The organism is Desulfobacter latus (genome assembly GCF_013389365.1).
GTDB classification, from domain to species: Bacteria; Desulfobacterota; Desulfobacteria; order Desulfobacterales; family Desulfobacteraceae; genus Desulfobacter; species Desulfobacter latus.
In genome coordinates, this window is the sequence record NZ_JACADJ010000019.1 from 1 (window position 1) to 57,671 (window position 57,671).

Annotated in this window: 50 protein-coding genes and 1 tRNA gene (1 of these 51 running past the window's edge); 24 read left to right on the forward strand and 27 right to left on the reverse strand. The window is 48.1% G+C overall.

Features of this window, described 5'->3' with window-relative positions:
• The first annotated feature begins 156 nt into the window (after positions 1-156).
• Together HXW94_RS07590 and HXW94_RS07595 are read left to right on the forward strand one after the other, a co-directional pair.
• Positions 157-1,443, forward strand: a complete 1,287-nt coding sequence (locus tag HXW94_RS07590) for a hypothetical protein (protein WP_218576619.1) — start codon at positions 157-159, stop codon at positions 1,441-1,443.
• Positions 1,444-1,483: 40 nt separating this feature from the next.
• Complete coding sequence (locus tag HXW94_RS07595) at positions 1,484-2,437, forward strand: hypothetical protein (RefSeq protein ID WP_178366296.1); 954 nt, start codon at positions 1,484-1,486, stop codon at positions 2,435-2,437.
• A gap of 356 nt (positions 2,438-2,793) precedes the next feature.
• On the opposite strand, the gene HXW94_RS07600 is transcribed toward HXW94_RS07595, so the two are convergent.
• On the reverse strand, positions 2,794-3,024 hold the full coding sequence (locus HXW94_RS07600) for a hypothetical protein (protein ID WP_218576620.1): 231 nt from the start codon (positions 3,022-3,024) through the stop codon (positions 2,794-2,796).
• 661 nt (positions 3,025-3,685) lie between these two features.
• Between HXW94_RS07600 and HXW94_RS07605 the strand changes: the two genes are divergently transcribed.
• The 5 genes from HXW94_RS07605 (at position 3,686) to HXW94_RS07625 (ending at position 12,826) form a co-directional block, all read left to right on the forward strand.
• A complete protein-coding gene (locus tag HXW94_RS07605; RefSeq protein WP_178366298.1) occupies positions 3,686-10,288 on the forward strand; it encodes a LamG-like jellyroll fold domain-containing protein in 6,603 nt (2,200 codons plus the stop codon).
• A 231-nt stretch (positions 10,289-10,519) separates the two neighbouring features.
• Positions 10,520-10,840 carry a DciA family protein gene (locus HXW94_RS07610; RefSeq protein WP_178366299.1) on the forward strand — a complete coding sequence of 107 codons (321 nt, stop codon included), beginning with the start codon at positions 10,520-10,522 and terminating at the stop codon, positions 10,838-10,840.
• A 28-nt stretch (positions 10,841-10,868) separates the two neighbouring features.
• On the forward strand, positions 10,869-11,546 hold the full coding sequence (locus tag HXW94_RS07615) for a tRNA1(Val) (adenine(37)-N6)-methyltransferase (protein ID WP_246293790.1): 678 nt from the start codon (positions 10,869-10,871) through the stop codon (positions 11,544-11,546).
• A 39-nt stretch (positions 11,547-11,585) separates the two neighbouring features.
• Positions 11,586-11,677 (forward strand) — tRNA-Ser (locus tag HXW94_RS07620).
• A gap of 87 nt (positions 11,678-11,764) precedes the next feature.
• Positions 11,765-12,826, forward strand: coding sequence for a KamA family radical SAM protein (locus HXW94_RS07625; protein ID WP_178366301.1), 1,062 nt, complete (start codon positions 11,765-11,767; stop codon positions 12,824-12,826).
• Here HXW94_RS07625 and HXW94_RS07630 read toward each other — a convergent pair.
• The 3 genes from HXW94_RS07630 to HXW94_RS07640 form a co-directional block, all read right to left on the reverse strand.
• Complete coding sequence (locus tag HXW94_RS07630; protein WP_178366302.1) at positions 12,818-13,747, reverse strand: exopolyphosphatase; 930 nt, start codon at positions 13,745-13,747, stop codon at positions 12,818-12,820. The two genes, HXW94_RS07625 and HXW94_RS07630, sit on opposite strands and share 9 nt — an antisense overlap.
• Before the next feature lie 99 nt (positions 13,748-13,846).
• Positions 13,847-15,196 (reverse strand): UDP-glucose dehydrogenase family protein, encoded by a 1,350-nt coding sequence (locus tag HXW94_RS07635; protein ID WP_178366303.1) that lies wholly within the window; start codon positions 15,194-15,196, stop codon positions 13,847-13,849.
• Between the two features lie 167 nt (positions 15,197-15,363).
• Positions 15,364-15,957, reverse strand: a complete 594-nt coding sequence (locus tag HXW94_RS07640; protein ID WP_178366304.1) for an IS607 family transposase — start codon at positions 15,955-15,957, stop codon at positions 15,364-15,366.
• A 339-nt stretch (positions 15,958-16,296) separates the two neighbouring features.
• Here HXW94_RS07640 and elbB point away from each other — a divergent pair, with 339 nt between their 5' ends.
• Positions 16,297-16,953, forward strand: coding sequence for an isoprenoid biosynthesis glyoxalase ElbB (elbB, locus tag HXW94_RS07645; protein WP_178366305.1), 657 nt, complete (start codon positions 16,297-16,299; stop codon positions 16,951-16,953).
• Positions 16,954-17,101: 148 nt separating this feature from the next.
• Positions 17,102-19,708 (forward strand): aminopeptidase N, encoded by a 2,607-nt coding sequence (pepN, locus tag HXW94_RS07650; RefSeq protein WP_178366306.1) that lies wholly within the window; start codon positions 17,102-17,104, stop codon positions 19,706-19,708.
• 135 nt (positions 19,709-19,843) lie between these two features.
• On the opposite strand, the gene HXW94_RS07655 is transcribed toward pepN, so the two are convergent.
• Positions 19,844-20,848, reverse strand: a complete 1,005-nt coding sequence (locus HXW94_RS07655) for an NAD-dependent epimerase (protein WP_178366307.1) — start codon at positions 20,846-20,848, stop codon at positions 19,844-19,846.
• A gap of 545 nt (positions 20,849-21,393) precedes the next feature.
• Between HXW94_RS07655 and HXW94_RS07660 the strand changes: the two genes are divergently transcribed.
• The 5 genes from HXW94_RS07660 to HXW94_RS07680 all read left to right on the forward strand — a co-directional run bounded on the left by HXW94_RS07660 (position 21,394) and on the right by HXW94_RS07680 (position 29,787).
• On the forward strand, positions 21,394-22,536 hold the full coding sequence (locus HXW94_RS07660; protein WP_246293791.1) for a SpoIIE family protein phosphatase: 1,143 nt from the start codon (positions 21,394-21,396) through the stop codon (positions 22,534-22,536).
• Positions 22,537-22,636: 100 nt separating this feature from the next.
• A complete protein-coding gene (locus HXW94_RS07665; RefSeq protein ID WP_178366308.1) occupies positions 22,637-26,434 on the forward strand; it encodes a response regulator in 3,798 nt (1,265 codons plus the stop codon).
• Between the two features lie 38 nt (positions 26,435-26,472).
• On the forward strand, positions 26,473-28,932 hold the full coding sequence (locus HXW94_RS07670) for a glycogen/starch/alpha-glucan phosphorylase (RefSeq protein WP_178366309.1): 2,460 nt from the start codon (positions 26,473-26,475) through the stop codon (positions 28,930-28,932).
• Between the two features lie 76 nt (positions 28,933-29,008).
• Positions 29,009-29,353 (forward strand): STAS domain-containing protein, encoded by a 345-nt coding sequence (locus HXW94_RS07675; RefSeq protein ID WP_178366310.1) that lies wholly within the window; start codon positions 29,009-29,011, stop codon positions 29,351-29,353.
• A 5-nt stretch (positions 29,354-29,358) separates the two neighbouring features.
• The gene (locus tag HXW94_RS07680) at positions 29,359-29,787 is read left to right on the forward strand and encodes an ATP-binding protein (protein ID WP_178366311.1); all 429 of its coding nucleotides are present in this window, start codon (positions 29,359-29,361) and stop codon (positions 29,785-29,787) included.
• Positions 29,788-30,067: 280 nt separating this feature from the next.
• Here HXW94_RS07680 and HXW94_RS07685 read toward each other — a convergent pair whose 3' ends face one another.
• From HXW94_RS07685 to HXW94_RS07715, 7 genes are all read right to left on the reverse strand, one after another.
• On the reverse strand, positions 30,068-30,283 hold the full coding sequence (locus tag HXW94_RS07685; protein ID WP_178366312.1) for a type II toxin-antitoxin system HicB family antitoxin: 216 nt from the start codon (positions 30,281-30,283) through the stop codon (positions 30,068-30,070).
• A gap of 124 nt (positions 30,284-30,407) precedes the next feature.
• Positions 30,408-31,181, reverse strand: a complete 774-nt coding sequence (locus tag HXW94_RS07690) for a tRNA threonylcarbamoyladenosine dehydratase (protein ID WP_178366313.1) — start codon at positions 31,179-31,181, stop codon at positions 30,408-30,410.
• A complete protein-coding gene (locus HXW94_RS07695; RefSeq protein ID WP_178366314.1) occupies positions 31,178-31,990 on the reverse strand; it encodes a TatD family hydrolase in 813 nt (270 codons plus the stop codon). Before HXW94_RS07695 ends, HXW94_RS07690 begins: the two co-directional genes overlap by 4 nt.
• A gap of 2 nt (positions 31,991-31,992) precedes the next feature.
• Entirely contained in the window at positions 31,993-32,454 is a 462-nt protein-coding gene (gene aroQ / locus HXW94_RS07700) for a type II 3-dehydroquinate dehydratase (RefSeq protein ID WP_178366315.1), read from the reverse strand.
• 117 nt (positions 32,455-32,571) lie between these two features.
• Complete coding sequence (locus tag HXW94_RS07705) at positions 32,572-33,171, reverse strand: indolepyruvate oxidoreductase subunit beta (protein ID WP_178366316.1); 600 nt, start codon at positions 33,169-33,171, stop codon at positions 32,572-32,574.
• A 19-nt stretch (positions 33,172-33,190) separates the two neighbouring features.
• Entirely contained in the window at positions 33,191-35,041 is a 1,851-nt protein-coding gene (gene iorA / locus HXW94_RS07710) for an indolepyruvate ferredoxin oxidoreductase subunit alpha (protein WP_178366317.1), read from the reverse strand.
• Positions 35,042-35,121: 80 nt separating this feature from the next.
• Positions 35,122-35,430 carry a hypothetical protein gene (locus HXW94_RS07715; protein ID WP_178366318.1) on the reverse strand — a complete coding sequence of 103 codons (309 nt, stop codon included), beginning with the start codon at positions 35,428-35,430 and terminating at the stop codon, positions 35,122-35,124.
• Between the two features lie 617 nt (positions 35,431-36,047).
• Between HXW94_RS07715 and HXW94_RS19485 the strand changes: the two genes are divergently transcribed.
• Together HXW94_RS19485 and HXW94_RS07725 are read left to right on the forward strand one after the other, a co-directional pair.
• Positions 36,048-36,302, forward strand: coding sequence for a type II toxin-antitoxin system HicA family toxin (locus tag HXW94_RS19485; protein WP_178366319.1), 255 nt, complete (start codon positions 36,048-36,050; stop codon positions 36,300-36,302).
• A complete protein-coding gene (locus HXW94_RS07725) occupies positions 36,299-36,646 on the forward strand; it encodes a type II toxin-antitoxin system HicB family antitoxin (protein ID WP_178366320.1) in 348 nt (115 codons plus the stop codon). Before HXW94_RS19485 ends, HXW94_RS07725 begins: the two co-directional genes overlap by 4 nt.
• Before the next feature lie 44 nt (positions 36,647-36,690).
• On the opposite strand, the gene HXW94_RS07730 is transcribed toward HXW94_RS07725, so the two are convergent.
• The 5 genes from HXW94_RS07730 to HXW94_RS07750 are packed head-to-tail and all read right to left on the reverse strand — an operon-like array spanning position 36,691 to position 42,471.
• The gene (locus HXW94_RS07730) at positions 36,691-37,746 is read right to left on the reverse strand and encodes an AMP-binding protein (protein ID WP_178366321.1); all 1,056 of its coding nucleotides are present in this window, start codon (positions 37,744-37,746) and stop codon (positions 36,691-36,693) included.
• 4 nt (positions 37,747-37,750) lie between these two features.
• A complete protein-coding gene (locus HXW94_RS07735; protein ID WP_246293792.1) occupies positions 37,751-38,791 on the reverse strand; it encodes an o-succinylbenzoate synthase in 1,041 nt (346 codons plus the stop codon).
• 3 nt (positions 38,792-38,794) lie between these two features.
• Positions 38,795-39,619, reverse strand: coding sequence for a 1,4-dihydroxy-2-naphthoyl-CoA synthase (gene menB / locus HXW94_RS07740; RefSeq protein WP_178366322.1), 825 nt, complete (start codon positions 39,617-39,619; stop codon positions 38,795-38,797).
• A gap of 9 nt (positions 39,620-39,628) precedes the next feature.
• Complete coding sequence (menD, locus tag HXW94_RS07745) at positions 39,629-41,353, reverse strand: 2-succinyl-5-enolpyruvyl-6-hydroxy-3-cyclohexene-1-carboxylic-acid synthase (protein WP_178366323.1); 1,725 nt, start codon at positions 41,351-41,353, stop codon at positions 39,629-39,631.
• Positions 41,350-42,471 carry a chorismate-binding protein gene (locus tag HXW94_RS07750; protein ID WP_178366324.1) on the reverse strand — a complete coding sequence of 374 codons (1,122 nt, stop codon included), beginning with the start codon at positions 42,469-42,471 and terminating at the stop codon, positions 41,350-41,352. Before HXW94_RS07750 ends, menD begins: the two co-directional genes overlap by 4 nt.
• A 264-nt stretch (positions 42,472-42,735) precedes the next feature.
• Between HXW94_RS07750 and HXW94_RS07755 the strand changes: the two genes are divergently transcribed.
• Positions 42,736-43,200, forward strand: a complete 465-nt coding sequence (locus tag HXW94_RS07755) for an arsenate reductase ArsC (protein WP_178366325.1) — start codon at positions 42,736-42,738, stop codon at positions 43,198-43,200.
• Between the two features lie 8 nt (positions 43,201-43,208).
• On the opposite strand, the gene HXW94_RS07760 is transcribed toward HXW94_RS07755, so the two are convergent.
• The 6 genes from HXW94_RS07760 to pspF form a co-directional block, all read right to left on the reverse strand.
• A complete protein-coding gene (locus HXW94_RS07760) occupies positions 43,209-43,448 on the reverse strand; it encodes a hypothetical protein (RefSeq protein ID WP_178366326.1) in 240 nt (79 codons plus the stop codon).
• A gap of 22 nt (positions 43,449-43,470) precedes the next feature.
• Positions 43,471-44,331 (reverse strand): NAD(P)H-hydrate dehydratase, encoded by an 861-nt coding sequence (locus HXW94_RS07765; RefSeq protein ID WP_178366327.1) that lies wholly within the window; start codon positions 44,329-44,331, stop codon positions 43,471-43,473.
• A complete protein-coding gene (locus HXW94_RS07770) occupies positions 44,322-44,885 on the reverse strand; it encodes a putative Se/S carrier protein (protein ID WP_178366328.1) in 564 nt (187 codons plus the stop codon). The genes HXW94_RS07765 and HXW94_RS07770 overlap by 10 nt, the downstream gene beginning before the upstream one ends.
• The gene (locus HXW94_RS07775) at positions 44,882-45,100 is read right to left on the reverse strand and encodes a sulfurtransferase TusA family protein (RefSeq protein WP_178366329.1); all 219 of its coding nucleotides are present in this window, start codon (positions 45,098-45,100) and stop codon (positions 44,882-44,884) included. The genes HXW94_RS07770 and HXW94_RS07775 overlap by 4 nt, the downstream gene beginning before the upstream one ends.
• 28 nt (positions 45,101-45,128) lie before the next feature.
• On the reverse strand, positions 45,129-46,220 hold the full coding sequence (gene yedE, locus HXW94_RS07780) for a YedE family putative selenium transporter (protein ID WP_178366330.1): 1,092 nt from the start codon (positions 46,218-46,220) through the stop codon (positions 45,129-45,131).
• Between the two features lie 226 nt (positions 46,221-46,446).
• Complete coding sequence (pspF, locus tag HXW94_RS07785; protein WP_178366331.1) at positions 46,447-47,556, reverse strand: phage shock protein operon transcriptional activator; 1,110 nt, start codon at positions 47,554-47,556, stop codon at positions 46,447-46,449.
• A 211-nt stretch (positions 47,557-47,767) separates the two neighbouring features.
• Here pspF and pspA point away from each other — a divergent pair, with 211 nt between their 5' ends.
• The 5 genes from pspA to tyrA all read left to right on the forward strand — a co-directional run bounded on the left by pspA (position 47,768) and on the right by tyrA (position 51,433).
• Positions 47,768-48,454: a phage shock protein PspA gene (gene pspA / locus HXW94_RS07790; protein WP_178366332.1), complete on the forward strand. Its 687-nt coding sequence runs from the start codon at positions 47,768-47,770 to the stop codon at positions 48,452-48,454.
• 85 nt (positions 48,455-48,539) lie between these two features.
• Positions 48,540-48,785: a phage-shock protein gene (locus HXW94_RS07795; RefSeq protein ID WP_178366333.1), complete on the forward strand. Its 246-nt coding sequence runs from the start codon at positions 48,540-48,542 to the stop codon at positions 48,783-48,785.
• A gap of 3 nt (positions 48,786-48,788) precedes the next feature.
• Complete coding sequence (gene pspC / locus HXW94_RS07800) at positions 48,789-49,232, forward strand: envelope stress response membrane protein PspC (protein WP_178366334.1); 444 nt, start codon at positions 48,789-48,791, stop codon at positions 49,230-49,232.
• Positions 49,233-49,432: 200 nt separating this feature from the next.
• Positions 49,433-50,092: an NAD(P)/FAD-dependent oxidoreductase gene (locus HXW94_RS07805; protein WP_178366335.1), complete on the forward strand. Its 660-nt coding sequence runs from the start codon at positions 49,433-49,435 to the stop codon at positions 50,090-50,092.
• A 198-nt stretch (positions 50,093-50,290) separates the two neighbouring features.
• Positions 50,291-51,433 (forward strand): bifunctional chorismate mutase/prephenate dehydrogenase, encoded by a 1,143-nt coding sequence (tyrA, locus tag HXW94_RS07810; protein ID WP_178366336.1) that lies wholly within the window; start codon positions 50,291-50,293, stop codon positions 51,431-51,433.
• 37 nt (positions 51,434-51,470) lie between these two features.
• Here the strand turns inward: tyrA and HXW94_RS07815 are convergent, their stop codons facing one another.
• Together HXW94_RS07815 and HXW94_RS07820 are read right to left on the reverse strand one after the other, a co-directional pair.
• Entirely contained in the window at positions 51,471-52,829 is a 1,359-nt protein-coding gene (locus tag HXW94_RS07815; RefSeq protein ID WP_178366337.1) for a sigma-54-dependent transcriptional regulator, read from the reverse strand.
• Between the two features lie 21 nt (positions 52,830-52,850).
• Positions 52,851-54,629: an ATP-binding protein gene (locus HXW94_RS07820; RefSeq protein WP_178366338.1), complete on the reverse strand. Its 1,779-nt coding sequence runs from the start codon at positions 54,627-54,629 to the stop codon at positions 52,851-52,853.
• A gap of 380 nt (positions 54,630-55,009) precedes the next feature.
• Between HXW94_RS07820 and HXW94_RS07825 the strand changes: the two genes are divergently transcribed.
• Positions 55,010-55,549: a Spy/CpxP family protein refolding chaperone gene (locus tag HXW94_RS07825; RefSeq protein WP_178366339.1), complete on the forward strand. Its 540-nt coding sequence runs from the start codon at positions 55,010-55,012 to the stop codon at positions 55,547-55,549.
• Between the two features lie 152 nt (positions 55,550-55,701).
• On the opposite strand, the gene HXW94_RS07830 is transcribed toward HXW94_RS07825, so the two are convergent.
• Positions 55,702-56,508: a fumarylacetoacetate hydrolase family protein gene (locus HXW94_RS07830; RefSeq protein WP_178366340.1), complete on the reverse strand. Its 807-nt coding sequence runs from the start codon at positions 56,506-56,508 to the stop codon at positions 55,702-55,704.
• A gap of 73 nt (positions 56,509-56,581) precedes the next feature.
• Between HXW94_RS07830 and HXW94_RS07835 the strand changes: the two genes are divergently transcribed.
• The gene (locus tag HXW94_RS07835) at positions 56,582-57,484 is read left to right on the forward strand and encodes a rhomboid family intramembrane serine protease (RefSeq protein WP_178366341.1); all 903 of its coding nucleotides are present in this window, start codon (positions 56,582-56,584) and stop codon (positions 57,482-57,484) included.
• On the opposite strand, the gene HXW94_RS07840 is transcribed toward HXW94_RS07835, so the two are convergent.
• Positions 57,450-57,671, reverse strand: partial view of a S1 family peptidase gene (locus tag HXW94_RS07840; protein ID WP_178366342.1) — the 3' end only. It continues 588 nt past the right edge of the window; 222 of the gene's 810 nt are visible here — the last part of the coding sequence; the start codon falls outside the window, past its right edge; it ends in the stop codon at positions 57,450-57,452. The two genes, HXW94_RS07835 and HXW94_RS07840, sit on opposite strands and share 35 nt — an antisense overlap.

Below are 57,671 nucleotides of genomic sequence, written 5' to 3' on the forward strand. Positions count from 1 at the left end.
TTTTGTTCAATTCTAAAGTACACTAAAGGAACGTGCTGTTCACAGTATTTTTTTTAAAAAATAATTTTCAGCATCTCAAAAACACATTTTGATTTTACGAAGTGTCAAACGGAAAATGAAGGATGCCAAAAAATCATATCTTTTTTCACGGGTGTCATGATTTGGGTTGGGTTCTGTCTGGTTGCATCACCGGGCAATACCGCACCGAACACCATTAACTTCCAAGGGATTTTGAAAGATATATCCGGCCAACCCATCATCAATCCGTCATTATCCATGACATTTTCGTTCTTCAATATCAGCACCGGCGGTACCGCAGTCTGGACTGAAACCCTGAATACGGCTGTCAGCGACGGCCGGTATCATGTGGTTCTCGGAAATCAGACTCCCATCACGGCTGACGTACTGTCCAATGATGATTTATGGATTGAAATTGCTGTGGAAGACGACACCCTTTCTCCAAGACAAAAAATTCACAGTGTTCCTTTTGCGCTCCAGGGCGCCCCCATCACCGGTGCTGATATCCAGGACGGTTCCATAACGGATTCAGATTTGGGCTTTTCCGTGCTTCAAAATCCACACGGAGGAACATTTACGGCAAAACAGGATCTAAAGGTCTACCATAAAGTTATCGCAGGGAACCCGGAAGGGGCCGGAAGCGGGGAAATGTCCGTACTCTGCCCCAACGGTACCGAGGTTGTTGAGATCGAAGGGGATGACGATGGGGGAGAAATTAAACTTCGGACAGGTGCCGGGGAAACCTCGGTCGGAATTTATACGTCCGGCAGCGGGGACGGATATATCAGACTGTATGACGGTGCCGGGGAAAATACGGTTGTTCTGGACGGGAAAAATTCGGATGGCGGGGCCTTATATCTGTCGCATCAAGACGGAGACAAATTAATAGCCTTAAGGGAGTATGGCAATGCCGGGTATATGGAAGTGATGAATGAAACCGGATCAGCAACGGTAACCATAGATGGTGACTATCAAGGGGGCGGCAGAATCAGAATCAACGGACAAACCGTAAACGACTATGCCGAATATTTCAACCTGACGGATGCAGATGCCATTTTGCCCGGTATGGTGGTCTCCATTAATCCTGAGGACGGATCGTCACTGATGCTCACTAATTCTGCCTATGATAAAAAGGTGGCCGGCATTATTTCCGGTGCCAACGGGATGCGGGCCGGGATGGTAATCGGCCAGGAGAATAACGAAAACAGGGATAAACCCCTGGCTGTGTCCGGTATGGTATACGGGTATGTTGATGCAACAAACGCCCCGGTGGATGTCGGAGATCTGCTGACCTCATCGGAAGCGCCCGGTTATGCCATGAAAGCAACAGACCGGGACAGGGCCTTTGGTGCCATTGTGGGTAAAGCCATGGAATCTTTGCCGAAAGGCAAACAACTCATCCGGATACTGGTGACCCTGCAATGAGGATATCGCAAAACCCAGCCAATGCCTGTGGGAGAGAATCATGCAATTGAAACCGGCCCCTTTCAACAGTGTCATGGTTTTGCTCTCCCTGATCTGCTGTCTGGGGGTGAATGCGGACTCCCTGTCCGGTGACCGATTTACATCTCAGTCGCACATGATTGTATCCGGCAAAAATGAAACAGGTTCGGACAGATATCAATTGTTCTTTGAGATGGGGCATCCTGTTCAGGGAAATCAAATGAGGGGAGCGCGATACTTGGCACAAGTGGGGTTACCGCTTCTGGAAAATGAAGCAGAGCCTGTTTCGGAACCCCTTGCCTCTGTAGATATGGATCTCTCCACGATTGACTATGACTCTTCAGGGGTTTCAGATAGGGATATTGAAGCGGATATTGCTGCAAAACCCGGTAATATTGTTTTGGTGGCTGTTGTGGCAAGAAATGTCAGCAACTTAGATACGTACCAGGTGGAAGTCCACTTTGATCCGGAAAGCCTTATGTTTACAGCCGGGTTTGAAGATAATCTTCAAAAGGGCCTCAAGGGTTACCTTAAACAAAACGGGGGAATATCGTTATGGATGCCGGCAACCAAAGTTGCCCCTGGTGTGGTGAACCTGTCAAACGCCTTGGTTGGGAATAATATTGCGCTTGCACCGGACGGTACCGGGATTCTCGGACTGATGCACTTCAAAGTTCTTCAGCAGTCCGAAAATAATAGAATCTCTTTGCATCATGCCCGGTTTATTGACTCATATGGGAATTGTCGTCAAGTTGAAACCGTTTCAGGAGGCAGTTTAACTGGATCCGATGTGATTCCTGGAGATTTGGACGGAAACGGAATTATTACATTGGCAGATGTGGTTATTAGTCTCAAAGTGATTTCCGGAAAGATAAACAGCAGAGTGGAACTGGGAGCTGATATAAATAATGACCTTAAAATAGGAATCAAGGAAGCTTTGTTTGATATGAATATGAGAGCACCGTCAAGACAATGATTATGAATAATGGCTACCGATTTAAGCCGGGACACCCTTTAAAACAAGGCTTATCCGGACCCCCCGGTTTATGAGGCTTAGGTACTGCAAAACTTTAATCACCGGGTCAAACTGTCCCGTCTTATGTCAGTAGCCTGAATAATAATTCCAACTTTTATGAACTCAGGAAAGATCATGAACCCAAAAATGAAATGTATTATTTTTATTTTAATAATAAACTGTGGTCTGCTTAGTCCAGTTTTTGGTTACCAGCATATTATTTCTAACGCCACTTATTTTTCAAACATTGATAAAGGCTTTAATGATGATCAAGTGGATTTCTCTGATGGCAACGAAACTATCAGGTTCTGTAATGATTATAATAGCAATGGCGTTTTAGTTGTATCGTCACTTTTGTTTGGTTCTGACGTTAATATTCTATTCAAAGACGTTGCTACTGGATCAATATTTCCAGCCCAAAGCTGCGGATATTTACCTATATACTCAGTGGAGGGACGGTCTTTTGGTATTTTTATAAAAAAAGGACAATCCGTACTTATAGAATTAACCGGTGAACCAGTAGCACCACCCTCTCTTTTTTGTTTCACAGTCAATTTCTTTGCAGATAAGCCAAACAATGTAAACATGTATCAATGGCAACTTGATGCATATGATACAGCTTATAAAAAAGCAAAACATTTAAATAGAACCAGTATACTCTCATATGTTAATGAGATTGATTCTGATATTTCAAAGATGACCTCTGCTATTACAACAATTGATATGGTCGCCACTTTTGTTATTCCTAGCCCCAAAATTGATCCAAAAACAGGATTCGCTCTTAAGGGGCAATGGAAAACAGCCCAACAATTACTTTCATCTGATGCAGCCCAACAAATCAATACTATTCAAAAATACGCTGTAGGCACGGATGAGGATTCGAATTTGACTGAAAAGAATCTTTCTGCATTGACGGATGGTTTGACTTCATTAGCTGCGCTAGCAGGAGGCGATTATAAAACAGCTTGGCAAACAATTGTTACAGATTTCTCTACTGCTGCCGTTAACGCTTATGGTGTGTATAAATTAGGATTAATCAATGAACAAGTAAATGCAACAATTCTAGCAGATAACATAATTGATCGACATAAAACATATAATTCAATCACACGAAAGGATACACAGGCTCTTTATATTTTGGCCAATCAAGCAGCTGAAATATCAGAGGCCGATTGTGGTTTTTTTAGTAATATTTTTGCTGATTGCGGTTTGACCGATTACGATCAAAATATCTTAAAAAATGTTTATAACGGTTATTTTGATACAATTGAGCAATATATTCGATATAAGCAAAATATTGGAAATCCTTATCCGGATATAGACTATGATGGATTATTAAATGAAAAAGATGATGATCCTCACAATCCCTATCTTCCTCAATACTCAATTTTAACCGTTGAAAAAAAAGGTAGCGGCAAAGGCACCATCACTTCTGATACAGGAGATATTAATTGCACTGAAGACCAGAACGGTGCTTCCGAAAGCTTTCTCAACGAAACAACAGTAACATTAACGGCCCAGCCATCGGCGGGTTCTTTATTCTGGGGTTGGTATGGAGGTGGATGTTCCGGAACCGGTACCTGTGAGATAGTCATGACCGGTCCGGTCAATATCGAAGCCACCTTTGTTGATCCGGATAATCAAAAGGCACATACACCGGTTCCGGCTGATAGAGCTGAAGACCAGTCCAGGTATGCAACAGACCTTGATTGGGATTATGTGCCGTTAACAACCTCATACAAGGTGTATTTCGGGACTTCAAGCAATTTGACTGAAAGCAATTTGGTCAGTACCCAAGGCTGGCGGGGATATAACCTGCCGATATTAGAATATGATACCACTTATTACTGGCGGATTGATTCCAAATTCGGGTATGAGGAAGAATGGATCACAGGAGATGTCTGGCAATTTACCACCGGGGAAGAACAAAATTATGCTCCCCATGTATCCCGCGTCAGCCCTGATTACAGCGATTATTACGTCACCGGACAGACCCAGTTGTTTACGGTTAAAGCAACCGATACCAACGGGAACCTGTCCCATGTTGTTTGGAGTGCCGGTGATGAAGAGATTAATGACGAAAATAAAGCGGAAAAGTCCACCAGTATCAATATCGGTATCCCCAATGGCGGGAGAGTCGACTGCCGGGATGATGACGAGGATGAAGTGTCCATTAATATCTCCATCAATGGGGACAACGATGGGAATCACATGTATGTTTATGCCACGATTTATGACACTGCCGGTGAAAAGCGGCAGACCAAATGGGTGGTCAATGCAAGACTGAATAAGAAACCGGTGTTGACGGCCATCAATCCTGAACCGGATGAAGTTCAGCTTCTCCTTGGGGATGCCAGTTTTGAAATCAGTGTATTTGATGAAGATGACAATACCAAGAAATTAGAATGGTGGCTGGATGGCGTTCTTGTAGAGTCTAATAGCCTCGGCGGCGGAAATCCGGCGAGTACTGAAACGTATAAGCCGCATTTTTCCCTGCGAGCAGTAAAAACCCTCAAGGCAATCGCCATTGATGAAGATGACAATAAAACGGAGATGGTCTGGAAGTTAAATATCGGGGCCGATAGCGACAACAATCTGCCGCCCAGCATTGATTATCTGGGATTACACTCTTCTTCCATTCCATACCAAGTATTCAGAGCAGGCCGGCCTTATGAATTTAAACTGGCGGCGTCCGATCCTGATGGGAATTTATATAAACTCCGGTTGGAGCTTGATGGAAATGTAATAAATGAAAGGGATTTCGACCCAGAAATTGAAAAGGATATCCATTCCTATCTCAATTTTCCACAAGCGGGTGAATATCAGCTTAAAGGAATTGCTATCGATAACAACGATGTCAAAACCGAACAGGCAATTTCTCTTAAAGTAGAGGCTTCGGATGCGACAAAGGGAACTGCACCGCAACTCTATGAGGTTCATCCGGCAGGCAGTGAATTGTATGCTGGAACATCGTTGAATATAATCGCCAGGATTAAAGATGCTGAACTGGACCAATATAAGGTGGAATTTTTTCTGGATAACAAATTTCTGAAAGAAGAAAGCATTTATGGTCGTAATAGTGAAGATTTTTCCATCCGCGACCTACCGTCGTCCGGGACGCACACATTGAAACTGGTTCCTGTAGATGTAGCAGGAAACAGGGGAACTGAAATTACTTATACGTTAAATATGGGATCAAGCGGTTCAAATGCGCCAAAAATAATCAAAGTGGTCCCTCCTGAAAATGAAACAGTGAATATTCACACAGGAGAGAAAGCCGAATTATATGTTTTTGTAGAGGATATCGACGGAGATTTGGATCGAATTGAATGGAACATGGCTGGTGTGGGTGATCCTGAGCCCGAAGATGATTCAAATTTATCTGGTCGTTATGAAGACCAACAGCAGACAATTAAACCAACCCGCTCCGGTCAAGTGACCGCAACCGTATTTGATAAAAAAGGAAATAAAACCACCAAAACCTTTGATATTCAATATGGTGATTCCCAGAGCTATGCACCGGTTCTATTGAGACCCAATTTTACCGACAACCAGGAATTTGTCCGGAATGAAGATTTCGTATTTGAGTTGTCTTTTGATGTTTTTGACAGGGATGGAGATCTGAACCTCATTCAAATATTTCAAAACGGTATCGAGATAGAAAATCTTCCTATCGGTGGGCATGAACATGCCTACGACGGTACTATCTTAACCGGTTGTGACTATGTTGAAAATTTGGATCCACCTAATATTCGTGGGGCTTCCTATGAATATAGAGTCAAGGTATCAGATCTTGCCGGAAACAGTGTTGAGAAAATATTCACCATTATCCAGGGGCCTGTCAACCAAAGCAACCATGCCCCAGTCGTTGATACGGATATCAATATCAGTACACAGCAAAGGGGAACCACTGATTTCAAGGTATCGGTTCTTGATGAGGAAAATGATGCGCCTGTCCCCACTGTACCAAGCATGTCCCATGGCGGAATTGTTGAATACCTGGGGGATTATCGATTCAAATATGTGCCGGACAGCGATTTTTTCGGTAATGAAACCTTTGAGATCCATTGGGATGACGGTTTTGGCGGGACAGCTGTAACCCGGGTGAATGCCTCCGTTGAGAAGGTTGTCCGGCCGCCGCAACTATCCAGCACCCACGAAACGATCAGGCTCTCACAGGGAGAAACATACAATCTGGCCGCAGCCCTGGCGGGCATGGCTGAATCAGATGAATATGAAACCTCGGCCCTTTCCTTCCAGGTCCAGGAAAAAACAAATATTGATATTGCCGGTACCAACTTGAATAAAAATCCCTTGCTGGTTTCTTTTCTTTCCGGATTTGACTCCGGTCAGTTGAAAGGTGTGGTCAAAGATCCGGACGGCCGGGAAAGTGAGCCCCTCCACCTGGAATTTATACTGGATTCCGATGGTGACGGTGTGCTGGATCTTTCAGATGCCTTTAAATTCGACAAAGCCGCGTCCGTGGATTCTGACGGCGATCTCCATCCGGATCAGTGGAATCCCGGTATGAATCATTCGGATTCCACCACCGGACTGAAATTGGACGCATTTCCGGACGAGCGCGGCCGCTGGAATTACTACGGACCTGTATATGGTGACCCCACAGCCGGGAATTGGTATGTTTATCCGGCATCAGCCAAGCTGGGAAACATTGACCTGACCACGGATGACGAAATCGGCATTTTTGACGGAAATACATTGGTCGGCTCGGTCCGATTTCAGGCCCCTCTGACAAGTGACAATGCCTTGTCCAATCCCATTGCTGCCTGGGCTTCTCTCAATGACGGCAATGGGTATACCCCGGGCAACGTGTATCAATTCAAACTCTGGAAAGCCGATGAAAAAAGGGAGTATACATCCTTCAGCATTCAGTTTGATGATTCAAATCAAGACAGTTATTCAGGAACAGCGTTTCCGGAAGGCGATGCCCCGTACAGTATTGTCCATCTCAAATTCAACCCATTCGATACACAGCTGATTGACCTGCCCCAACATTATAAATTCATATCCTTTAATGTAAATCCGGATGATTCGAATCTGTTGCAGGTCTTTTCAGGTGTCCTGGACAGCTTGATTTTTATTAAAGATTCTAAAGGAAACCTGATACGGAAAATAGGGCCGAACTGGAACGATAATATTGGAAATTTTGATCCAGCCAGGGGGTATCTCGTTAAAATGCTGAATCCGGAAACGATTCATGTTACGGGTGAAAAAATTCTTCCTTCAATGAATATCCCTCTTGAACCCGGATATCAGTTTATTCCATTCCTGCCCGAAGATCCTGTGGATGCCGAACTGGCATTTGACGGTATCCTGGAGAATCTGAATTTCGCAAAAGATTCCAAAGGAAATATCCTGAGGAAAATCGGCCCGGCATGGGTCAACAACATTGGGGATTTAAACTCAGGTTCAGGATATCTGGTAAAAATGAATACTGCGGATACGCTTCAATATGAACCGGCTGTTTCACCTCAGTTTTTTACAGGCAGTATAGCCCGTTCTGCGGCTTCAACTACGGCATCCGCCCACTTTGGAAAGGTCGGCGGAAATCCGGCAGATCCAACATGGGATATTTTTCTTTCCCCAAGCACCCTTGATGGGAATGCCCTGGATATTGGAGATGAAATTGCTGTCTTTGATGGTGAAAAACTGGTTGGCTCATATGTCTTGACCAAACCTTTAACTTCCGATGATACATTTTTCAACAGCCTTAAGACCTGGACAACATTAAATGATGGGGCCGGATATGGTGTCGGAAACCCCATCAGCTTCAGGTTATGGGACAAAAGTGCCGGAATAGAATACACGAATTTTGAAGTGAGCTTTGATGAATCCATAGAAGGGGCATATTCAGGTAATTTGTTCCCTGGCGGGGATATCCCGTACAGTATTGCCACATTGAATTTTATTGGAGAAGGGGCGTCCAAGGATACGGATAACGATGGTGTGTCTGACGCTCAGGACCAATGCCCTGGAACTCCGGCCGGGACTATTGTGAATTCCAACGGTTGTGGCCGGATTAAAGGGGATGTCAACGGAGACGGCAGGGTCGACTTGAAAGACAGCATCCTTTCTTTACAGGTTCCATCAATCCGGACCTCTGCTTCCGGCGTGTTTGAGCAAGCGGATGTAAACGAAGATAACAAAATCAGTGTTCCGGAAACCGTTTATTCGTTACAAATTCTATCAGGAGCTGGTAAAGAATGTGCTGACAATGATTTTCCCTGCCCGGAAGTGGATTTGACCAGCGGTTTGGTAGTATATTATTCATTTGATGGAAATACCGAAGATGTCAGCGGAAACGATCTGAATGCAACAGAATACGGCAACACTTCATATTCAAATGGAAAATCAGGACAATCCATAAGTTTCGATGGAAACGATGCTTACCTAAAAACAAGCACTTCGAATTTGTTAAAAATAAATAGTACGCTCAGCTTCACGGCTTGGATTAACTTAAAAGATACTGGAAATCGTCACGCTCTTGCAGCACAAGGTACCAGTTTTGATACAACCGGCAATTGGGAAGTTTATGTTCAGAATGACGGCACAATTTCTTTGATGAAAAATAACGTACCAGGTGCAGTTGCGAACAGTTCAGGTAAAATTGTTTTTGATTCCTGGAATCATATCGCCGTTACTTTTTCGTACGGCGTGGTAAAATTTTATATCAACGGTGCGCTTGATTCATCAAAAGACTTGGGAGTTTCTTCATTCAACACTACCAGTGATGGGATTAAAATAGGGGAAAGAGAATATTCTGATGCAACAGATGATACATTCGGTGTATTAGACGAATTATACTTTTATAATCGAGTACTGTCAGACCTTGAAATCACATTGCTGCACAATAACCAGTCCTCAAAGTGGTATAAAGATGTCGATGAAGATAGTTATTCAGATGGTATTTCTAAAATAAGCAATACCAAGCCTTCTGATGATTATTATAAATCATCTGAGTTGATTTCAATTTTTGGAGATTTAAATGATGATGATAACTCAATATTCCCAGGAGCACCGGAAATCTGCGGGGACGGTATTGACCAGGACTGTGACGGCAGTGATTTGGCCTGTCCTGATACGGAATCAAACGACCTCGTCGTTCACTATCCTTTTGATACCGATACGGATGATGCTTCCGGTAATGGTAATCATGCCACATTCCAGAACGGGGCGGTCTTATCGAATGGAAAAGCGGTGTTTAACGGGGTAAATAATGCCGCCCTTTCCAGTGACCCCATTTCCATTGATAGCAACAGCCTCACAATAGCAACAAAATTTCAATGGGATGGTGGCGCATGCACTGAGTCACATGATCGGGGCGATACGGCAAACAGCAACCGGTGCGGAATTATCGGGATGAGCGATGATCATTATCCGAATAATCAATCTTGTTACAGTCATGGGGGGCGGCACTGGAGACTCTCGGTTACACCCAATGACAAATCTTTGAATCTTTTCTGGCATCATGACGGATGCCAGTCTACTGGAAAAAATTATGTATTGCTGTCAGGCAGTGTAGAGCCCGATGTCGAATACAAGGTTGTCGTTACCATGAGCAATGGACAGATCAAGGCATATGTCAACGGCACGCAGGTGCTGTCTGAAATTGACATGTTTCCGATGTCGGCATTCAACCAGGAACTGGAAGTCGGAAGACAGCACCGATTCTATTACAGTGGAACATATCCATATAATCACATTTACAATTATTTCAGCGGAACCATTGATGATGTCCGCATTTATGATCGTGCGCTGGAGGATAGTGAGATACATACAATCTGGGATTGAGCGATGCATTAAGGAACGGCTCTTAAATAACTGGCCCATTTTGTTATAAGCGGGAGCGCGGAGGTCCCGCCCGCGCTCCCAAGTTAATTATTTCGGACTCCTTCCTAAGTATCTATTCATACGGATGGTGTACGAGAGTGAAAAATGACGCTTGTGATGCTAATTGTCTGTTACCAGATAAAGGATTTTCAAAATCCGGAGCTTAAATTTAAAGATTATTGGAAATTAAACATGAACAAAAAAACAGATCCAAGCCACCTGACTCATATCAGTGACATATTATCAAAGGCTTTATCAAAATACAGGCCACCCCAGGAAACGGGAATCACGCAGATATGGAAAATATGGGATTTGGCCTTAGAAGCCCCCATTGCACAAAATGCCAAGCCTGACACATTTAAAAAAGGTCAATTACAGGTAATCGTGTCAAGCTCGGTATGGATACACCAGCTCAAATTTCTTGAAAAAGATATGATTGCAAACCTGAATGCAAGACTGAACACACCTTTAATTACACATCTACGGTTTAAAATTGGAGAAATTCACTACTGATCGGCTTTTTGGGGGAAAGCTATCTGTTTTGCAGCCGGCAAAGGGCTATCGTTACAGTATGGACCCCTTTGTGCTGTGCAGCCGGATACCACCCCCCTGTTCCGGTGATCGCATCCTTGATATAGGATGCGGCTGCGGTATTATTCCCGTTATTCTGGGATATTTCTTTCCTCAAGCCAGTATTACCGGCGTTGAAATTCAAACCAAACTTGCTGAAATTGCGCTGAAAAACATTATTAATAACAAACTTGAACAGGCCGTATCAATTATTAACGAGGATGTTAATAATATTAATCCTAAATCCACAAACGGACCTTTTGACCTTATATTGTCAAACCCACCTTATAAGAAACATAATACCGGAAGATTAAACCCGGATCTTCAAAAAGCCATCGCTCGCCACGAGATCACCATGAATATACAAAGTCTTGCAGCAAAAGCAGAAACACTCCTCAGACACAAAGGCCGATTTATGATAATTTTCCCTTCCGAACGTCTGCCGGATATCGAACAGGCAGTGCAGGCAACATCTATTTATCCGGAATGGATACGCTATATTCATACCGGACAAAAAAAAACTCCTAAGCGTGTTATTTTTTCAGGGCGTAAGGATATAACCGCTCCAAAACGCATTTTACCCCCCATTTACCTGTCGTCCTCCAATATCATTGATATGAATATACTACCCAAGCGCATTAACTCTTGACACTTTGATTAAAAGATACTATTTTTCTCGGGTCTATTCGGAGAGGTGACCGAGTTGGCTGAAGGTGCACGCCTGGAAAGCGTGTGTATCCTAACCGGGTACCCGGGGTTCGAATCCCCGCCTCTCCGCCATATTAAAAGAAGAGCTACTGTAATCATAGTGGCTTTTTTTATTTTATATTCTGTATAATTTACCACGAACCTGATAATTATACAGCCATGAATAATAATAAAAGAAAAAAAAACAATCCGAAAACAATTGTTGATAGAGTAGAAGACGGTTCACACCTGTGGAAAAAAATTATTTCCCAGGCAGTGCGTGATCCTGCTGAATTATGCAGACGACTGGAAATTTCAGACGAAAATGTGGATTTAAATCCGGATTTTCCAATGCTTGTACCGGAACCGTTTTTACAGCGCATTAAGCCTGCAGATCCCTTAGATCCGCTTTTACTTCAGGTGCTTCCCAGAAAGGCAGAATCAACTGTACGTCCGGGATTCACGAGCGACCCTGTTGGTGAAAATGAAAAATTAAGCCCGGAAGGCACCTTGTCCAAATACCATGGCCGGTCTCTTATCGTAACAGGCAAGGCGTGCAGTATCCATTGCCGTTTCTGCTTCAGACGACATCTGCCGCTTCCAGAAACAGAGAAAAACAGCATTTCAGGCAGTTTTTGCATTGACCCGGAAACCATTGCCGCTCAATTTGAGGCTGATCCCACAATCCACGAGGTAATTCTCAGCGGCGGAGATCCCTTGATGCTAAGCGACAGACAACTTCAGGATCTTATTTTCCGCCTTGACCAGGTGTCAAATATACAAAGGATCAGAATACACAGCAGGATGCCGATCATCATTCCCCAGCGGCTTACCGGAAATCTGCTTGGCTTTCTTGGTAACAATAAACGTTATGGTACGGCCGCTAAAATAATTATGGTATTACACATAAATCACCCCAATGAAATTGATACCAGGGTCTGTCAATCAATAGAAGAATTAATTGATTCCGGGTGTATTTTATTAAGTCAAACAGTGCTTTTACGACAAGTTAATGACGCATTGCCTGTTCTATGTGAACTTTTTGAACGGCTTATTAATTTAGGGGTTATGCCATACTATCTTCACCAGCTTGACCGGGTAGCAGGCGCGACGCATTTTGACGTCTCACCCGAAAAAGGATGTGACCTGATAACAAAACTGAGAACACGCTTGCCGGGATATGCAATCCCACGCTATGTCAGGGAAATATCAGGGGAGCCGGGGAAGGTTGTATTAAAGTAATTGATTCTCTTTATTAAGTTCTTGGTAAATTTCCTTGATAATCTGGTCTGCCTTCTCAATGGGTACCTGGCAGGTCCCCGCGCGCTTATGGCCGCCGCCGCTATATTTAAGCATCAAAGAGCCCACATCGGCGCCGGCGGTGTGGTTGATAATGCTGTACCCGCAGGTGATAACAATATTCCGGCGCTGGAAGCCCCACATAACCTGCATGGAGATATTGGCATCGGGAAACAGGCTGTATAATAAAAATCGATTACCTGAGTAGATTTCATCCTGCTGCCTTAAATCAAGGACCACGACACGTCCTTCCATGCGACTGTTTTCAAGAAGCATCTGACGAAATAGTTTGTCCTGTTCAAAGTAACGCGCGGTTCGCTCCTTGATATCCGGAATCTCAAGGATTTCCTGGACCGTCTTGTTCCGACAATAATCAATCATATCCATCATTAACGCATAGTTGCTGATACGGTAATCCTTGTAACGTCCCAGACCGGTGCGGGGATCCATGATAAAAGACAAAAGCACCCAACCCTCGGGGTTGAGAATCTCCTCTTTTGTAAACCGGGCAGCATCGGCTTTATCAACAGCACAAATCAGATCATCAAGATGCGGGTTCTTAAAATTTTCCAACCCGCCATAGTACTCGTAAACAACCCGGGATGCACTCGGTGCCGAAGGTTCGCAACGTCCTTCAACGTTGCATGATACACTTCGTTCCACTTCGCTGGAGTGGTGATCAAACCAGAGACCGCAACCGGGAACCAAAGGAACGTTTGCCAGAATATCGTTACAAGTTATTTCAATTTTGCCGTCCTGAATATCCTTGGGATGGACGAATTTAATATCATCAATAATACCCTTCTCTTTGAGAATGGCTGCACAGCCAAGGCCGTCAAAATCGGATCGGGTAACCAACCGCATGAACACCTCCTTTTGCTGTGAACATTTACAGGATAAAGAGAATACTAGTAATAGATTACCATAAAGCCCATCAAAATCTCAAATCATTTTAAATCACGTTTAAAAATTACAACACGATCCCAACTCCCGCCCTATACCGTGATATTCAAACCCGGCTTCTTTGATTTCTTCAGGGTCATATTGGTTTCTACCGTCAAAGATCACCCGCGCCTTCATCAGGGCGGCCATTTTTTTAAAATCCGGCTGCCTGAAGGTTTTCCATTCCGTAACCAGAATACAGGCATCGGTACGGTCCAGGGCCGTATATTGATCCTGCGCAAAACAGATTTTTTCCTGTTCGTGTGCCGGGATCTCCTTTTTAGCCTGGCCCATGGCCACGGGGTCATAAACATTAACCCGGGCACCTGCATCTAAAAGGGCTCGAATCAATACACGGGAAGAGGCTTCGCGCATATCATCAGTGCCGGGCTTAAAAGCCAGCCCCCAGATGCCGAATGTCCGGCCGGTCAAATCCGGCCCGAATCTATTGATCACCTTGTCTCCAAGCACCTGTTTTTGAAGATTGTTTCTTTCTTCCACCGCCTCCAGCAGCGTGGGAGCAAACCCTGCATCCCGGCCGGTTTTCACAAGGGCTTTGACATCTTTAGGAAAGCACGATCCGCCGTAACCGCAACCAGGGTAAATAAATGAATATCCGATGCGGGAATCCGACCCGATTCCCTTGCGCACGTTCTCCACATCCACGCCCAACCGTTCGCACAGATTGGAAATCTCATTCATGAATGAAATCTTTGTGGCCAGCATGGAGTTGGCCGCATATTTTGTCATTTCAGCATCTTTGACGTTCATAAACATCATTTTGTCCCGGTTTCTTGAAAAAGGCGCGTACAGCCTGCGCATCAGCTTTGCAGCCCGGTCGGAATCCGCGCCCACAATAATCCGGTCCGGCTTGAGGAAATCATTCACAGCCGCCCCTTCTTTAAGAAACTCGGGATTTGATACCACATCAAATTCAATGGCTGCCCCCCGGGCCTCAAGTGCTTGGCTGACCTGGTCCCGAACCTTGTCTGCCGTTCCCACGGGCACCGTGGATTTATCCACAATCACGGCATAATCCTCAATAACGGAACCGATCTGCCGGGCCACTTCCAGCACATATCGCAGATCCGCAGAACCGTCCTGCCCCGGCGGGGTGCCTACGGCAATAAAAAACACATTGCAATCCTTTGCAGCCTGGGCCAGATGCGTGGTAAACCTAAGCGTACCGTCCTGATAATTATTAAGGACGATGGACTCAAGGCCTGGTTCATAAATGGGAAGAATCCCTTTTTTCAAGTTGTCTATTTTTTCCCGGTCAATATCCACACAAGTGACATGACTGCCCATTTCAGAAAAACAGGCCCCCGTGACAAGGCCGACATATCCGGTTCCGATAATCGTTAATTTCATGCTTTAGTGTTACCTTTCATTTGAGAATTTTATCCATCTTCGGATAGTTTATTATTTTCCCATTATGAATAAAATTCTGTCGCATAGTAAAGGTTGCACAATTGTACAAGTCTTTCGATTTAAACGCTAAATCGGTAAGGTTCGCACAATTGCGCATTATGTGTCGTTCAACTCGCTTCATTAATCAAATCCTTGATTATCTTTTTTTTCCGATTTGAATAAAGTTTTATTGAGTAACAATGTAAAAGAGATACTATTTCTTCAAAGATTTCCTCTGAATCTAATTTTATTGAACCAATTTCAGAAACAACTACTATTTCTGTTCCAAATTTTTTAAAAAGATAATAAAAAAAATCAAACCCAACTCTACTAAGCCTGTCTTTATAGGATATGACCACCTTTTCAATTTTATTTTCAATAAGTTCATCGAGTAAAATGAAAAAATCTTTTCGCTTTTCAAAAGAAATTCCGCTTGCAATATCTTGGTATATTCCATTTATCTGCAAACCGTTTTGAAAACAATAGTTTTTCAAAAACTCAATTTGATTTGACAAATCTTTTTTTTGCTTACCAGTTGAAACTCTTGCATAAATAACAGTTTTTCTTTTTATATCTCGATTCAAAAAAGAATAAATTGACTCTTCGTCATAATCATATTGACCAGTTGGTAGTTTAGTTGCTTTAATTAATCCACTTTTCATATAATTTCTTAAAGTAGATCTCGATACCCGTAATATTTTAAGTGCTTGTTTAGCTTTCATAATAAGTAAATTAACGTATTTTACGCATTAATTCAAACACTTTTTAATATTTTTTAATGAGTTTATTATACCATATTGCCAAACCGCCCCTTGTTATTCTCGGCCTTGGACAAATTAAATATGGATCTGGATGTTATCCTGTTAAAAACAATTCATAACCGCTTCATAAATTGCTTGTCAACTCAATTTCTTTCTGATAGGGAAAATAAAGTTGATCTTTTCAAAAGTGTAAAAAACCACATAATTACTTGTTTGTATTTGTTTTTTATCGGCTGATATCGTAATTTTTTAGCAGAACTAATCAAGGAAAAACCACAATTAAATTTGGAGGATTATGTTATGAGCAAAAAAGTAGGTGTATTATTAGCAGGGTGCGGCGTATATGATGGTTCTGAAGTTCAGGAAGCCGTATTGACAATGCTGTTTTTGGATCAAGCCAATGCTGAGATGATTTTCATGGCACCGAACACGGAACAATATCATGTCATTGATCATTTATCAGGGACGGAGATGGCTGAAAAAAGAAATGTCCTGGTAGAATCTGCGCGTATTTCTCGTGGAAACATCAAGGATTTAAAAGATGTTCAAGCAAGTGATATGGATGCCCTCATCATACCGGGCGGTTTTGGCGCAGCCAAAAATTTAAGTGATTTTGCGATTAATAACGTTCAAGCTGAGGTTCATCCGGAAGTCCAGCGAATTATAACCGACATGATTAACAGCAAAAAGCCTGTTGGTGCCCTTTGTATTGCGCCGGCGACGTTAACGAAGGCAATTGCCGACAAACAGCCTGAAGTCACTATTGGAAATGATCTGGGCACCGCAGACGCGATCGAGAAAATGGGCGGCAAACATGTGGCATGCGGTGTGGATCAAATACATGTAGACCGGGCCAACAAAATTGTGACAACTCCGGCATATATGCTTGGCCCCGGTACTAAAGATATCGCAGTCGGAATTGAAAAATTAGTAGCTGAAGTGCTGGCCATGGCATAACCCACATGGACCGTAACACAAGCCCACAAGAAACACTGAAGGACTAAAATGGGCGCCGCAGGCGCTTCGCCCTCTTGTTTCTTGTATCTTGTCTCTAGTTTCTTATAAATTGACATGCTTGCGGGCCGGTTGTATTTTAGCTTGTATTATGAATGAACACAAAAAAATACACTTAAAAGACTACCGGCCCTTTGAATTTATCGTTGACCATGTTGACCTGGTCTTTGACATCCGGGATGACCACACCCGGGTGACCTCCAAACTTAAAATGAAAAAAGATCCGGCCAGGGCAAATGAAACAACGCCCTTGGTGCTGAACAAGGGAACGTTTGACATTATTTCCGTGGTTGCCGGCGATATGGTACTTTTGCCCGGTGAATACAAAAGCGATGATGAAATCTTCAGCCTTGTCGCCACCCCGGATATTTTCGAGCTTGAAATCACAAACATTCTTAAACCGGATGAAAATACGGCGTTAGAAGGATTATACCGTTCTGGCAGCATTTTATGTACCCAGTGTGAGGCCCAGGGATTTCGCAATATCACCCCTTATCCTGACCGACCCGATGTGATGGCACCCTTTTCCTGCACCATTGTGGCGGATAAAACCCGCTATCCTGTACTGTTATCCAACGGCAACCTTGTAAAATCCGGAGACCTTGACAACAACCGCCACTTTGCCGTCTGGGAAGATCCGTTTAAAAAACCCTGCTATCTTTTTGCCCTGGTGGCTGGAGACCTTGACGTGTTGGAGGACCGGTTCACAACAGCATCCGGCAGGGATGTGGCCCTTAAAATCTACTCTGAAAAAGAGAATATCGACCGTTGCAGCCATGCCATGACGTCCTTGAAACAGGCCATGGCATGGGATGAAAAACGGTTTGGCCGGGAATATGATCTGGACCTGTACCAGATCGTGGCCATCAATGATTTTAATGCCGGGGCCATGGAAAACAAAGGGCTGAACATATTTAACGCCAAATATGTACTGGCAGACCCGCAAACAGCCACGGACGACGATTTCATGGGCATCCAGGGCGTGATTGCCCACGAATATTTCCACAACTGGACCGGCAACCGGATCACCCTGAAAAACTGGTTCCAGCTCAGCCTCAAGGAAGGCCTCACTGTTTTCCGGGACCAGGAATTTTCATCGGACATGAACTCACGGCCGGTACAGCGCATCAGCGATGTAAAAAAACTGATGGCGGCACAGTTTCCGGAGGACAGCGGCCCCATGGTCCACCCGGTACGGCCGGACGCATACATCAAAATGGATAACTTTTACACCATGACCGTGTACGAAAAAGGTGCCGAAGTGATCCGCATGATCTATCAGCTTTTAGGGCAGGCGCTGTTCAGAACGGGCATGGACCTCTATTTTGAAAAATTTGACGGCATGGCCGTAACCCTTGAGGATTTTGTCGGTGTCATGGCAAAGGTATCCGGCCGCAACCTGGATCAGTTTTTCCGGTGGTATACCCAGTCCGGTACACCGGCCGTATCCATGACCCGTCAATATGATGAAAATACCAAAAGCATGTCTTTAACCTTTACCCAGGCCACATCCCCGGACAGAAATCAATCCGAAAAAAAACCCTTTCATATCCCTGTCCGGATCGCTTTGATCAACAGGGCCGGAGAAACCGTCAAACAAGACGCGCTGTATGAGCTGACACAGGAAACCGACACCTTTAAATTTGAAAATGTACCTGCCGATATCTACCCGTCCGTATTCAGGGAATTTACGGCACCTGTGCGTCTCACCACGGATTTTTCAGATCAGGACCTTGCCTTTCTCATGGCCCGGGATACCGATCCCTTTAACCAGTGGCATGCCGCCCAGACCCTGTTTGTCAATGAGATAAAAAATCTGGTGACGGCTATCCAGGCCGGCAATCCCATGGCGGTATCCGCGGGGCTTGTTAATGCCTTTTCCCTGGCCCTGGAAGAGAATCAAAAAGACAGGGCATTTCTTTCCAGGGCCCTTGCCCTGCCCCAGGAAACAGAAATCAAAGATCATTTTGAAATCATAGATGTTGAGGCCATCCACCAGGCCAGGACCTTTTTGAAACAGACCCTGGCTCAAAAACTGACATCAGAATTTAAAACCGTATATGAACTCTGCCGCTCCGCAAATTCCGACGATATTTCAGGTGGGGCCATGGCGGACAGAAGCCTTAAAAACCTTTGTCTTTCCTATCTTGGCAGCCTGGCGAATAACGATGTCCAGGATATCGTACAAAAACAATTTGAACACGCCGGCAATATGACGGATGAATTTGCCGCCTTCAAAATTCTGAGTCACATGAATGCGGACGTGCGGGATAAAGCATGTCCGGCCTTTTATGACAAATGGCAGGCCCGGACCCTGGTGATCGACAAATGGTTTTCCGTCCAGGCCCAGTCCAGCCTTGAAGACACTTTAGACCAGGTAAAAAAACTGACAACACACAAAGATTTTACCATGGCCAATCCCAACAAGGTCCGGGCACTCATATTTGCCTTTGCCATGAACAATCCCATGCATTTTCACAGGGTTGACGGTCAGGGTTATGAATTTACGGCCGAACGGATTCTGATGCTGGATAAAATCAACCCCCAGACAGCTGCACGGCTTTGTTCATGTTTTAATTTATGGAAGCGCTATGATGAGAACAGACAAGCGATGATGAAAAAGCAACTTGAAACCATGGCGGAACAAAAAGAGCTGTCCAGGAATCTTTATGAAATTGTCTCCCGGGCTTTGGAATAACCATGCCTGTCCGGTTAATTCAGTTGCCCTCCCCTACCCCCTGTGGTTGCCCTCTGTTTTCAATCCCCAAAAGGGCAGGCACAGGGGCCTGCCCCTACAAGCAGCCCGTAGTCAAAACTGCGGGGCATCCTTTCATCAGGCATAATATTCCTTATACCAGTCCACAAAATTCCGTATTCCCTGTTTTACAGACGTTTCAGGCTTAAACCCGGTGGCGGCAATCAGATCATCCACATCCGCCCAGGTGGCGGGCACATCGCCGGCCTGCATGGGCTGATAGTCAATTTTTGCTTTTTTACCCAGGGCATCTTCAATGGCGTGGACAAAGTCCATCAACGCCACCGAGTCATTATTACCAATATTGTAGATCCTGTACGGCACACACGAGCTTGAAGGAACGGGATTTTTCCCACTCCATGCCGGATCAGGCTCAGGAACATTGTCCATCACCCGGACCACCCCTTCCACAATATCGTCAATATAGGTAAAATCCCGTTGCATCTCTCCATTGTTAAACACCTTGATGGACTCGTCGGCCAAAATGGCCTTTGTAAAGAGGAACAGCGCCATATCAGGCCTGCCCCAGGGACCATATACCGTAAAAAACCGCAATCCGGTTACCGGCAGATTATACAGATAACTGTAAGAATGGGCCATGAGTTCATTGGCTTTTTTGGACGCCGCATACAGGCTGACCGGATGATCCACATTATGACGGACCGAAAAAGGCATGTGGGTATTCAGCCCATACACCGAACTTGATGACGCAAACACAAGATGCTTGACCCCGCCATGGCGGCAGCCTTCAAGAATATTGCCAAACCCCACCAGATTGGCATCCACATAGGAAGCCGGATTTTCAAGGCTGTACCGCACCCCTGCCTGGGCCGCCAGGTTCACCACGCAGTCAAAGGCGTTTTCCTCAAACAGCCTGGCCATGTTGGGCCGGTCTGCAATGTCCTGGCGAATAAATGTGAACTCCGGATATCCGGACAGGCGCGCCAGTCGGTCTTTTTTCAGGTTCACGTCATAATAATCATTGAGGTTATCAATCCCCCATACACGATGACCGTCATTCAACAGTCGTAAAGAAAGCGCAGACCCGATAAACCCGGCTGCACCGGTGATCAATATATTCATGCTGAGTCCTTTAAACTTAAAAATATGAAGTCGGAAAAACCGTAATCCGGCTTTTCCATATGCGACCATCAGTCGCCCCGGATAAACCGGAAGGCTTGTATATTTATTCAAGCGTGTTGTACCATGATCAGGTATTCATAACAAATCAAGAAATACAATTCAAACAAGATTCTTACCTCCGCAAAAGCTTAAATTTTTTCGAGCCGGTTGTTTCCGCCTTGAATTAATTAGGAGATTAATAAAATTCAATAATATCCGATCGGAAATATTGACCTCTTCCCGTTTCTTATATAGAGTTGAATGAATGGTTGCGGTGTGGCATTGAGCGCATGATTGTATAACGAAGAGCCTGCGGTTAGGCCCATGATCGGAATAAAATCTTCCAAAATATGGTTTAGAATTTTCATTCGGATTCAAGGCGTGGCAATGGGAGCATATTGAAATATGTACTCATTGTCACAACGAAGAAGACGGATGAAAAGGCAAACCATATGGGAGAGTTTATTTTGATTATGGGCCTTAGGGACTTGTCCAAGGGAGCAACAATGACAAACAAGCTCACGGAATCTATCCTCCTGGTTGACGACCAACCTGCGAACCTTCAGGTACTGATGAACACGCTGGAAAGTCTGGGCTGCAAGCTGCTGGTCGCCAAAAACGGCAAGACAGCCTTGACCATTGCCCAAAAAATGCGGCCGAATCTCATTTTGCTGGATATCATGATGCCGGGAATCGACGGATTTGAGGTGTGTCGACGGTTAAAGTCGGATCCGGACACCCAGAAAATTCCGGTAATCTTTCTTTCCGCCCTTGATGATACCGGAGACAAGGTGCGTGGGCTTCAACTCGGGGCGGTGGACTATGTCGCCAAGCCCTTCCAACCCGAAGAGGTCATTGCCCGCGTGAATACCCACTTGACCATCCATCGGCTCAATCGCGAGGTGCAAAAACAAAAGGATGAGCTGGCGCACGAGTTACAGGTTGTCTCCCAACTACAACGCAACCTTCTGCCTGAACGACTGCCCCGGGTTCCCGGATTAAAACTGGCAGTACACTATGAAACCAGCCGTTATGCCGGTGGTGACTACTATGATTTCATGACGCTGCCCGGGGATCTTCTGGGCGTCCTGATCGCAGATGCGGAAGGTCACAGTGCCCCTGCCGCGGTCATGATGGCGATGACCTGCGCCCTGTTTCGTTCCTGTTCCACCGACCTGAATGAGCCGGCCAGCGTACTCTCCTTCATTAATGAAAATTTATGCAAAGTAAACAGGGAAAGCTTTGTAACGGCCGCTTACGCGGTTTACGATACCACTCGCAGGATCCTCAGGATCGCCTGTGCAGGCCATCCATTCCCCATCCTCTATCGATTTTCAGAAAAGACTGCCACCGAACTTCCCTGTGACAACGTAATGCTGATGGGATTGGCGCCTTATACCGATGTGCCGGTTTCCGAAATTACACTTTATCCCGGGGACCGCATTCTGTTTTACACGGATGGAGCCACCGACCGATTCAATACATCCGAGGATCGTTACGGAACGGATCGTCTGCTGCATAAATTTAAAACCGCCGCCTCCGATGACCCCGAAGTCATTCTTAAAGAAATTGTCGACGATATCTTGCAATTCGCAGGAGACAGCCCGGCTGATGATGATCAGGCCATGATTGTTCTGGTTGTTGACTAAAGGGCCGTGTCTTTGAGTTTTTTCTCAAAAAATTTAATATAAATAAGTATGCGCTATACAATGCCTGCTGTTCTTCGGCGAAAAAATATAGGAGAATACTTTGAAAAAAAATGAAACCACTAAAGCAAGCAAAACGACGGGGCAAGTCGATGCCAAGAATGACCAGGCCGCTGTCGGGAGCGACGGGTTTTCCTTGACGGAAGTGATCGATATTGAACAGCTGAAACCCGTCCTTGAAGACTTCTGTAATATCATGAGAATCTCCTCGGCCATTGTTGACTTGAAGGGAAATGTTCTGGTTTCCGCCAGCCGGCAGCGGATCTGCACCAACTTTCACCATATTGATGCACGGAGGTGTTATCGTTGTGTTGAGAGCGACACGGAACTTGCTGCAAACCTGGGGAAGGGGAAGCCGTTTTCGATTTACCACTGCAAAAACGGCCTGACCAACGCCGCCTCACCCATCATCATTGAGGGCCGGCATGTGGCCAATCTTTTTGTCGGGCAATTTCTCACGGAAGCCCCCAATATGAACTATTTCAAACAGCAGGCCCGAAAATTCGGTTTTGATGTGGCCGATTACATGCGTGCCCTTGATTATGTTCCGATCATTTCCCAGGATAAGCTGCTCACCATTCTAAGATTCCTGACGGGGTTTGCGAACATTGCCGTCTTTTTGGGCATTGAGCGGATCAAAGCAAAAAAAGCCGAACATATCGCCCAAGTTCGGGTCGAAGATACTGAAAAGGCCAAAAAGGAGTTGATACGCTATAAGCGGCATCTTGAAAGCCTAGTAGAGGATCGCACTGAAAGGCTCAAGCAATCCGAGGAATACAACCATCTTATCCTGCAATCGGTGGCAGAGGGTATTTTCGGTACCGATACGGATGGTCGATGCATCTATGTCAATGAAGCCGCACAGAAGATGCTTGGATACACCGCCGAAGAACTCATCGGTCAAAATATATATGACCTGTTTCACCATTCCAATGAGGATGGATCGCCGCACCTTCGGGAAAACTGTCCGATTTATCTGGCCCACACCCAGGGGATCACCAGCTTCCGCAGGGACGAGGTCTTCTGGCGCAAGGACGGCTCATTTTTTTACACCTCCTACACAAGCGTGCCCCAGCGCAAAGACAAAACCATCATTGGCGCCGTAGTGGTCTTCCGGGACATCTCTGAGCGCAAAAAATTTGAAGATGCCCTGCGGGAGAGCGAATACCATCTTAAAAGCATTCTGATGACAACCAATGAAGGATTCTTCTGGGTAGACAATGACGCGCGCCTCGTATCCCTTAATGACACCATGTGCAAAATTTTCAATAGATCCCGCGAGGATCTTGTCGGAAAGACACTCTTTGAATTTCTGGATAAGAAAAATACGGCGATCTTGAATGAGCAGCTTGAACGCAGAGTTACCGGCCAAACAGGTGTCTATGAAATCGCCTTCAACCGTCCGGACGGTTCAAAAGTAACCTGCCTGCTCCATGCCACGCCCCTTTACGATAAAAACGGCATAAAAACAGGGTCTTTTGCCATGGTTGCGGACATTACCCACCGCAAAAAAATGGAAGAGGAACTCATTATCGCCCGGGATAAAGCAGAGGCGGCCACCCAGGCCAAAAGTGATTTTCTGGCCAACATGAGCCACGAAATCCGCACCCCCATGAACGCCGTTATGGGGATGACCCATCTGGCCCTCCAGACGGACCTGACCCCGAAGCAGAGAGACTATCTTAACAAAATTCAGATTTCCGCCAATTCCCTTCTCGGGGTCATCAACGATATTCTCGATTTTTCAAAAATCGAGGCCGGCAAGATGAAGATGGAGTCCATTGAGTTCAACCTGGATGAAGTCCTGGAGAATCTTTCCACCATGATCGCAACGAAAGTTCGGGAAAAAGAGGGGATTGAGGTTCTTTTCAACACCGGCGCCGACGTTCCCCGCCGTCTGATGGGCGATCCCATGCGGTTGAGCCAGGTCCTGATCAACCTGGCCAATAACGCCATCAAATTCACCGAACATGGAGAAATAGTGGTCTCAACCAAAGTACTCAGTCAGGCGAACCATGTTACCGTTCTCCAATTTTCCGTGCGGGATACTGGCATCGGCCTCAATAAAAAACAAATAGCCCAGCTTTTTACGAGCTTTAGCCAGGCGGATACGTCTATCACCCGCCGGTACGGCGGCACCGGGCTGGGGCTATCCATCTGTCAGCGCCTCGTAAAAATGATGTGCGGCAGAATATGGGTGGAAAGCACCTGCGGGTCAGGCAGTACATTTTATTTCACGGCGGCGTTCAAGACCGTGCGGGAAGCCAGACGGGTCTGCCATATTCCCCCGCCGGAGTTGAGAAACCTCAGAGCGCTGGTGGTGGATGACAATGCGACCTCCCGGCAAATTTTTCATAATATGCTGGAATCTTTCTCGTTTAATGTGACCTTGGTGGCGTCCGGTGAAGAAGGGCTGGAGGAGATTGAAAAATCCGTCGAAGGAACCCCCTACGACATCGTGGTAATGGACTGGAAGCTGCCGGGCATCGACGGCATCGAGGCCTCAAAACGAATCAAGAAGGATTCGCGGCTGACCCGGGTTCCGATCATTATCCTGGTCAGCGCCTACATCCGGGAAGAGATCATGTGGCAGGCCGATGCGGCCGGTCTGGATGGTTTCCTGATCAAACCCATCAATGCTTCAGTGATGTTTGATACGATCATGAACGCACTGGCCAAAGATGATGAAGATATGGAGACCCCGCCGGCGGCGGAAGAAAATGAATGCAAACAGGTCTCAGATGTACTCAAGTGCCTTGAAGGCGCCCGGGTGCTGCTGGTTGAAGACAATGAGATCAACCAGCAGGTTGCCATGGAAATCCTTGCCGCGGCAGGGGTTACGGTCACCCTGGCCACCAACGGACAAAAAGCTGTTGACGCAGTGCAGACGAATCATTTTGATGCCGTGCTGATGGATCTGCAGATGCCGGTGATGGATGGCTATACCGCAACCCGAACCATCCGGCAAGATCCGCAGTTCAAGGATTTGCCGATCATCGCCATGACGGCCCATGCCATGGCCGAAGATCCGGAAAAAAGCCGCCATGCCGGCATGAATGATCACATCACCAAACCCATCAATACCGAGGAACTCTACGCCGTCCTGGCGGAATGGATTTCAGTCGACACACCCTGTGGGGCGGCCGTATCAGAAACGGAGACACCACGGCAGCCCGTTCCAGACAATAGCGGCACTGTCGTCCCGGCATCCCCGGATAAGCAGACGTTGCCGGCGATTCTGGATGGATTCGATATTCCTTCCGGTCTGAAGCGCCTTCAAGGAAATCAGGCCCTTTACCGCAAGCTGTTGATCAATTTCGGCGACAAATACGCCCAGCGGACCAACGAAATCCGCCAAGCCCTGGCGGCCGGGGACTACAGCAGCGCCCACAAATTGACGCATGAAATCAAAGGCGTTGCCGGCAATCTCTCGGCATTCCAGCTGCATACCGCAGCCACAGAGCTGGATCAGCTGGTCAAGCATGCGACCTCGCAGAATCCCCCGCCGGAGGATATACTCGCCACAGCCTTAACCGCCTTGGAACGTCGTATGACAGAAGCCCTTGGATCCGTCCTGCAGCTGTCATCATTGATGGGCGAGGCCGAACCCGAAGCGGCCCTTGAATCAGAGCAACAACTGCCCCCGGATCTGGCCCAAGAAGTCGCTGTTCGCCTGCGGGAGGCTGCCGAAATGGGTGACATATCGGCACTGACGGAAATTTGCGAAGAGATGGCCGTCCGGTCAAAGGCGTTTGCCCCCTATCTCAACAACATTGCACGAATGAAGGAAGAATTTGATTTTGAAGGGATCATCGCTCTGGCCGATGATCTGAAAATTTGATGATCGAGTGAAAAAAATCAGAAAAATAAAGAGGGAAAATGAAACCAACCGTTAATAAAATCTCGAAATCCGATCTAAAAACATCAATCGACTACCATCTCCGTTGCTCTCTGTGCAAGGAAACGCCGACAAAGGATTACCGGGACCTCTTTTTGTCGACGGCCTTTTCCCTGCGGGACCGAATGGCGGAAAAAATTCTGCATACGGAGCAGCGATATCAGACATCCCAGACCAAGCGGGTTTATTATCTGTCTTTGGAATTCTTGATCGGCAGGTTGATGGGTAATAATCTTCACAATCTCGGCATGTTTGATGTCTGCCGTGAATTCATGGCAGAGGCCGGCATCGACATTGAAGCGGTGCGTGAGTACGAGAACGACCCCGGTCTTGGAAATGGCGGTCTCGGCCGTCTGGCGGCCTGTTTTCTTGATTCCATGGCAACGCTGGATATTGCCGGTTTCGGCTACGGAATCCACTATGAATACGGTCTCTTCAAGCAGGAGATCGACAACGGGTATCAGCGGGAAAAACCGGATAACTGGCTGGCGGACCTTAACCCCTGGGAGTTCAAGCGGACCGATGAAAAATGCATTATCCCCATCAAAGGACGGATTGAACACTTTCAGGACCGTGATGGAGATTACAATCCCATGTGGCTTGACTGGAATTTCATCGTGGGGATTCCCTTCGACATTCCCGTGGTCGGATACGGGGGCAAAACGGTGAACTGGTTAAGGCTCTATGGCGCAGGTTCCTCTGCCGATTTTGATATCCAGATCTTCAATGAGGGGGATTACTTCCGGGCGGTGGAGCAGAAAGTTGCGTCCGAAACCATCACCAAGATGCTTTATCCCTTGGACACGATCATGTCAGGACGGGAACTGCGCCTGGTGCAGGAATATTTTCTCGTGGCCTGCACCCTCAAGGACATCATTCGGCGGTATATGAAAAATAACGAAAATTTCGACCGGTTCCCTGACCAGGTTGCTATCCAGATGAACGACACCCATCCCTCCCTGGCAGTGGCGGAACTGATGCGGCTTTTCGTGGACGAATATGCACTGCCATGGGAGCATGCCTGGGAGATTACCCAACAGACGCTGGCCTATACCAACCACACAGTGCTGGCCGAAGCACTGGAAAAATGGCCCGCAGACCTTCTCGAACGCATCATTCCCCGTCATCTCCAGATCATTTATGAAATCAACCGCCGGTTTCTTGAAAAAATTGCCACCCGTTATCCCGACGACGTCGACATTCTCCGGCGCATGTCTCTCATCGAAGAAGGAGAAAGCAAGCTGGTTCGGATGGCCCACCTGGCCCTGGTGGGGTCCCATTCCGTTAACGGGGTTTCCGCCCTTCATACGGAGATTTTAAAGCAGGACAATTTTTCAGACTTTTATGCCCTCTGGCCGGAACGGTTTGTCAATGTCACCAACGGCATCACCCAGAGACGCTGGCTTCTGGAAGCCAATCCCCGGCTCGCGGGATTAATCACCAACACCATCGGAGATGCCTGGATCACCGATCTAAGCCGGCTTCGACAGTTGGAGTCCTATGCCGATGAGACGGCTTTCATGAACGAATTCCGTGACATCAAACGGGCAAACAAAGCGGATCTGGCCAAAACCATCTCCGATACCCTCTGGCTTTCCATCAACCCTGACAGTTTGTTCGACATTCATATCAAACGCATTCATGAATACAAACGCCAGCTCCTGAAAATCATGCATATCATACATGAATATCTACAAATCATCAGGGGAGAGAAAACCCCCACGGTTGCCAAAACCTTCATCTTTGCCGGCAAAGCGGCGCCCGGATACTGGGTGGCCAAACAAATAATCAAGCTGATTCACAATGTCGGGCAGGTCATCAATCAGGACAGACGTATCGGGGATGCTTTGAAGGTGGTTTTTCTGCCGGATTACAGCGTCTCTCTTGCCGAAAAAATCATTCCGGCTGCGGATTTGAGCGAACAGATTTCCATGGCCGGCCAGGAGGCGTCCGGAACGGGAAATATGAAATTCATGCTTAACGGTGCGTTGACCGTGGGAACATTGGATGGTGCCAATATCGAAATGCTCGAGGAAGCGGGCGCAGATAATATTTTTATCTTTGGATTAAAGGCGGAAGAGATCGTTGATATGATCAAAAAGAAAAACTATTACGCGGTGGAGTATTATCGTCTCTTTCCGGAAATCCGCAGGGTTTTGGACACCTTTCGCGATAATATGTTTTGCCCTGACGAGCAGGGCCTCTTTCAATGGATTTACCATCAAATGATGAATAATAAGGACCCCTATTTCCATTTACCGGATTTTTTCCCCTATATTCAGGTGCAAGATCAAATAGAAGCGGAATACCTGGACCCGGTCAATTGGACGAAAAAAGCGATTTTGAATGTGGCGCGGTCCGGAAAATTTTCCAGCGACAGGGCCGTCTCCGATTATAACCGCCTAATCTGGAATAAAGAAACCCCGAGCGAACCGTTATGAAGTGAAAACGTTTCAATGCGGGGATTTAAAAAAAATGAATTTAAATTCTATATAAATAGACTTTAGGAAGGAAATTATGCAGCTGAAACATAACAATGTAGAGGATGTCCTGATCGTGAGGCCGCTGGAAAAAAGAATTGACGCGTCAACAGCAACTGAATTCAAACAAAAAATGAACGAATGGATTGATTCGGGAAATCGGAGGATTGTACTCAACCTTTCCGAAGTGGACTTTATCGACAGCAGCGGACTTGGCGCCATTATTTCGGGGTTCAAGAAGATCGGCAATAACGGCAATCTCGTGATCTGCGTCGTGAAAGAAAGCGTCATGAGCCTTTTTCGGCTGACCCGTATGAATCGGGTATTTGATATCTATGCATCTGAAAATGAAGCCCTTGAGGCGCTTTCCGGAAAGGCATAAAAAAATTGAACGCGGCAAACATGATCCGGCTGATTATTGACAGCAGGCTTGAGAATGTTTCCCTGGTAGGGGGTGCCGTGCGCGGCATCGCCGACACCCTGTGCATGGACAGTACAACAAGCTACCAATTAGAACTATGTATCGTGGAGGCGGTAAATAATAATATAAAACATGCCTATCATTGTAAGGCGGGGCATTCAGTGGAAATAGATATCCTGCTTTATCCGAACCGGTTGACCTTCAAGATTTACAACAAAGGAGAACGCATGAACCCCGCTAAAGTTGCGCCCTTCAGCTTCGATCCCTCAAATGTCGAAACCCTTCCCGAAGGAGGGATGGGGCTATATATCCTGCACGCCCTGATGGACGAGGTTCATTATGAAACGATAAATGGACAAAACATTTTGACTTTGGTTAAATATTTGAAGAGTTGAAATTTATCCAGTCACAAAAACTTGATCATCGAGTGTCATGTTCCAAACAATATGTAGACAATTTTGTCAGCTTGTTTACCTGGTTGAAAGAATACTTTGATTCATCGGAAATGAACCGGCTTGTGAATACGCTATGGAAGAAATACCCCAAAGGGCTTGTTGCAAATGTTAGAAGGACAGGGTCAGGTCTTGAATTATTACTTTTTAATCAAAAAAGCTTATAATTCAAGATCAGACCCCAAACCCACCGTCCGAGTGCAGGGCATGGTTCGGTAACTCGCTACGCAAAAGCTAATCGACGACCTTTGGGCTCAGGAATAGGATCATTGAATTCCTTAGCCGTTTCTATCCATAATTCCATCGCAGATTTAATATTTGCTAACGCAGATTCGTATGTATTACCGTGCGCCATGCATCCTTGGAGTTCCGGAACATCAGCGATATATACTCCATCTTCATCGCTCCAGTAGATTATGATTTCATATTTGTTCGTCATAATTTTCCCCATTTCCTAATTTCTTTTTATGTGCCCACAAGACCGCCTCAAATAAAATTAAGCATCTCCGGCCACAGAGTTCAACTATAAATTTGATGCGCGTGTAAAAACCTGCGGGAATCCACTATTCGGCGGCAAGGGTGTTTGCCGCAAGTCCTGCAATGGTCAACCCGAAACATCCCGGTACCCAGGGTGCAGAACCAATGGGCGGCCTTGGGCGGCCATGGCCGCCTTCTACATGATCCTGCTCCAGGGGGTCTACGATGTCTTTAGCTTCAAAGGGTTCTTTATTTAATGGAGGCTCAATGGAATAGACACAGGGCACGCCGCTGGAAAGCCCCCGGCGGCGCAACCGTCTTCGCACCATCCGGGCCAGGGGACACACTTGGGTGTCAAACAGATCACCTGTCCGGATCATGGAGACATCGGTTCTGCCTGCAGCGCCCATGGAGGATATGAGATTGAGCCTCATCTGTTTTGCCCCCAGGATCAGACTGACCTTTGCGTTGAGCCCATCAATGGCATCCACCACCATGTCCAGGTCCGGGCTTAAAAATTGGGACAGGCTGTCGGCATTGACAAAGGACGTGTGCAGATCCACCCCACAATCAGGATTGATATCCAGAACCCGGGCCCGGGCCACGGCCGCTTTTTCCTGCCCCAGGGTGGAGTGCAAGGCATAAATCTGCCGGTTGATATTGGAGGCGTCCACCCGGTCAAAATCCACAAGCCGTAAATAGCCGATGCCGGACCGGGCCAAAGCCTCCACCACAAAAGAGCCCACCGCCCCCAGGCCGAAAACGGCCACCCGGGAGCGCCTAAGCCGCTCAACCGCCGCCTTTCCCAGCAGTTGCTCAAGTCGGGCAAAGGGACTGATCAGGCGTACATCCCGGGTCATCCGGCATTGTCCTTTGGGCTTAAAACAGGACCAAATAAATCCAGGCTGTTCTCATATCCATGTTGGGCCAGGGTTCCAAATGTCATGCCCCTTCGCTCTGCCGCCACCCTGACAATATCCGGCACATTGGCCGGTTCATTTAAAGGCACTTCCCCGGGATGGGCATCCAGAACAAACTGGGGCACAATATCCGGGGCGTCGGTCTCAAAGACAATCCGGTCAAGACTGACCACCTTCAGGGCCTGAGCCACCTTTTTAGCATTGGGCCGGGTGACGGATCCCGAAAAGGAGATATGAAGATTGAATTTTTCAAGCACCGGAACAAGGTCGGCAGACCCGGAATAAGAATGGATGACCCCGCCTGCAGCCAACGGTCCATGCTGTTTCAAAATTTTCACGATTGCGTCCCAACCCTTGCGAATATGGATGTTAACGGGCCGGTTCAAATCACAGGCCAAAGCCAGATGGGTTTTAAACACCTGAATCTGCCGATCCTGGTCAGCGCCTTTGTCCATGAAATCAAGCCCAAACTCCCCAACCCCGGCGGGAATTTTTTCCAGCCATTGACCCAGACTCCGGGCCCAGTCCGGGCTCAGGGTATCAAGAAACCAGGGATGAATCCCCAACCAGGGCACCACACAGGAAAATTTTTGTGACAATTCAGCCGTAATCTCAAAATTTTCTTCCATGGTGGCGCAGGTGGCTATTTTTTCCACCCCGGCGGCCTGGGCCCGCAAGACAATATCCGAGGCATTATCAATGATTCTTGGATCATGAAGATGGGTATGCACGTCAATGAACCCGGTCATGCTCAACCAACCAGGGAATGAAGAAAATCAAGGGCCATATGGTAGCCGTAATGACCGAACCCGGTGAGCTGGCCGGTGGCAATACCGGCAATCATGGAGGTATGGCGAAAGGTTTCGCGCTTGTGGATGTTGGACAGATGCACCTCCACAATGGGGCATGACAGCATGGACAGGGCATCGCGCAGGGCCACAGACGTATGGGTCAGGGCGCCCGGATTGATGATCACACCGGCAGATCCCTGTTCAAACACGGCATGGATGTAATCCAGGATTTCACCTTCGTGATTGGACTGGAAAGAATCCAGGGAAAGGCCCAATGCATCTGCGCGCACTTTAAGTTCTCTGTTGATCTGATCAAGGGTAAACGCCCCGTAAATATCAGGTTCCCTTTTCCCCAGCATATTCAAATTGGGACCATTGATGACATGAATCATGCCGGGTGTTATCTGTGCCTGGGTATTCATCTTCTTCTCCCGTAACCAGCAATTCTAAATTTATGCTCACACAAAGCCTCAAAGGCACAAAGGGGTATAAATCTTTGTGCCTTAGTGTCTTTGTGTGAGCTTTTCAGCGGTTTTCAGTTATACAGTGCCGGCAGCGGCAGCCTCAAATCCCAGGTCAAAGGCCTTCAGGTTCATCTCAACAAGCGCCGGTTTAATCCTGCGTTTGATCGCTTCTTTGACGTTTTCCTTTGAAAAGCCTAAGGCCCCGGTCTGGATCAAGGCACCTAACAGTACAATATTCACACTCATGGGAGAACCGGCTTTCCTGGCCAACGCCATGGCGTCTATGGCCACCAGGCCGGCGGTCTTCTCCTTGAGTATCTGTTTGATTTCATTGACCTCAGGGTAGTTCCCTTTGCCGATGGCCACGGTAAAGGGCGGCAGGGTCGCGGTATTGGTAATTACTCGTGTATTGGCAGAGCACCGGCCAATGGCGCGCAGGGTTTCAGCCGGTTCAAATCCCAGCAGGATGTCGGCTTCCCCATCGGAAATAATAGAGGATGAGGCATCGCCGAAAATAATGGCGGACTCCACCACACCGCCGCGCTGGGCCATGCCGTGAATCTCGCTCATTCTCACCTCCACCCCTTCAATGAGGGCGGCTTCGCCCAGGACCTTGGATGCCAGAAGATTGCCCTGTCCGCCAACTGCAACGATGATCATTCTTAGTGGTTTCATATTAAACTTGTCTCCTTGTCTATTTCTTCAGTGGGCGGATGGCGTTTTCAGGACAGATCTGGGCGCACAACGCACAGCCCACACAGGTATCCGCATCAATTTTCACCCGGCCCGCTTCAATGTAAAAGGATGGACAGGCGATCTCGTTAATGCAATCCTTGTGGTCTTTACATTTATCCGTTACTTCAAAGGCTCTCGGCTTTTTCAGTTTAATGCTCTTTGCCCAGAGGATACAGGGCTCTTTGGCGATAACAACCGAGACACCATCAAAGGCCATGGCCTCTTTGAGCGTTTCAATGCTGTTTTTCACTTTAAAGGGCTTGATCACGGAAACATGCTCGACCCCCAGGGATTTGACCAGGTTTTCAATATCCACCCGGCCGTACCCGGGCATGCCCATCAGGTCCATATCCACGCCCGGGTGGGGCTGGTGGCCGGTCATGGCAGTAATGCCGTTTTCAAGGATCACCAACGTGAAATTGTGGCGGTTGAACACGGCATTGACAAGGCCTGTAATGCCTGAATGAAAAAAGGTGGAGTCGCCGACCACACTGACCACCTTCTGGTCCGTGGCCTTGCTGAAACCGCAGGAGGTACTCACCGACCCGCCCATGCAGACCACAAAATCCCCAATGGACAACGGCGGCATAAAACCTAAGGTGTAGCAGCCGATATCACTGGGGTGGATGACATCCATGCCCTGGGCAGCCTTTTTAATGGCGTAGAAGGTGGCCCTGTGGGAGCATCCTGAGCAAAGATTGGGGGGACGGTTGGCGATTTCCGGCACGTCAGAAGTATCAATCTTTGGGGCCGGGGTATAATCTATGCCGAAAAAGGTCGCGATCTTCTCCCGGACCATGGCGGGATGAAATTCCCCTAAGGGGGTAAACAACATATCCGTCTTGCCCAGGATGGGGATGGCAAGGCCCGCTTCCTGGGCAAAGGCTTTGACGGCCTCCTCCATGAAGGGTTCGCCCTCTTCAATGACCAGTACCTTTTCACAGCCGGCCAGGAAATCTTTAATCTTATTTTTGGGCAGGGGATTGGAAAACCCGGGGCGAAGAATCTTGACCTTTGATTCAATGCCAAGGTCTTTTACGGCGTCCAAGGCATAATGGTAGCTCACCCCGTTGGCCACAACCCCCCATACGCCCTGCCCTGTGATAAAATTGAATTCTGAAGATTCAGATATGCCGGCGGCTTTGTCCATGCGCGCCAAAAGCTTGACATGCAGTTCCCGGGCCACGGCGGGCACGGTAACGCAGCGCATGGGGTCCCTTTCAAACCGGCCCTTTGTCTGTCGCGCTTTAATGTCGCCAAAAGTAACAAAGGCATTGGAGTGGTTGATCCGGGTGGTGGTGCGCAGGATCACCGGTTGTTTCAGGGTTTCGGACAGTTCAAAGGCCGCTTTGATCATATCCTTGGCCTCGGCCACACAAGAGGGTTCGAACATGGGAAAATGGCCGAACTTGGCATAGTAACGGTTGTCCTGCTCGTTCTGACTGGAGAACATGGCGGGATCATCTGCTGTTAAAATCACCATGCCGGCGGTTACGCCGATATAGGCAAGGGTCATCAGTGGGTCGGCTGCCACATTAAGCCCCACATGCTTCATCATGCAAAAGGTGCGAAGTCCTGAATTGGCCGCAGCAGCTGCGACTTCCAGGGCAACCTTTTCATTGGTGGAGTATTCAAAATACAAATCCGATTCTCTGGACATCTGGAACAGATTCAAAGAGACTTCCGAGGACGGGGTCCCCGGGTATGTGGTGGCAAAGGCGACACCGGCTTCAACAGCGCCCCTTGCAATGGCTTCGTTGCCCAGGAGCATGATTTTCTCTCCGGGGCTGTCCTTTAATAATTTATGCATGCGCACGGCTCCTTAAACATAAAACGCTGACAAGGCATCTCCCGTCAGGTCATCTAAGTGGTAATTATAAAAAAATAATCTCAAGCATATAATTTTTCAGCGTGTGCCAGGGAAGAGGCATACCCCTTGAACCCTTGGGTATCCTCGCAGGAATTAATGGCACTGGAGGCAAAAAAACCTTCCACCATGGTCTTTTTCCCATGGCGGATCAACCCCATGAACAGCACCGGAACAAGACTGAGCCCGTTTTTGCCGGTTTCAACACTGAAGTCCAGGGGGGATTCGGTCTGATAGACGGCAAACAAACTGTTTTGAACAGGCATGAGCTGAACAATTTCAGGGTGTTCGTGGTGGTGGTCGTGATTGTGATCACTACAATGTTTGCACATGATCTTTAAAACCTTTCATAAAATGCGGCAAGGAAACCCCTGAGTCTTTAGCTCAGGGGAGGAATTGCCGCCTCCTTTTGGTTAAAAATATTTTTTGTAAAAGGCATATAATATTTAAACAGCCATATGCCAGGGCTCAACACCCGTTTCCGGGGTAATGTTTGCCTCGTCAATGTTATGATCGGGTTTGGCGCAAGCAGCACCGGCTTAACCCCTTAAACCTGTTTAACCACTTGCCGTAGAGCCTGGAGCTGGCAAGCACCCCAGGGTACCTATTTCCGATCTAACGTAGTGCTCGAAGCACTCAGACTGGTCAACTTTGGGGCCTTTTCAAGCCCCTCGGTCTTCAGCCGAGGGGTAGTTGACTCCTTCAGGTTGAGGCACCTATCTTTTAAAACATCAGACCTTTGCCGACAAATAACTCAGACCTTGTGCCCTAAAAACAATTTAAGCCCTCAATATTACCGAAATTGATTATAGAATTAAAGATTTTTGAAAAAAATTCCTCTGTTCGGGCCAACTTTGATTTTGACTCAAGGTATCATGGGAAACATGATACTAAATTCCCAGCTAAAAACCAGCTTGAAAGTGATGGCATAAAATGATACCACCTACTTGTGAAATCAAAACACAGAAAAACATTAATCGCAATCTTTGCAACGCCAACCAGGGCTAATATCAAATTCAGCGACATTGAATCCCTGGTTATTGCTCTGGGGGGAGAAGTTCGGGAAGGTGCCGGGTCTCGTGTTATGCTGGAAATTTCCGGTAAAAGGGAGTATGCCCACCGTCCGCACCCGGGGAAAGAAGCCAAAAGATATATAGTGGAAAGAATTCGCAAATGGTTGATAAATTTGGAGGTCACACCATGAACAGCATGACATACAAAGGATATTTTGCCCAAATCAATTTTGATGACAGAGATAATATATTCTGGGGCAAAGTAACAGGAATTAAAGATAGTATCACGTTTGAAGGCGAAACAGTCACAGAGCTTAAAGAGGATTTCCATAACGCAATTGACCATTACCTGGCCATCTGCGAACAGGAGAATGTAACCCCGGATAAGCCGTATTCAGGCAAATTGACATTACGCCTGCCGCCACAGACCCACGCGGAAATAGCCCAGGCTGCCGCACAAAAAGGGACCAGTCTCAATAAATGGATAACGGACACATTGACCCAGGCTGTTCATAAACATCATATAAAAATGTAAGACAATCCATAGGGATAAAATACTCCCTGTAGTGGTCCTGCGGGTTAAATTCGCCGTATGATTTTCCCGGTTTCAGTCCGCTTGAATTTATCCTTAAACACAATGTCTTTTGGCCTCTCGTAGCGGTTCAGGTGTTGGTCAAAAAAGGCTTCCAGCTTTTTTTCAAGCTGTTCATCCGCCCGGGTTTCTATGACCAGAATAATTCTGTTCCCCAGAATTTCATCGGGCAAGGCCCCGATGAAAAACGGATATGCAACCAGGTCTTCCAGTTTTTTTTCTAAAATTTCGGGAAAATACTTTATGCCACCGGAGATGATCACATTATCGGCCCGTCCCAGAATTTTAAAAGTTTTATAGTCATCAAGCTCAGCCAGATCGTTCGTGAAAAGACACGGCGTTTCCAGGCCCGGCATTTCAATGGTCAGACAGCCCTTTTCAGACAGCCCCACATGAATTCCCTTAAGACAGTAAAAGCGGTCAGATGCGTTTTGACCGTTTATGCGGCGAAGGGCGATGTGGGTAGCGGTTTCGGTCATGCCGTAGCTTGCAAAACAGGCTGTGGGCACGGTTTGAAGTTCGGTGTCAAGTATCGCCGGAAGCGCGGAGCCACCGATGAGCAAAGCCCCAAGCGCCTCAAACCGTTCCGGGTACTCCAAAAGCTTTGTCACCTGGTTGGGCACCATGGCGGCGAATCGGAAGGGGGTGTCCCTGCACTGGGCAAGGAAGGCGAAATCATCGCTTGGCTCTGCGGTGCACAGATCCAGCTCGCCCAAAAGAGCCCGGATCACCATAAGTTTTCCTGCGATATATCTTAGGGGCAGGCACAGCAGAATGCGCTGTCCGGATTTCAGGTTAAAAAATTCAAGGGTGCGCAGGGCGCTTTGGGCCACAAACTTTTTTTCCAGAAAAATGGCCTTGGGCGGACCTGTGCTGCCCGAAGTGTGGACGGTGATGACGTTTTGCGGCCCATACCATTGGGCCAGAAAATCAATGACATCAGATGCAATGCCCGGGGGGCAGTCCTGACGTTTCTTTTGCAAAAGCGCTTTCACCCGGTGCACAGTACCGTTGAGGCACAGGGTATCCGGAAAAAGATTCACAGCCTTAAAAAATCCCCGGAAAGATAAACCGTTTGCCCGGATCGAAAAAAAGCGTTTCCCCACGGATTTCCAGGGGGGAGGCCATATTATTGGTAAATAATTGCCCCGTACCAAGGCCCTGGTGCAGAGAAGGCTGCTTTAAAAAAGCCCACTGGGCAATAGCGTTTAAACCCAGGTTGGATTCAAGGTAGGAGGTGATCCACCAGCCGATTCCCCTGGCATCGGCCAGTTCAATCCATTCGTCACACCCTTCCATCCCACCGTGCAGGCTGGGTTTCAGCACCAGGTAATGGGGGGCAAGGGTGTCCAGAAGATGGATTTTTTCTTCACGTTCCCTGATGCCGATGAGTTCTTCGTCAAAGGCAATGTCCAGGGGTGACTGCTTGCACACCCCGGCCATGTGCTGCCACTGTCCTTTGGCGATGGGTTGCTCAATGGAGTGAATACCCAATTCTGCCAGCTGTCCAAGCCGGTCCAAAGCATCGTTAGGGGAGAACCCGCCATTGGCATCCACCCGTAAAATAACATCGTCGGCACTGTATTCCGCCCTGATATCTTTAAGGATGGCAAGCTCTTCCTCAAACTGAAGCGCCCCGATTTTAAGCTTAATGCACCGCCACCCCGAATCCAGTTTCTGCCGGATCTGTTCTTTCATGAACGAGGGCTCCCCCATCCAGATCAGTCCGTTAATGCGGATGCCTTTCTCCCCCCGGGTGAAGCTGGAAGGAAAAAGAATCTGGGGGCCGGTCTGTTCCAGATCCCTGAGGGCGGTTTCCACGGCAAACCGGATCGAAGCAGGTATACGCTGCTGATGCGCCTGGGCACAAAACCCATCCGGGTCTGCGGCAAGGGCGGCAAGGGCCTGTTCCACCTCAGCAATGCTTTCAGCGCTCAATCCTGGCAAGGGCGCACACTCCCCGACCCCGACCCGGCCCTCTTTTTCCAGAACAAGATACCAGACCCGGCGGTGCTTCAGTACCCCCCGGGATGTTCCTGCCGGCCGTTTAAACTGTAAATCATGTTCAATAATACGTGCTTTCATCATTGATTAAGGGAACTTCGGAAATTTATTAAAATCAGGCTTCCGCTTTTCAAGAAATGCGTTTTTGCCTTCCTGGGCCTCCTGGGTGAGGTAATACAAAAGCGTAGCATTACCGGCAAACTCCTGAAGCCCGACCTGGCCGTCAAGTTCGGCATTGAGCCCCAGCTTGATCATACGAAGGGCCAGGGGGCTGTGTTCCTGCATTTTTAATGCCCAGGCAACAGTTTCATCCTCGAGCTGATCCAGGGGCACCACCTTGTTGACCAGGCCCATCTCCAGGGCTTCGGCCGCCGTATACTGACGGCACATGAACCAGATCTCCCGGGCCTTTTTCTGACCGATCGTGCTGGCCAGATAGGATGAGCCAAGGCCGGCATCAAAACTGCCCACCTTGGGGCCGGTCTGGCCAAAGATGGCATTTTCGCCGGCGATGGTGATGTCGCACACCACATGCAGGACATGGCCGCCACCGATGGCAAAGCCGTTCACCATGGCAATCACGGGCTTGGGCATGGACCGGATCTGTTTCTGAACTTCAAGGATATTCAGCCTTGGGATGCCGTCCTTGTCAATGTACCCCCCCTCCCCTTTAACATTCTGGTCGCCGCCGGCGCAAAAAGCCGTGTCCCCTGCCCCGGTCAGGACAATTACATTGATACGCTGATCCTCCCGGCAAATACGCAAAGATTCGCTGATCTCATGGACGGTGGTGGGACGGAAGGCGTTACGGTAGCGTTCACGGTTGATGGTGATCTTGCCGATGCCCTCATAATACTCAAAAAAGATATCTTCAAATTCTTTGATGGTTTGCCACTGGCGCGTTTCTGTCATACATCCTCCCTATATCGTTATTCTTTTTTTGATTTCTGAAAACAGTCCCTTAAATACTGTTGTGTTGGTCCGGGCATCCGTAAACACCTCTAAAAGGGTGGGATCAGACCGGTCAGGATTATAGAGTTTTTCAAGGGCCTTGTCCAATTTGGAACCTGAGTCGGCCTGCAGATAATCAAGGCCGAATGCCGATGCAAGGCCTTTGGCTTTTGCATTGTGGCCTGCAAAAAAACAGTCTTGAAATATCGCTTGATTATGCGCCCCGGTGCGGCCGGCAAGGTCTTCTACAAAACTGAAAATATTACCGCCGCCGTTATTAAGCAGGATAATTCTTAGATTTCCCCCCAGGTATTTATTCCACAACCCATTGGAATCGTAGAAAAAAGAGAGATCCCCCAGGATAAGCGTATTTATCTGCGAACGGCATGAAGCATACCCCACCGCCGTTGAAACAGAGCCGTCAATACCGCTGGTTCCCCGGTTGCCAAGCCAGGTAACGCCTTTAATGCCGGGGTATAACAGCGCATATCTTACGGTGGAACTGTTGCCCAGGTGTATGACTGAATTTTCAGGCACGGCCTTTAATACGCGGGCACATGCCGTAAAATCACTAAACGGCGCCCGGTTCAGATAGTGTTTATAAATTTGCAAGGCCTGATGTTCCCGATTTTTCCAGGTCCCGGCATAATCTCCCGACACCCTGGGGATCGGCATACCGGCCAATTGTTCAAAAAACCGTTCCGGGGACATGGCACAAACCCGGGTCAATGCCTGGTAGGTGTCCATATGCCCACCGCCGGCATCCACATGAATATGCTCGTTTGGTTTATATGCCCTTAAAAATTGCCGGATACGTTTGGATACAAAATGCCTGCCGAAAGTAATCAGCAGATCAGGCTGAAAAACGGCGGCGTCGCCGGAGGATATGGACCCAAGCACCAATTCCGGACAGACACAGCAGCAACCGGAAGCCATCTGCAGATTGGCCAGGTGTTCGGCGGAAACCACAACACCGGTTTTTTCCTCAAACAGGGAAAGTGCATTGTTAAGGTCTGCATTGCCGGGGGACTGGCCTACCAGTACAAGTATTTTATCTGCCCGGCCGATCGTTTCAACCACCCCGGCCAACGCCTTTTCGTCAAGCTTGCTGCGTGTTTCCGCATCCTCAATCACTTTAACATCAGGCAGTTGCACATCCTCGGTCCGGTGCAACGGCTCTTCAAGGGGGATATTGATATGCACAGGCCCCGGCGCATCAGACACGGCCGTATTAAGTATCTCGTTGATCAGACGCGCACCGGACCACAACTGACTATCCGATTCTTCTAAGGGCAATGAACACGATTGCTGGATAAAATTACGGTACAACGCCGTTTGATTGATGCACTGATTTTCCAGCTGATCAATCCAGTAGGCAGGCCGGTCCGCCGTCACCACGATCAAAGGAATATTCTGGTAAAAGGCTTCGGCCACAGCCGGGGCAAAATTAACAGCAGCCGTACCGGAACTGCACACAATGACCACCGGTTTTTGCTTTGCCTGGGCTACCCCTAAGGCAAAATAACCGGCACTGCGCTCATCTACAATCACCCGGCAGTCAAACTGTCCGCAACCTGCCAGGGTATGGATTAAAGGACCATTCCTGGACCCGGGGCACAGCACAATATCAAAAATTTTCTTGCTTAGGAATAACGATGCAAGCTGCTGCACATGGCGCTTGGTTGAAATCATCATGCCTGTCCCTGTAAGGCTTCTATAGCGTTTAAAAGCGTTCTGGACTTTTGCGTGGTCTCCTCCCACTCCTGTTCCGGGTTGGACCGGGCCGTGATGCCCCCGCCGGTGTAAAGAACATACTGGCTGTCTTCGATTTCCATGCTGCGCAGGTTCACATAAACATCAGTGCCGCTTTGTTCAAGGCGCCAGGGCCCCAGGAATCCGGTATAATACCGCCTGTCGTGGGGTTCAAAGTCCTGGATAAAACGAGCGGCCTCAACCTTGGGCAAACCGCAGACCGCAGGCGTCGGGCAAAGCTGTTCAACAAATTCGCCAAGCCGCTCCCGGATTGGGTCTCCGGAAAAAAAGAAAGAGGTTTTCAAGTGAGCCACGGTGGCTGTCTCAAGGTCCTGGGGCCCCTTTGTCTGGTAGGTTGAAAAACCAAACCGGTGGAGTACATCCACCGTGTATCTGGAGACAAAGGCCTGCTCTTCAATCTCCTTGGTAAACCAGCAATAGCGGCCATCGGGTCGCCGGGGCTGGGTGGCGGCCAGGGATACGGTCTGGGCATGCCGCCCATCGGAGCGAAACAACAGTTCAGGGGTGGCCCCCATCCAGAGCCCGGCCCCGGGCAGGTTCACCACAAAGACAAACACGCCGGGGTTTGTCTCATGCATCCCAAGAAACAACCGGCCCATGGATTCATTTTTTTTCTCTTTGCAAATGCGCCTGGAGACAATGACCTTGGAAAATTTTGCGGCGTGAATCTGTTCAATGGCATGGTTGACGCAAACCAGGTAATCATGAAAATTGGTTGAGATGCAAGCGTCTTTTGTTTTCCGACTAAAAGAGGCCGACGTCAGGAATTCCGGGTTAAACGACTGGATTTGATCATAACCTTTCAGGTGTATGACCGGCGGCAGAACAATGACAGGGACATGATTCGATATTTTAAACGGGGCAAACACAAACCCCCGTATCCGGCTCAACTGTTCTATACTGCCCGGGAATATAATATCATCCTCCGACCCTGCAATCAGTTGCGGGCTGTCACTGGACGGAGGGAACCAGCAGGCAAATGCGACATTTTTTTCTATCAGATTATCAATCAGACAACCAAACTGTGTAATGCTGTTCATCCTGTTCCTAATTTCTTACCGGCGGACGCGGCAACTATACAAATCTAAAATTTTTATTTCGTTATTGTATTTCAATCTGAGCGGTTTCTTTAACATCCCTGATTCATGAATAACAGTTTTTTTTGGCGGGATGTCTAATCTCCCATTTAATTCATTCTCTCATAAACTGCTAACAGTTATTTGCTATATGCACTTCATAATTTTATGATATCATAAATCTGAATTTTTCTGATTAAAGACTATTTAAGAGAGGAATAACGTTACATGTCAAAAAAAACAGTCCTTTTTGTTTGTGAAATGAATACGTGTCGCAGTCAGATGGCTGAAGGTTGGGCGCATTACCTTTATCCAGATAAAATCAACGCTTTTTCAGCAGGAATCAGCACCGGCCCGCTTGACCCGCTTGCCGTTAAGGTAATGAAAGAGGCCGGTGTTGACATCTCGGGTCATGAAACCCATGCAGTTAAGGATTTTATGGAAAAAGATATTGATTGTGTCATAACCGTATGTGATACCGCAGCACAAAAATGTCCAAGTTTTGCGGCTGACGTAAATGTCATTTGTCAATCTTTTGACAATCCTCCTGAGCTAACTAAAAATTTAACTAACGAAGATGAAAGGCTTGCTGTTTATAGACGCGTCCGGGATGAAATCAGACTTTTTGTTGAAGGGTTGCCGGAAAAATTAAAGGTAATTAAAAACACAAAATTGAACAGGTTTGAAGAATAAGAACCATGTCAATCGTTGCCGACGGCCTTTTTTAAATCTTGAACCAGGGCCGCTAAATCCAGGTTGTATTTTTCGGCAACCACGTCAAGGGACTCAAAAAGCGCGTTGCAGCAAATACACTCCCCGGCCCTGGCATCCCAGCGTTTGAACACATCCTGGGTGGCATTATATTTTGAAACAATATCCAGCACTGTCATGCCGGGCTCAATCGCGCAGATTGAAGAATATTTTTCTGATTTATCCGTCATTTTTTACACTGTCCTTTATAATTTATTGATCCTCCAGAACCCGGGCCAGGGCTTTGGGGATCTGCAAAATTATGTCCATCACCTGACAGGCGGGTGTCGGATCGGCATACATCCCGGCCACACGGTTCACAAGGGCGGCAATGCGGCAGGCGTCCGAAATAAGTTTCCCGGATTCAATCAAGGCGCAGACAAGGCCGGTCAGGGTGTCCCCGGTGCCGCCCATGGCCTCCATGGCTTCGGCAGCCGGTTTGCTGATCTGACCTGTGATTTCACCGTCTTCCACCACATAATCAACACTGCCCTTGACCAGAAGGTGACGGGCACCGTTTTGGTATTCATGGGCCCGGGCAATAAGATCCGGCACATTCTTGTCCTGGTGCAGAATAAAGCCCCTGGTGTAAAAAGGATGGGGCGCAGTTTCGTCCGCCAGAAAGGAGAGTTCCCCCACATCCGGCGTAAAAAGGTCATAGCTTTGGGCCTGGCCGCTCATCTTGGCCGCGTACATGAACCCGGCATCTGCAATGAGAACAGGTCTTTTCGCCATCCCTTCAACGGCAAAAAGAACTTTATTGTGCCAGTCTACGTCGGGCTGAAGATAATGAAACGCCAAGGTAGTTGTCGCCATACCCGGCAGTTCCCGGGACAGGTGTTCATAAAGATTCCGGCTGCCCTTGCCGGTGCCGATATCACCGACCAAAGCGGTTTCCACCGGCAGCGGTCCAAGCACTTGACAGGCGGCCAGTACTGCGGCGAGCAGGGCCGGGGTTCCACGGTTCACAGGCACACGAATGCCGTTCACGATCATATCCGCACCGTCCAGGACTGCCGGTCCCAGGGTTAAAGGAAAGGTCTCATCCGGCACTGTACCGACAATCAGGAGCATTGGCGGATCATCTCCTTATGGGCCAGTTCCAGGGCATAGCCGCAAAGTGTATGCCCAATTTTACCGGGGCGCGGGGCCTCATCCAGGTGTCTGCCCACCATTTCCCGGGCAAGGTAGGGCACATCCGGGCACCCGCCGCCTGAAATATTGACGATGATTTTTGTTTTTTTTTCAATGGTCAGCTTCATGTTGGCGGCCCGGACCATGAGATAATCGCCAAAATCCTTGGTATGAAAAAGGTCCACGGGGTTGAGCAACGGATGGGTCACCGGCACCACGTCCAGGGGCGGAATGCCTGCCTCCTCAAGCTGTCTTGTCAGCATCAGCCGTTCAATAAGGGGAAACTGAATCACCAGATCGCACCCGCTTTGAATCCCGGGGGGGGGACCCATGACTTTGATTTTCCACCCCCGGGATTTTAAAAAATTTTCCGCCTGGATCACTTCGGATGTGTTCTCAAACACCAGAATGCCCAAGTCTTCCTTTGCTTTCCGGGCGCCATCTTTCGGTGCCCGGTTAAACAGGCGGGATATACGATTAAACACCAATATCATCCTTTCCGGATAAAAATCCGGGTATTCTCGTCATCGTCTTTGATGTCAAAAACGTTCCAGCCTTTACTCTCTGCAGCCCGGACCACATTCTCCCTGGACGCCTCGTTATCCACGATAACTTCAAGTTCACCATCGCTGCCGGATTTTATGGCATCCAGCGTCATCAATACCGGTTGGGGGCAGGAAAGCCCACTTGCATCGATTATTTTGCTCATCGTATTATTCCTTATCTTTTTATTCAAATTAAGCGGCAATTCTTTTTTTCATGGCAAATCCAATGAACAGACAAACGGCGAAACCGACGATAACAGCGGCAATACCGTGGGGGCCAAGCCCCTTGGGAGAGCTTGCCAGTCCGAAATTATGGGCAAAGGCCGCACCGGCAATCATGCCCAGCACAAAAACGGAAGCATCCGTATCCCCTTCACCGGCCAGGAAAAGCTGACGTCCGGGACAGCCGCCGGCCAGGGCAAAGGCCAATCCGGCCAGGGCCATCCCCAGAAAATTCCAGAGATGAAGGTTATGCGCCACGGGCTGGCCTGTAAATCCAAGCTGAAACTGGCCGAGAGCAACATTGGCAATACAAGCAAAAATTAAAAGGGATAAAAAACCTGAAAGCAAATGGGTCTGGCCGAATAAAATCAGATCACGAAGCGCTCCCATGGTGCAGAACCGGCTGCGCTGGGCCAAAAATCCAATACCCAGGCCGACCACAAGAGAAATCAGCAACGGTGCGTGCATGGCTCCGGGCCCTTTAAGGCTGTAAAACAGCACGCCGCTTTTCGCTTTCTCCGGCACCTGGGGATAGATGAGCATAAGAACAAGAAGACCGAGCATCACCAGGGGCAACATCCATCCGGCACCGGCATGGGTGGACTGGGAACGTCCCAGGTTATACCCGTTTTTCAGAAACATGACCCCGATCCAGACCCCGAAGCCTAAGCCCAGGATTCCCAGAACGGCATTCAGGTCACCACCGGCCAGCCGAAGCACGGCCCGCCAGGGACACCCCAGAAAAACAAGGGCACCGATCATGGCAAAAACACCTAGGACAAAACGAACCATGGGTGCTGATCCGCACCGTGGTTTAAACTCCTTGAAACTGTAGGCAGCCACCAGGGAGCCCAGCACAAATCCGATAATTTCAGGGCGGACATACTGGACAACACCAGCCCTGTGCAACCCGATGGCCCCCGCGATATCCCGTTCAAAACAGGCAACGCAGATTCCCATATTTCCCGGATTTCCAAGTTTTTGTAAAGCAGCGGCAAGAATTCCGATCACAGCGCCCACAACAATGATCCCGACGCGGGTGGAAAAAAAATTTTTAGCCATGGCCCGGCTACCTCCTAATACAGTTCATTATTCATAACACTTAATAATCAAGTAAAAATATTTACCCAACACAAAAGGGGTTCCATCGCCATCATTTTCTGCCATCCATGACAATTTTTATCCAATTGATTATAGCAATGGAAAATTTAAATATTGATTTAAAATTTAAATAACGATCCATCCTTCTGATTGAAATATATCGTCACTGACAAGGCAGAAAATGGGATCATATTCCATGCTTTTTTTTCAGACCCCGGAACTGGTCATAGGATATGCCAAGGTTTGCTGCGGCTTTTTTCTGGTTGAACCGGGCTGCGGTCAGGGCCTGGGATAAACGGAAGCGTTCAAGGACAAGCACGGCCTTTTTCAACGGCAGTGCGGCCAGTTCCGCCAGTGGCAAGACGGCATCTTCCTCGGCACTCAATGCTTTTTCTTTATCTTGGATTGACTTTCTATCAGCAGATAAATCGGCGATCCGGCTTTCAGCTTGTCCGACGGGTGGCGTCCCAGGCCCGGGCAGGGGACTGTATGGCGATGCAAACGGTGAAAATTCAATCCGGGTAATGACCGGAGCATTTGATTTATATACAGCGCGTTCCACCACATTTTTCAATTCCCGGACATTACCGGGCCATCCATGGGATTCAAGGCTCCGGACCGCTTTTTTTCCAAATTCCGGCACTTGATTAAATCCCAGTTCAAAAGCCATGCGTCCGGCAAAATGATTGGCAAGCAGCATGACATCCCCTTTGCGTATCCGCAACGGCGGAACATAAATCACCTCAAAAGAGAGACGATCCAGAAGATCTTGTTTAAACCGGCCAAACCGGGCCATTTGAGCCAGATCCACATTGGAAGCCCCCACAATGCGCACATCGGTATGGACAGGATTAACCGCCCCTACCCGCTCAAACCGGCCGTACTCCACCACCCGAAGAATTTTTTCCTGGACTTCCATGGGGATATTTCCGATTTCATCCAGAAATAACGTGCCGCCGTCGGCCTGTTCAAACCGCCCGATCCGGCGGGCAGCGGCCCCGGTAAACGCCCCTTTCTCATATCCAAAAAGCTCGGATTCGATCAGGGTGGCGGTTAAGGCCGCGCAGTTCAGTGTAACAAAGGGCTTTTGCCAGCGCCGGGATAAAAAATGCAATCGTGCGGAAGCCAGTTCCTTGCCCGTGCCGCGCTCTCCTAAAATCAGTACAGGCCGCTCAATGGGCGCGACCCGGGAGATCTGCTCCTGGAAACTTAGAAACGCCTCGGATTGGCCCAGCGCCTCGGACATACTCACAGACCCGGTGTGGTTATCCGCCGAATGGGTATATCCCAATTTCATCTCTCCTGTTATGGTTAATTTGACCAATATTTAGCTTTTTATACCATATTACAATTATTAAAACCATACCAAAACCATCTATAAAAAACATAACCTGTTGGAATTCATAACAAACAAAAAAAGATGTCATATGGCACATTTTCTGCTTTTTTGAATAACAGGTAACATAACAGGCGCAAAAACTTTAAACGTTTATACAAGGAGAATAAGAATGGGTATTTTTACACGCTTCAGAGATATTGTATCTTCAAACATCAACGCCATGCTGGACAAGGCCGAAGATCCTGAAAAGATGATTAAGCTCATGATCCGGGAAATGGAAGACACCTTGATTGAGCTTAAATCATCCTGTGCCGCCACCATTGCCAATCATAAAAAAGTGGAACGGTTAGGACAAGAGGTTCGGGAAAAAGAGGCGTTCTGGAACGAAAAAGCTGAACTGGCAGTAACCAAGGGGCGTGATGACCTGGCCCGCCAGGCCCTGATGGAACGACGCAGATTCAGCCGGCGACTGGAAGTCGTGGAAACAGAACTCGTTGATCTTGCAGGCATGGTGGATCAGTATAAAAATGATATCACGGAACTTGAAAACAAGTTGAAATCCGCCCGGGAAAAACAGCGCATGCTGGTCCAGCGGCATATCCGGGCCCAGCATAAAAAAAGGGCCAAACAGGAAATTCGTAGAGCAGAGGCCACCGAAGTCATCAAGAAATTCGAAGAGATGGAAAACCATATCGAGCGCATGGAAGCCGAAGCAGACTTAGTTGATTTCGGCAGACGATCCAGCCTTGAAACCGCATTTGATGACCTGGCAGCCGACGAAGAGATCGAAAACGAACTCAATGCATTGAAATCCTCCCAATCCGGCGCAATTAATGATACAAAAACCCAGAATTAACATGCGATTATTTTTTAGGGAATTTGTTCAAATCAACAAAAACTTCATTGAGTAACAATTGCCAAAGGGGGTGGACAGATAGGATATGAGCAGCGTAGTCATTGCAATCATCAATGTCGGCGGGTCAATACTTGCCCTGATCATTCTGGGAATAATCATCATCGGCATTATACGGGCAACCAAAGCCGGCGGGATTTCAAAACATGAGAAAGACGCCCGGATCGAAGAGACAAGAATGATCCAGGACATATACAATGCCCTGCCAAAAATGGAGGAACGAATTGAAGCCCTTGAAACCATACTTATCGAACGTGGGCACCAAAAAGGATAAAAAATGAGATACCATAAAAACCGTTATCACCGTGCCGGTGCTGGCATGCGAGGGCGGACAGGATATGGCAGCGTCCGTCAGAAAATGGGCCGCCTGACCGCATCCGAAGGCTTTTATCGCTCCAGGCGGGGCATTATCTTCGGCGTTTGCCGGGGCTTGGCTGAACATTTCAACTTCTCCGTATTCTGGACCCGGGTTATCGTGCTTGTCCTGTTTTTATTCACCGGTTTCTGGCCGGTCGGCGTCCTTTATTTTGTTGCCGGACTCCTGCTTAACCCTGAGCCTGTCATTCCGCTGGAAAGCGAACGGGACGAAGAATTTTATCAGTCCTATACCCGGTCAAGATCCTCGGCCATCCAGCGGATTAAAAGAAAATTCGACAATATTGATCGCCGGGTTCAGCGCATGGAAGATACGGTTACGTCAAAAGAATTTGATTTTAAATAAAAATAGTGTTAGGTCAAGAGCTGAACAATAAAACGCATTGTTCTTTTCCTTTTTTTCGCCTGCCCCGCAACGGGCAGGCGTTTTTTTCATGCACCCCAAATTTAAGCGATATTTTTTTGTGGATATTCAAGCCAATGTAGTACATAATATTTTATTATCGTATCATTTTTTATAAATTTCATTCTAAAAGGACGGAATAGATGCTTAAACTTGGTGAAAAGGGAGCCATTCTCCAGAATGACAACAAAACCTATGCCATTGCCCCTCACATTCCCTGCGGGGTTGTTACACCGGAAATGCTCAGAAAAATTGCTGATGTGGCAGAAAAATACGAAGCCAAAGCGCTCAAGCTCACCGGGGCCACCCGTATTGCCCTTGTAGGACTCCAGGAGGAGGATATTGATTCGGCATGGCAGGATCTGGGACTTGACAAGGGTGCGGCTGTGGGCATGTGTATCCGCTCGGTACGCGCCTGTCCGGGCACCACCTTCTGCAAGCTCGGCAAGCAGGATGCCCTGGGCGTGGGCATGGAAATGGACAAGCAATACCACGCCATGGAACTGCCGGGTAAATTCAAAATAGCGGTATCGGGGTGCAAGCTGTCCTGCTCAGAATCCTGGGTCAGGGACATCGGACTCATCGGCGAAACCAACGGCTGGATCATTGTCATTGGCGGCAACGTGGGCATGAGTCCCAGGATTGCCCAGAAAGTAGCTGAAGGACTGAACACGGAACAGGCCATGGCGGCTTGTAAACGCATTGTTGAATATTACAAAGAAAATGCCAAAAAAGGGGAACGCCTCGGAAAGATGATTGATCGTATTGGCCTTGAACCCTTTGAACAGGCCATTCAAGGTTAAAATCATAACAACCGTCCCCAGATCCCTTTGGGATTTAAAAAGGAACCGTTAACACCCCCTCGGTTGAAGACCGAGGGGGTTGAAAAAGCCCCAAAATGAAACTAAAGACACCAACAATGCAGGCTAAAATGGGCGCCGCCGGCGCTTCGTTTCGCCCTCTAATATCTTGTCTCTAGTTTCCTGTAAAGACCATAAATCATGACCAAAAACAACGCCTCTTTTGAACAGCAAATCAAACCCCTTCGGGATGAAATTGATGCCATTGATGCCCGGATTATCTCTTTATTAAGCCAACGCCGGGAACAGGTGGACAAAATTGTGGCGGTAAAAAAAGAGCACAAGGTGCCCATTTACCATCCGGCCCGGGAGGAAGATGTGATATCCCGCCTGCGGGGAAAAGCCTCGGAAAAGGATGTAGACCCTGATTTGGTGGAAAATCTTTACCGAACCATCATGCATCAGTCCAGGAAAACTCAGACCCGTGTGTCCAAAACCAGTTTGATCCGGCCCCAGGCAAGAATACTTATTGTGGGCGGTGCCGGAGAGATGGGCCGTCTGTTTGTCCGGTTTTTCACCGAAACAGGCTACCAGGTGGACATCCTGGATAAAAATGACTGGGCCCGGGCCCGGGCTTTATGCAAACATGCAGACCTTGTCATTGTGTGTGTTCCCATTAACGTCACCGTTAAGGTCATTGACGATATAGCCCCCCTGATGCGGCCGGATGCAGTACTCACGGATCTGACTTCGGTTAAAAAGCGCCCCCTTGAAGCCATGTGCCGGGCACACAAGGGTCCTGTCCTGGGGTTGCACCCCCTTTTCGGCCCCACCACAAACAATCTGGACAAGCAGATCATTGCCGCATGTCCCGGACAAGACGATGATGCCTGCCGGTGGGTGATTGACCAGCTGGTTGCCTGGGGTGCCGTGGTTGTTGAAACAAGTGCCCGGGAACATGACCAGGCCATGGAAATTGTCCAGGCCCTTCGGCATTTTGCCACGTTCAGTTTTGGCAGTTTTCTGTACCGCCAGGGTATACCCATTAAACGCACCCTTGAATTCTCAAGCCCGATCTACCGTCTGGAACTGGGTATGGTGGGCAGGCTTTTTGCCCAGGACCCTGATCTGTATGCTGAAATCATCTTTGCCACACCTGAACGGCGTCAGCTGTTAAAAACATTTGTTCACTCCCTGACCCAGTTCCTGGATATGCTTGAATCCGGTGATAAGGACGCGTTTATTAAAGAATTTAATGAGATTGCTGAATGGTTTGGACCCTTTGGCCACCAGGCCCTGCGTGAAAGCACCTATTTTATCAACAAACTGATTGAACGGTTCTAAGAGCCTGTTTGATAACGCATCAATTCATTTGCGCGCCTCAGGTTTCATCCCCGTATTTCTTCAGTTTTTTAAGCAATGTTTTCCGGGTAATGCCAAGTCTTCGGGCCGCTTCGCTCTTGTTGCCCCCGGCAGCCGCCAGCGTGGATAAGATAGCGCGTTTCTCAACCTTGAACAGGGAAATATTTTCAAGATTCAAATCCGCATCCCGGATCTGTTCAGGTTCATCGTCCAGGATAAACGAAAGATCAGACCGGCAAAGGTAATCGGTCCTGGCCATGACCACGCCGCGCTCCACGGCATTCATCAGTTCACGGACATTGCCGGGCCACTCATACCGGATAAGGGTATCCATGGCATTGGGAGAGAACCCCTTGATCTCCCTGCGATTTTTCCGGGCAAACGCATCCAGAAAGTGCATGGCAAGTTCCGGGATATCCTCGATACGCCGGCGCAACGGCGGAATATCAATGTGTACCACATTAAGCCGGTAGTAAAGGTCTTCCCTGAACGTTTGTTTTGCGGACATGGCTTTTAAATCCTTATTTGTGGCGGCAATCACCCTGACATCCACGGCAATGGTATTTTCTGCGCCCACGGGTGCAATCTCTTTTTCCTGGATGACCCGCAGCAGCTTTACCTGCATGGCAAGACTCATCTCACCGATTTCGTCCAGCAGGATGCTGCCCTTGTCCGCTAAAAGAAACTTGCCTTTGCGTTTTTTATCAGCCCCGGTAAATGCGCCCCGCTCATGGCCGAATAACTCAGATTCCAGAAGGGTTTCGGTGATGGCCGCACAGTTGATCCGGATATAAGGATGCTGCCGTCTCATGCTGTTGTTATGCAGGGCGGCAGCCACAAGTTCCTTTCCTGTGCCGGATTCCCCCGTGACAAGCACATTGGCATCGGTGGGCGCCACCATGTGTATGGTATCCAACAGCGCTTTAACGGCAGGGCTTTTGCCCAGGATATCATGGTGAAAGGTAGTGGTTTCCAATCGTTTTTTCAGGTCCTGATTTTCGTTCTTCAAATGGAGGCGTTCAAATACCCGGTCCACGGTGAGTTTTAACTTATCAAAATCAAGGGGTTTGGTCAGGTAATCATAGGCCCCGATTTTCAGGGCCTGAACCGCCGTGTCCACCGAGGAATAGGCAGTCATGATGATTACGGGAAGGGCTGGATTAAAGTCATGAATTTTAGCCAGGGCTTCCATGCCGGACATTTTCACCATTTTCATATCCATGAGTACCAGGCCAAAGGGGCTGTTTGTCACCATGTCCACCCCCTCATCTCCGTCCGGAGCAACCTGCACGGTATATCCCCACCCTTTCATCAGGGTTTTAAGCATGGTGGCATGGGCTGTATCATCATCCACCACCAGCACGGTCTTGTCGGTCATCAACATATCCTTACATCTTCTCTATTCTATTTTTTCATTATCAGGCAGGGTGATATAAAACACGCTGCCTTTGGTGGGCCGGCTTTCCACCCGGATGTCACCGTTGAGATTTTCAACGATTCTGTGAGCAATGGACAAGCCTAAACCAGTTCCCTTGGCCCGGGTGGTAAAATAGGGATCAAATATTTTTTCAAGATCTTTCGCTGGGATGCCGCAGCCGTTGTCCGCCACCCGGATTTCAAGATTATCTGACACATCCGCCACGCCAACTTCAAGGATTCCGTGGCTGTCCATGGCATTTAACGCATTCATGTAAAGATTGACCAGCACCTGGCAGATCCGTTCCGGATCCGTATGAATGGTTTCTCTTTTGGTACGAATATCAGTTTCAACATGGATCTTTTTTTTCCCAAGGTCATGGGAAACCAGTTTAAGGGAGTGGCGGATAAAGGATTCAATCCGGGTCTGCTTGATCTGTACTGCCATGGGCTTGGCAAATTCCAGCAATTGGGTGATGGAACGGTCCATACGTTCCACTTCCCGGACCATTATTCTTGCAATCTCCACGTCCTCGGGTTCATTTTCATACTGACGGGCAAAATAGGTGGCAAAGCCCTTGATGGAACTTAACGGATTCCTGATTTCATGGGCCACGCCTGCGGCAAGTTTGCCGATGGCAGCTAAACGCTGGTTGGTTTCCACTTGTTTTTTCAAGTCCCGGATCTGGGTCAGATCCCTGAATAAAAGAACAAATCCCTGGATCTGGTCTTCGTCTGCCGGAATGGCCGAAACCGTCATATCCAGCCGAAGATCACCTTTCCCTTTTTGGTTCAAAGCGATTTCCCCGGACGCAACGCCGCCTGCTCCCGAAATTTCAGCTGCCATGGCAGCCATCCGGGGACAGGCTTTTTCAGGAATTTCCCCCAGGATCTTTTCAGCAGCCCGGTTGGTTGACGTCACATTAAAATCCGTATCCAAAGTGATCAGACCCGAAGGCATATTTTGAACCACATTGTCGGAAAACGCCTTGACCTGTTCCAGGGATGACTGGGCGCCCCTGTATGCCTGGAGGGCAAACAGGGCAATAATGCCCGAACAACAAAACACAAAAAACAAAAGCGCTTTAATAACAATGTTCTTATATCCCCGGGCCTGGTCCGCCTGCACCCCGGCCATGGACAGTCCGGCAAAAATATAGTGATCGGTCTGCCCAAATGCCCCAAAAGCCGACCTGACCGATCTTTCAGTGCCGAACGATCCGGGCGGCATATTTCCGCAGCCGGGATCGGGGCCGTGGACGGGCCCTCGTCTTCGACCTCTAAACATAGAATGAAACGGCACAAAACGCTTGACCACTTCCAGAACCGGCCCCTCCCGGGTATTCAGGGCGCGGCTGAAAATCCGTTGGGGGTCCCCGGGCAACGGTCCAAGTTCTGCCCATCTGTCATAAATTTTACCCACCATGACGGCATCGGAATGGGCAATAATTTTTCCCATGGCATCGGTGATTATGATATAGGCCACATCGGGCTGGCCTGCGGTCGCCTCCAGCATCGACTGAATTCTTTTGGTGCCCCACTGCATGGATAGCATACCAATCCGGGTGCCGGCTTCAAATGTACGGATCAGGGAGGTGCCGGTGATTAAAAATCGCTCCCGGATAAACTCATCCTGTTTTTTAACCCGGTCCAGGGTCATCAGGATAAATACCGGCAACAGCACAACCAGGACTCCCACCATGACCAAAGGCGGCACGAACCCCGGTTTTTTTCGGGCAATATTTAATTTTAATCTATTCATTGGGTTAATACAGATATATGAAAAGTGTATTTTTTACCCGATTGTATACCTCTATCTGAGTAAAAAGTATACACCATGTCTGATTTTTTTAAATTTAAGAGTATAGGAATTTCCATTTCCCAGCACCCAGTACCCACCACCCACCACCCAGCACCCAGTACCTAACAGCCCGCCCAAAGGGCGCTAATTTAACCCTGACATGGTATGTAAACTCGAAAAGCCTGATATAAAAAGCCATCAACGAATTCAAAGACAGATGGCACGCCTTTTGCTTTAGTTCGTATATAGATTTTATCATACGTTCGGTTACGTTGATAAAAAATTAAAGATTATAAAAACACGAATCAAGGAACACAAACCAAAAGCCACAAGGAGGCATTATGAAAAAAACATTAGCCGCATTAACCATCCTGATTATCACATGCACGTTCTCCGCCGGTGCATTTGCATACCCCCAGAAACAGGGCAAGGGCAAGAGTTTAAAACAAGCCAAGCCCCGGGCGTGCATGAACCTGACCGATGAACAGCAGAAACAACTTGGCGATCTGCATCAAAAATTCATTGATGAGACTTATGAGATGCGCACAAATATGATGTCCCTGAATCAACAGATCCGCATGTACATGGAAACATCTGATCCTGATCCGGCAAAACTGAAAGCCATGGTTATCGAAAAAGCGGATTTAGCAAAAGATCTGGCGGTTAAACGCCTGGAATTTGCCCTGGATGCCGGAAAAATATCTCCGGAATTAAAATGCATGGGCATGGGCCGGGGATTTGGCGGCCATGGCATGGGATACGGCCCCCGGGGTAAAGGCCGCGGCTATCATCATGGAGCCGGCAGAGGCGCCGGATTTCAGGGTATGCCCGGCATGGGGTTTGACGGCACCTTAGAAGAGACCGCGCCGGAAAATAATTAATATACCCACCAATCAACTATCCATCCATCTACTCCCTTCTCTCCTGTCTCCCCGGGTAACGCCGGGGGGACTCATTCCCCCTCATTCTACTTACTTTATTTAAAACAATCCCCCCAGGCAACAAACCCGGAGGGACCCTGATTTACAGCATCTTACCCCTCTTTTTCAACAGGATTCTCAAGCACACCAATACCTTCAATTTCAACCGCCACCCGATCTCCGGGCACCATAAACACCCGGGGTTTACGGGTAAAGCCCACCCCTTCGGGCGTACCTGTCAGGATCAGGGTGCCGGGCAAAAGGGTAGAAGACTGGGACAGGTAGGAAATCATATTGGCGATGCTGAATACCATGTCGCTGGTGTGGCTGTCCTGCATGAGTTCACCGTTCAGGCGACATTTAATGGCAAGGGTCTGGGGATCGGGAATTTCGTCCGCCGTGGTCATGACCGGCCCGCAGGGACAAAAGGTGTCATAACTTTTCCCCCGGGTCCACTGGAATCCTCCGGCATGTTTCTGCCACCGCCGGGCAGAGACGTCATTGGTGCAGGTATAGCCAAGCACATAATCCAGGGCCTCTTCCTCGGACACATTCCTGGCGGCCTTTTTAATAATCACCCCAAGCTCGGCTTCGTAATCCACCTCTGGCGGATCCGACGCACATGCCGGGATCACAATGGCATCCTTGTGCCCGGCAAGGGACCCGGGGTATTTCATAAATATAGCCGGATATTTTGGAATTTCCTGTCCGGTCTCTTCTGCATGACGCCGGTAATTAAGGCCGATACAGATAATGGCCGACGGCACCACCGGGGGCAGAATTTTCACCACATCCACCCGTTCACCGGTATCAGTGAAACCGTAATCCGCAGACTGTTCCACCAGACTGGCTGTTTGTCCGTCCCAGTCACACCCCATAACTTCGTTACCCTGCTGGGTAATAAAACGAATGATCTTCATTTAGGCTCCTTTATTCTTTTGATTGCATGAGATATATTCATAGCCGGAAATAATCACATCCGGCAAGGAAAAAATGGAATCTATTTTCACGGGCAGTATACAAAATAACAACAGCAGAAAACAAGCCGATCTTATCCTGATAATCCTGGCTTCCCAGTCCGTCAGGGCTGTTATTGATACAAGCCCTGACGGATCGTACAACATCCTTGTGCCTGATGACGATGTTTTTAAGGCCCGGGAGCAATTGAAAAAATATGCAAGAGAGAATAAAGCGGACCCAAGACCGCCCCCCCATGTGCCGACCAAATTTTTCTTCTCCCCCGCAGCCCTGGCACTGGCCTTTTGCCTGGCAGCCATCCATTACATCATCACCACCCGGGGTCTGCACCAACAAGCGATTCTGGACTTTGGTTCGTCTTCATACTATCTAAGCCAGGGGCAAAGTTTCAGGGCCGTGACAGCCCTGTTTCTCCACAGCGATACGAAACATCTTCTGGGAAATATGGCCGGACTGCTTGTACTTGCAGGCCCTTTACTGCGGGTGACCGGTTACGGGCAGGGCCTTTTACTGCTTTTGGCCGCAGGCACGGCCGGCAATCTGATATCTGAAAGCTTTGGCCGGGATTTACGGCTCTCCATCGGGGCTTCCACAGCGGTCATGGCCGCGGCAGGACTTCTTGGGGCCCGGCGCATGACCATTGACGCAGATTCAGGTCATTCCGTATTTCCGAAACTCAAAGGCCTGGCCCCCTTTGCCGCAGCAGCCACACTGACAGCCATGTTCAGCCACGGTGACAATACCGATGTCTCTGCCCATCTATTCGGTTTTCTTGCCGGTACCGGTATCGGGCTGTGTTATTATCCGTTGTCTGCGCCGTTATCAGGTCCGGTAATCGGCCGCATCAGTTTTGGCATTGTCCTGGGGATTTTGTGCACGGCTGTTATCCAGGGTGTTTTGACTTTGCTGCCGGGTTAATGGAGCGGTCAAGTTTTCGGACAAAACTGACAGGAACGGCATAGGTGATTCCTGTGGGTTCTTTAAGCACGTGTTCTTTTTTCCCTTTGACAAAAACCTTATTGATCACCCCGACGACGTGTCCGGTGGCAACCCGGTAGACCGGACTTCCGCTATTCCCCGGAAAGGCAACGGCATCAAGCTGGAT

What these genes read in the sequence shown, in the direction of transcription:
- HXW94_RS07590 (WP_218576619.1), top strand. Translation starts at nt 157, where the DNA reads ATGATTTGGGTTGGGTTCTGTCTGGTTGCATCACCGGGCAATACCGCA.
- HXW94_RS07595 (WP_178366296.1), top strand. Translation starts at nt 1,484, where the DNA reads ATGCAATTGAAACCGGCCCCTTTCAACAGTGTCATGGTTTTGCTCTCC.
- HXW94_RS07610 (WP_178366299.1), top strand. Translation starts at nt 10,520, where the DNA reads ATGAACAAAAAAACAGATCCAAGCCACCTGACTCATATCAGTGACATA.
- HXW94_RS07625 (WP_178366301.1), top strand. Translation starts at nt 11,765, where the DNA reads ATGAATAATAATAAAAGAAAAAAAAACAATCCGAAAACAATTGTTGAT.
- HXW94_RS07630 (WP_178366302.1), bottom strand. Translation starts at nt 13,747, where the DNA reads ATGCGGTTGGTTACCCGATCCGATTTTGACGGCCTTGGCTGTGCAGCC.
- HXW94_RS07635 (WP_178366303.1), bottom strand. Translation starts at nt 15,196, where the DNA reads ATGAAATTAACGATTATCGGAACCGGATATGTCGGCCTTGTCACGGGG.
- HXW94_RS07640 (WP_178366304.1), bottom strand. Translation starts at nt 15,957, where the DNA reads ATGAAAGCTAAACAAGCACTTAAAATATTACGGGTATCGAGATCTACT.
- elbB (WP_178366305.1), top strand. Translation starts at nt 16,297, where the DNA reads ATGAGCAAAAAAGTAGGTGTATTATTAGCAGGGTGCGGCGTATATGAT.
- pepN (WP_178366306.1), top strand. Translation starts at nt 17,102, where the DNA reads ATGAATGAACACAAAAAAATACACTTAAAAGACTACCGGCCCTTTGAA.
- HXW94_RS07655 (WP_178366307.1), bottom strand. Translation starts at nt 20,848, where the DNA reads ATGAATATATTGATCACCGGTGCAGCCGGGTTTATCGGGTCTGCGCTT.
- HXW94_RS07660 (WP_246293791.1), top strand. Translation starts at nt 21,394, where the DNA reads ATGACAAACAAGCTCACGGAATCTATCCTCCTGGTTGACGACCAACCT.
- HXW94_RS07670 (WP_178366309.1), top strand. Translation starts at nt 26,473, where the DNA reads ATGAAACCAACCGTTAATAAAATCTCGAAATCCGATCTAAAAACATCA.
- HXW94_RS07675 (WP_178366310.1), top strand. Translation starts at nt 29,009, where the DNA reads ATGCAGCTGAAACATAACAATGTAGAGGATGTCCTGATCGTGAGGCCG.
- HXW94_RS07685 (WP_178366312.1), bottom strand. Translation starts at nt 30,283, where the DNA reads ATGACGAACAAATATGAAATCATAATCTACTGGAGCGATGAAGATGGA.
- HXW94_RS07690 (WP_178366313.1), bottom strand. Translation starts at nt 31,181, where the DNA reads ATGACCCGGGATGTACGCCTGATCAGTCCCTTTGCCCGACTTGAGCAA.
- HXW94_RS07695 (WP_178366314.1), bottom strand. Translation starts at nt 31,990, where the DNA reads ATGACCGGGTTCATTGACGTGCATACCCATCTTCATGATCCAAGAATC.
- aroQ (WP_178366315.1), bottom strand. Translation starts at nt 32,454, where the DNA reads ATGAATACCCAGGCACAGATAACACCCGGCATGATTCATGTCATCAAT.
- HXW94_RS07705 (WP_178366316.1), bottom strand. Translation starts at nt 33,171, where the DNA reads ATGAAACCACTAAGAATGATCATCGTTGCAGTTGGCGGACAGGGCAAT.
- iorA (WP_178366317.1), bottom strand. Translation starts at nt 35,041, where the DNA reads ATGCATAAATTATTAAAGGACAGCCCCGGAGAGAAAATCATGCTCCTG.
- HXW94_RS07715 (WP_178366318.1), bottom strand. Translation starts at nt 35,430, where the DNA reads ATGTGCAAACATTGTAGTGATCACAATCACGACCACCACCACGAACAC.
- HXW94_RS07725 (WP_178366320.1), top strand. Translation starts at nt 36,299, where the DNA reads ATGAACAGCATGACATACAAAGGATATTTTGCCCAAATCAATTTTGAT.
- HXW94_RS07735 (WP_246293792.1), bottom strand. Translation starts at nt 38,791, where the DNA reads ATGATGAAAGCACGTATTATTGAACATGATTTACAGTTTAAACGGCCG.
- menB (WP_178366322.1), bottom strand. Translation starts at nt 39,619, where the DNA reads ATGACAGAAACGCGCCAGTGGCAAACCATCAAAGAATTTGAAGATATC.
- menD (WP_178366323.1), bottom strand. Translation starts at nt 41,353, where the DNA reads ATGATGATTTCAACCAAGCGCCATGTGCAGCAGCTTGCATCGTTATTC.
- HXW94_RS07750 (WP_178366324.1), bottom strand. Translation starts at nt 42,471, where the DNA reads ATGAACAGCATTACACAGTTTGGTTGTCTGATTGATAATCTGATAGAA.
- HXW94_RS07755 (WP_178366325.1), top strand. Translation starts at nt 42,736, where the DNA reads ATGTCAAAAAAAACAGTCCTTTTTGTTTGTGAAATGAATACGTGTCGC.
- HXW94_RS07760 (WP_178366326.1), bottom strand. Translation starts at nt 43,448, where the DNA reads ATGACGGATAAATCAGAAAAATATTCTTCAATCTGCGCGATTGAGCCC.
- HXW94_RS07765 (WP_178366327.1), bottom strand. Translation starts at nt 44,331, where the DNA reads ATGCTCCTGATTGTCGGTACAGTGCCGGATGAGACCTTTCCTTTAACC.
- HXW94_RS07770 (WP_178366328.1), bottom strand. Translation starts at nt 44,885, where the DNA reads ATGATATTGGTGTTTAATCGTATATCCCGCCTGTTTAACCGGGCACCG.
- HXW94_RS07775 (WP_178366329.1), bottom strand. Translation starts at nt 45,100, where the DNA reads ATGAGCAAAATAATCGATGCAAGTGGGCTTTCCTGCCCCCAACCGGTA.
- yedE (WP_178366330.1), bottom strand. Translation starts at nt 46,220, where the DNA reads ATGGCTAAAAATTTTTTTTCCACCCGCGTCGGGATCATTGTTGTGGGC.
- pspF (WP_178366331.1), bottom strand. Translation starts at nt 47,556, where the DNA reads ATGAAATTGGGATATACCCATTCGGCGGATAACCACACCGGGTCTGTG.
- pspA (WP_178366332.1), top strand. Translation starts at nt 47,768, where the DNA reads ATGGGTATTTTTACACGCTTCAGAGATATTGTATCTTCAAACATCAAC.
- HXW94_RS07795 (WP_178366333.1), top strand. Translation starts at nt 48,540, where the DNA reads ATGAGCAGCGTAGTCATTGCAATCATCAATGTCGGCGGGTCAATACTT.
- pspC (WP_178366334.1), top strand. Translation starts at nt 48,789, where the DNA reads ATGAGATACCATAAAAACCGTTATCACCGTGCCGGTGCTGGCATGCGA.
- HXW94_RS07805 (WP_178366335.1), top strand. Translation starts at nt 49,433, where the DNA reads ATGCTTAAACTTGGTGAAAAGGGAGCCATTCTCCAGAATGACAACAAA.
- tyrA (WP_178366336.1), top strand. Translation starts at nt 50,291, where the DNA reads ATGACCAAAAACAACGCCTCTTTTGAACAGCAAATCAAACCCCTTCGG.
- HXW94_RS07815 (WP_178366337.1), bottom strand. Translation starts at nt 52,829, where the DNA reads ATGACCGACAAGACCGTGCTGGTGGTGGATGATGATACAGCCCATGCC.
- HXW94_RS07820 (WP_178366338.1), bottom strand. Translation starts at nt 54,629, where the DNA reads ATGAATAGATTAAAATTAAATATTGCCCGAAAAAAACCGGGGTTCGTG.
- HXW94_RS07825 (WP_178366339.1), top strand. Translation starts at nt 55,010, where the DNA reads ATGAAAAAAACATTAGCCGCATTAACCATCCTGATTATCACATGCACG.
- HXW94_RS07830 (WP_178366340.1), bottom strand. Translation starts at nt 56,508, where the DNA reads ATGAAGATCATTCGTTTTATTACCCAGCAGGGTAACGAAGTTATGGGG.
- HXW94_RS07835 (WP_178366341.1), top strand. Translation starts at nt 56,582, where the DNA reads ATGGAATCTATTTTCACGGGCAGTATACAAAATAACAACAGCAGAAAA.